Here is a 57,671-nt window from a genome sequence, read left to right as displayed (position 1 = left end):
GAGCTCGACAAACTGGCTGACACTCCCCTTGGCGATGATCAGGTCCGTGACGCTTGCAAGATTGCCGGTCCGCACGCCGGCATTGGCCGCTTCGACGAGCTCTTCGCTCGACTTGGGCGAGACCCAAACTGTCGCATGCGATTTTTCGTCCGCCCAATCGAGCAAGCGCTTTAAGGATGGCAAACCCGCTCCGGCAGCTTTTAATTGGAGAGCCCCCGCAAAGACCATGCCGGTGCCGCCATCCATCGAAATCTGCGTCCCTTCAGGGTATGTCGCGCCTCCGATCGTGAACGTCTTTCGATTAGGATCGACGCTGATCGCATCGCAACCGACGATGCAGGGCCGATCGAGCGCACGGGACACCACCGCGGCATGGCTCAAGGCACCACCACGAGCCGTTATGATGCCGTTCGCGGCAAGCATACCCCGGATATCCTGAGGACTCGTCGTGGGACGCAGCAGAATGACGTTCTCACCTGCCAGGGCCCGGTCAGCCGCCCGATCGGCATCAAGAACCGCAGCGCCGCTCGCATGTCCAGGCGAAGATCCCAATCCTCGGGCTAGAAGGGCCGCGCGCGCCACCTCCTCTTCGTCGAACGCGGGCCGCGAAACTTTGCGCACCTGCTCTATCGAGACGCGTCGCAGGGCAGCCTGCTTCGTGATTGCACCCTCTTCGACCAGGTCCTCGGCAATCTTGATCGCCGCAGTAGCCGTCCGCTTGGCGGGCCGGACTTGGAGAAAATAGAGCTTTCCAGCCTCGACCGTGAACTCAATATCAACCGCATCAAGATAAAGAGCTTCAAGCGTCTTGCTGTGCTTTTCAAACGCCTGCCGGAGCACGGGATCGAGCGCTTTGGAATCGGACAGGTCGATGGGCGTATGCGTTCCGGAGACGAGATCCTCTCCTTGCCGACCAATCAGGTACTCGCCGTAAAGCGCTCTCCGGCCGTCATTTGGGTTTCGGGTGAACGCAACGCCCGAACCGGAATTCTCATCTGCGTTTCCGAACACCATCGCTTGAACGGTGACCGCTGTTCCCAAATCGTCCGAGATGCCGTGATGCTTGCGATAGGCTTTGGCGCGCGCGCTGTCCCACGATCGAAAAACCGCCTCGATGGCCTGCTTGAGCTGGCCGGCCGGATCGGCGCTCACCTGCTCACCTTGCCCTTCAATATGGGCGACGATCGCACACTCCAGCGCACCGAACGTTGCCTGATTGCGCTCCTTCCGCGCCGCAGCCTCGGGGGCCTTAATGGCGCTCATGAGTTCAGACGGGTCGAGCCCTAGAACGATGTCGCTGAACATGCGCCAAAAGCGCAGCCATGTATCCAGCGCAAAATCGCTCCCGCCGACACCGTCCGCCAGGATCAGCGCGGACGCCGACGTCAGGCCGAGATTGAGGACCGTATCCATCATGCCAGGCATGCTTACGGCGGCGCCCGATCGCACCGAAACCAGCAGCGGACGGTCCTTGTCGCCGAACAGGCGGCCGGACTGTGTTTCAAGCCTATCGATCGCCTCGTGCACTTGGGCGAGAAGAGCCTCACCGACCTTGCCACCATTCGCTCGGAATTCATGGAAGCCGTCGACACCAATGACAAAGGCTGGAGGAATCGGGATTCCGGCGCGCGCCATTTTGGCGAGACCACTTGCTTTACCGCCAAACCGCAGCGCGTCTTCGACGTCGCAATCCGTCACTTCACGAACGAAACTGTTGCCCATGATCGTCATCTGCATGTGTTCACGTGTCCCGAGGCCGACCGATCACGGACAGAATATCTTCGTGAAATTCGAACCAGACGTTGTGAACTGAATCGAGCGTTGGCTTGCACACATAATCTTTCTCGCCCTGGTCGACGAGCGCGACGCTCGTGCCGAAGCGATCGACGTAGATGTTGTAGCGCGGGATCAACGGCGTCAGTTCTTGAATATTCTTGGTCAACCGTTCCACCGTCTTGATGAGCCGCCCCTGGATGCGATCATCGCCATCCGTCGACTGCCATTCGCTGACCTGTTTGATGAACTGATCGTTGATCACTTCGAAACGTTCGTACCACGCCAGAACCGACTCATTTGAGCGAAGAGGTCCGTAGGCAGCACTGTAAAATTTGTGCACGGCATTCGTGCCGTCCGGCAAGAGGAGATACTTGCCTTCCGCCACCATGAGCAGCCCCTTCTCCGCCGCCGCGTCGAGCACGGCTTGCGCCAGGGCGGCATCGACGCCAACAGCGCGCGCCAGCTCCTTTGCCGATGCCATCTTTTTAAGATGGGCGCCGTTGAGCACGAGAAATTCATCTTCACTTAAGGCTGTCATCGTCCGTCCAATCGATGCAGGGGCCGGGCGCCGCAGAAGCGGCGCCCGGCCAGTCATGGTGGTCACTACTTCCAATAGTATTTCGACCGATTGAGGCTCACATCCTCGGGGAACGGGAGATAGCCTTCGCCCGAGAATATCTTTTGCGGGACCGTGGCTTGAGCAAAGCCACGCTTGACGATGTCATAGTAATAGTTGGAAACGCGTTGATCGATCTCCCAGAACTCGTAGTCCTTGCAGGCCTTTTCGTAGGTGCCGGCAAGTCGCAGATGCGGCAGGATCATGTCGATATAGTACACATACATGCCGTTGGTGATAAGAGTGCGCCGCGACATCCGCGAAAACTTGGTGTACAGCTTGAAGGTCGCTTGCTGGATCCCTTCGAGCCGCTTGTCCAGCTCTGATATCTTGACCTGGTAAACCTCGCCCATCGGCGTATTCCACTTCTCGCGCACGAAGACCGCGCCGCCGACAATGTGCTCGATGTAGTTCTTTGGCCGCGTGAAGGTGGTCGAAATGTCATTCACCCGGATCTCCGAGAGATTCATCTTCTCGGGATCGATCACGAGGCACAGCGTGTAGCAGTGGGGCACGTTCTCGTGGTCGCAAACATCGCTCCAATCGTAGACCTCCTCGTTGGTAAAGAGATCGCGAATGATCATGATCTTGCCGTCCGGCAGCTCGTAAGGCCCGGTGTCGCCCAGACCCAGCCGGCAATCATAATGATCGAGGAACGATAGAAGCTCGGCGGCAGCATTGAAACGGACCAGCGAGTCATGCTTCTCGCTGCCCGGCTCGAAGTATTCGACTTGACCGACCAGCTTGTCGAGGATGTCCTTTTCATGGATCTTGCAACGATAGCGGTCCTGTGAGTTGAGGATGTAGCCGTCCTGCCGCTTACCCCAAAGAACGCGCTGCATGAACTTGAGAATGATATTGCTCTCGCGCACATAGTCCTGCGGCTGGATGGCTTCGAGCGCCAGCAGTCCACAACGTCCCATGCCGAAGCCGACGGCGCCGATGCACCAGTCGTGAACACAATTCACCTTGGTGCCGATCTCCCGCCGCGCCGACGCCCCGATGTCGATGATGCCTTGAGCGCCGACTTCGTTGGTCGTCATCTCGAGGATTTCCGGCCAGCGATAGAACTCGTGCATGAAGGCGAGGATCTCGTATTCCTGGCGCGGGATCATGCCTGACACGCCTTCGGTCGCGCGCATCACCAGCACGTCCCAGATGTTCCAGGCCAGATAGTTGTTGAGGTCGTTCAGCTCGGCGACAGTGAATTGATCGCGGAGCACATCTTCCTTGCTGACTTTTTCCAGAACTTTGCTCTTGGCGCGCTGGCGCAAGACCTTGTCGCCCAAGATGCCATCGGGCACGGGATCCATGCCCTTGAAATTGCCCTGGTAGACGAGATCCTGAAAACGCATACCGTCGTCCGCAGACTTGTAACGGTCCTTATAGGTAGACATCGGTTTCCTCCTCGATTGCGATTATGCTTGGATTGATCAGCTGACGATGGCGATCCGGCCTGTCTCCCTGTCTTCGCAATGCAGCTGCACTTTCTTGCCCTCAAGGGCCTTGATGATGGCAGCGAAATGAGCGTCGTTGTTTCCGCCCGTGACGTAGCGGGAGTCGCTGTCCGTGAGGTAGGCCGTCATCACGCAGGGCATCTGGAATTCACGCGAGAGGATTCCGAGATGTGACTCCGGAGCGCCTGACATCGTGATCACGCCAATGGATCCCATGCTCAAGGCCGGCGCGAGGAAGGTTGTCGTTCCGCCCTGGACGAGGAGAATATGCTCCTTCAGCTTGCCGCTCTGGATGAGAGCGATGACGGACTTTGGATCCGGAAGATATTTGACGATGCCGGACGGCGTCTTCTTGGTCTCGAAGCTATTATAACCTTCCGCGACATAACTCATTTAGACTCCTCCCTGTGTGTTGACGTGGTTAGAAGAATGGTCAGTGAAACGGTCGTCGCTCGCTGCCGCGCAAGCGGCGAAGGGCGTTCAACAGGTGGTCGTTGATACCGCTGACGTGGGTGGCGGGAACGTTGTGCCGTGCAGAAGGACTGCCTACACCGCACGTTATTCGTCCACCAAACGCCTCTGTCGCAGCCATGCGCCGGTCGCGCCTGACGGCCGCGACGTCGGCAAGTTCACTGTGCTGGCAACCACAGCTGCAGTTTGAAGTGACGCTTCCGCAACAATTGCCAGGCTCCGCCGTGGGAGCGATCGCGCAGCTTGAGGCGAAGCCGTCGGGGAGCATCTGTGCCACGAGTTCCTGTGGCCAAACGGCGACGAACTCCGCGCCAGCAGCGCGCAATTGCTGCTCGGAGTGCATGCCCCAGGCCACGCCGATCGCTCGAACACCACATTCCACGGCGTGTCTGACGTCGCCGACGGTATCCGTGATGAGCGCGATCTGATCCGCGAGCGGCGGGTCAGGATCATGCCCCTCCCGGTAGGCTGGTGAGCAATTTCGGCTGACCAGATACGAACGGTCCGCCAGAAAGCGCCGGACACAGGCCCGCTTGTCTTTTTCAACATCGCCGCCGAAGACGTGCGAGAAGCAATGCGTCAGGCCTTCGCGATCAAGAATGCGCCGTATCGTGGCCACCGAATTCGAGGATATCACTGCCAGCGAGCACTTGCCGGCAAAGGCGCGCACAACGTCTGCCATGCCAGGCACGAATTCGGGGTTATATTCTCGTTGCAGAAGCTCGAGGAAATGCCGCGCCGCCTCTTCGGCGCGACGGTCGTCGCCACAGTGCTTCTGAAGCCCGTGAAACATATTGTCTTCGAGCAGACCGAAGAACTCGGCCTGGCTGTTGATGCCAAGCCCCAAGGCCGCATTGGTTTTGGCGAACACTCGCCAGGACGCTTCCCTGGTCTGCACCAGCGTCCCATCGAGATCAAAGAGGACAGCGCGCACTTCTTTCATCGCAGCTCTGCCATCCCAGCGCGAACGCGCGTCTCCGGAGCCGCGTTGAGTGCGGTCAGCTGCGGCATCTCAAAGAAGTCCTGGATCTCGCCGTAGCCGGTCAGATTCTCACAGGTCCATCGCGCAAGGGCGTTGAAGGACACCATGTTCGGCCAACACTGCCATGGGAAGCTCGTTAACCCCTTACCGTGGAGCTTCCATTCGCGGTCGCTGCTGTCGGTCAGCACCAGGTCAACCTCGTCCGCGTAGCGGTCACGTGACCTCTTGGTCACGCCATGGGCTTCCTTCAGTCCGAAGACTTTGCCCTTCTCGACCACATAGCCATGAGCCAGCGACAGTTCGCGACCGTTCGATTTGGGGTCGAAACTGAATATGACGTGAAAAGCGAGATCCTTTGAAAAGTGGGCGTGCAGCCAGCTCATATTGGGCGCGCCGCGTTCGGGGCGAGGTCCCCAGCTGTGATCCATCGTCGAAATGCAGTCGATCGGGAACGTCTTTCCCCGGATCGCAACTTTTCCCTTGAAATGTCCGGTCTGGTCGAAATGCCCGTTGTAAGCGGTTCCCCAGGCGAACTTGCCGCCCTGCTCGGCTTCCCTGAGGGCTTTCGCCTTCATCGGATCCATATCGGGATCGTGAATGTCGAATGGCAGCATGATCGAACGATAGTCGACGTCGATCAGCGTGCCCTCGCCGTCATCATAGCCAATGTGCCAGTCCATATTCGGGCGCAGACACCTGATGCTGAGCGAGTTATCGAGCGTGAAGGCGCTGAGATCGCGCGGCTCGGGAATCGGCATCGAGGCCCGGAGATCGCAAAAGTCCGCTTCCCAGGGTGTATTCGCGAAACCTGAATTCATGCAGATGGTGGAGCTGACGATGCCCAGATTTGGACGGAACAGGGCGTAAACGCCGATATTCAGCTTCGCCTCGGCGTTAAAGAAACCAAAGAAATTGGTCTCGGCCCAGTTTTGGACGCCTGCGTCCGCCTTGTGAAAATAGACGTCCTCGTCTTGGATCATGCTGTTCCTCCTAGCCGGCGCTCTTTGCGGCACCCTCTGCGAGCACCGTCATCATCCGTATTTAAAATGCCCTCGCCACGGTCGTCCAAGATAAAACCGCGCGGTGTTTTTTATCCCCACGAGAGAATGACGCTCGGCAGCTCGACCCCCTAGTGTTCGCGAAATGGCGTCAATCGAGCGCCGACAATCGTGGCTAGGGAGTGCGCTATGGAGATCGGGCGTGTGGTCGGAACGGTCGTTTCGACGATCAAGTCGTCCGGCCTGAATTCCTACAAATTGCTGGTTGTAGAGCCTGTGGAGGTTGAAGCCGAAGTGGCAACCCCCAAGAGCGCCGCCGCTCATGTCGCCATCGATCTCATTGGCGCTGGCGAAGGCGACGTTGTCCTGGTCACACGCGGTAGCGCCGCACGACTGGGCGACGCTGGCAACGCACCGACCGACGCTGCCATCGTCGCCGTCGTCGATAACGTCCAGATCGGCTCCAAGAATGTCTACTCGAAAGCGTGACCGGCAGAGACACCCGTCAACTCAACCATCCCAACCCAAGCAAGGAGAAGCTCAGATGAATACGACGCCAACGACCGGCCAACCGAGGGGCGCTCTCGGTTTGATCGAAACCAAAGGTCTTGTGGGCGCCATAGAAGCGGCCGACGCCATGGTCAAGGCCGCGAATGTGCGGCTGATCGGACGCGAGCAAATTGGCGGAGGCCTGGTGACCGTGATGGTCCGTGGCGACGTCGGCGCCGTGAAAGCAGCGACCGACGCCGGAGCGGCGGCGGCCGGCAAGGTCGGTGAAGTCGTTTCTGTGCACGTCATTCCCCGCCCGCACGAGGATGTCGAAGGTATTCTCGGAAAGGGCTGACGCTCATCCGTAGAGTCCTTTTCGAAACTCTGATGCATGAGCGAGTTCATGAGCGTTGCAATGAATCTTGATTCCGACTTAGCGGGCTTGGCGGAAGCGCGCAACAAGGCACGCCAAGCGCACGCCGCCTTCCAGGCGTTCGCTGACGCGGATCAGGAAAGAGTCGACAGCATTGTTCGAGCCATGGCGGATGCCGGCACAGCAGCCGCCCAAGAGCTTGCTCGCATGGCCGTCGATGAAACCGGATTTGGCGTATACGAGGATAAGATCCTCAAGAACCTGTATAATACCAAATTCGTTGCGGCTTCGATGCTGCCAATGCGGACCGTAGGTGTTTTGTGGGTCGACGAAGTCAACCGCATGACCGCCATCGGATCTCCTATGGGCGTCATAGCGGCCATCATTCCCGTTACCAATCCTACCTCGACGGTCCTCTTCAAATGCCTTGCGGCCGTCAAGTCGGGCAACGCGATCGTGTGCGCGCCCCACCCTCGCGCCGTCCGGTCCTGCGTCCGAGCTGCGGAGATCATGGCGAACGCCGCCGTCAAGGCCGGAGCTCCCAAGGGCCTTATTTCATGCTTGGAGCTTCCCACCATTCAGTCGACCGGCGAGCTCATGCGCCATCCCGATGTGTCGGTCGTGCTGGCTACCGGCGGACCAGGCATGGTGCGCGCCGCGTATTCGAGCGGTAAACCGACGTTTGCAGTCGGCGCCGGTAACGTACCCGTCTACATCCATCGATCGGTCAAAGACGTGAAGGAAGCCGCGCTCATGGCCATCACGTCAAAATCGTTCGACAACGGTACAGCCTGTGTCGCCGAGCAATCTATTGTGCTGGATGAGCCTATCGCCGATGCGGGCGTTGCCGCTTTCGCGGCTCAGGGAGCATTCTTTCTAAGCGAGGCAGATCAGAAACAACTGGCCAAGCTTATCTTCACGGACAAGGGCGAACTCAGGCCGGAAGCGGTTGGCCTCTCGGCGCAAGAACTGGGTCGTCGGATCAATCTCAGCGTTCCCAGCGGTTGTAAGGTCCTCGGGGCGCAGTTGACCGAAGTCGGCCCGCAAGCGCCGCTATCGCGCGAGATCCTCGGTCCCGTTCTGTCGTTCTACCGGACGGCGGATTTGCCGGCGGCCTACGAACAATGCCGCCAAATCCTCGCGTTCGGCGGCGAAGGCCACACGCTCGGCCTTCATTGCGAGGACGACCAGGTCATCGCCACGATGTCGGCGCTTCGCGCCGGCCGAATCGTCATCAATACTCCAACGCTGTTTGGTGGCATGGGTTATAGCTGCGCGACCGATCCATCCTTCATGCTCGGTACCGGAACATGGAGCGGGTCCATCGTTTCCGACAACGTGACGCCGCTTCATCTCATCAACATCAAAAGAATTGCGCATGAGATCCGTCCCTGGCGCTCGCTCTATCAGGCGAGCATGGGGATCTGACAATGCTTGCGCGCGTCAAATCAACTGTGTCGACGATCAATCGCGAAACCGGGGCGTTCCTCGAAGCAGCGGCCGCGACGTTTCGCGCATCGACCGCCGGCAACGCCGTGTCTTTTGGTGTGGACCTTGGTACCGCGACGATTGTTCTGACGGCTGTCGATCAAGCCGGGCATCCCGTCTATTGGGACAGCCTCCCCTGTCAAGCTGTCAGGGACGGCGTTGTCGTCAATTTTGGCGACGCTGTCGCCGCCGTGAAGCAGCTCAAGAGCGCGGCGTACTCGGCATTGGGGAGCGACATCTCTGCGGCCGCGACGGCATTCCCTCCGGGCGTACCCGAAGCCGAGGCTCGAGCGTGCCGTTACGTTCTTGAGAACGCCGGCATTACATGTCGCCAATTGGTCGACGAAGTATCCGCGGCTCAAGCACTCCTTCGGCTGGACAACGGCGCGATCGTCGATGTTGGTGGGGGTTCGACGGGCGTCGGCATCGTTGAAAACAGCGTCATTGTCGTTCTCGACGACCAGCCAGGCGGCGGACATCACTTGGACCTTATACTCGCCGGTGCGCTTGGAATCCCTATCGAAGACGCCGAAGCACGTAAACGCCTCGGCGCAGAAGACTACTCCCACATTCTTCGTCCAGGCCTGGAGCGGATTGCAAGCTCAGTCCTCCGCCAGATCGGAACCCATGCCGTTCGATCCATCCACCTTGTCGGTGGTGCAGTTCGGGTGCCTCACGCAGCTTCTATCGTTGCCGGCTACTGCGGGATTGAGACCTGGGCCTATCCCCACTCGGAACTCGTCACCCCCTTCGGAATCGCGATGAGCTGAATCATGGATTTTCAACTGCGCACCTATGCCTTCATCGACAGCATGCAGCCCCAGGCTGCAGCGCACGTCGCCTCGACCTGCCAGGGCGACGTGCCTGTGGCTGGCATGTCCGAACTCTTCATCGAAGTTGCCCCAGGCAATGAAATCTTTCGTTGCGCCGATATCGCCCTCAAAGCGGCCGATGTTCGCCCGGCCCTCCAGATCATCGAGCGCGAGTTTGGCCTTCTCGAGATTCATTCACGCACGCAATCCGAAGTGCTCGCCGCCGGACAAGCTGTGCTCGACTATCTCGGTCTCAAAGAAGAAGACCGTGTAAGACCGACCATCGCGTCATCGCAATTTGTCACCAACGTCAATCCTTATCAGGCCCAGCTGATCAATAAGTGGCGCAAGGGCAATCTGCTTCTGCCACGGTCGAGCCTTTTTGTGCTTGAGGCGACGCCGGCCGCTTATGTGACGCTCGCCGGCAACGAAGCCGAAAAGGCAGCCAACATCAGCCTGATCGAAGTGCGCGCGGTCGGCCGCTTTGGGCGGTTGTTCATCTCGGGTACCGAGAGCGAAGTCGAGTCGGCGGCCAAGGCCGCCGTTGCCTCGTTGGAGGAACTCGGAGGGACGAAGGCATGAGCGTCATCTCTGTCGCGGATGTCGAGAATGCTGCCGGTGTGCTCCAGATATCCACCAAGGATATTCTGACGCCGCTGGCGGCCGACCGAGCCAAAGAGCTGAATGTGCGGATCGAGCGGTCCGGCACCACCCAAATGCCCGTGCCGCAGGTCGCACGTTCGAGTCCCCAGCGGACGACAACGACGACACTGGTAACCGGGCCAACGGCGCCCCCCGGATCGATCCAGCCCGGTGCCTTGTCGGGCTCACTCTATCGACGTGGCGCGCCGGTCCCTCCGCAAATGCGCGTCGAGCAAGAGCCAATCCCTTCAAGCCACGGCGACCGGCCGCAGGCTGCGGTGATTGGCGCAGGGCATGTCGGTGCCATGACCGCGCTTCGCCTCGCTGAAACCTCTCTCTTCTCACGTGTCACGCTGATCGATATCGTTCCTGGCCTTGCGGCCGGGCTCGCTCTCGATATGTGGCATAGCTCGGGACTGCGCAGATTCACCACCCGTATCGAAGGAAGCACCGACCTCGCGGCGCTGGCGGGCGCAAGCTACGTCGTCATGACGGCCGGACGCCCACGTCAACCCGGCATGAGCCGCACCGACCTTACCGGAGTGAACGCAGAAATCGTAGGAGGCGTCGCCGACGGTATCCGTCGCTACGCGCCGAAGGCGGTCGTGGTTGTCGTTACCAACCCGCTCGAGGAAATGACGCACTTGATGGCCAAGCGAACGGGTTTTCCTGCGGGCCGCGTGATCGGAATGGCCGGAGTGCTCGACCGTGCACGCTTCTGCTCGCTTATCGCGCTTGAAGGGATCGCGAAACCGCAAGACGTCGACGCCATCGCTCTCGGGAGTCACGGCGCCGAAATGGTGATTCCCCTGAGCCTCGCCACCGCCAATGGCCGGCCGATCGAAAATTTGATTGCGAAGGACCGGTTGAAAGCCATTGTTGAGCGCGCACGCGATTCCGGCGCCGAGGTCGTCAAGCTACTTCAGAAGGGCAGCGCTTATTTTTCGCCCGCCGAATCCGCCGCCTCAATGGTGGCTGCCATGGTGAAAGGCAGCAGTCCCGTGATTGCAGCCTGCGTGCAGTCCGAGGGGGCGTACGGAGTTGCCAACACACGCGTTGGTCTTCCCGTCCGCCTGGACGCAAATGGTGTCAAAGAAATCGTCACGCTCCCGCTCCGCCCCGAAGAACAAGCAGCGCTGGTGGAAGCCGCCAATAGCATCGCCAAACGCATTTCCGAATTGGGCTAACATGCGTGCCATCGTCTACCAAAGCCCCGGCAACGTCACTTTGCAAGACGTCGCTCCGCCGCAGCTGCAGCATCCGGGGGATGCTTTGGTTCGGGTCGAGTTAGCCGGGATTTGTGGCACTGACCTGCACGTCATCGCCGGTGATTTCGCAGGCATCCGCCCCGGCGCCATTATCGGTCATGAATTCGTCGGCGAAATCATGGCAATCGGCGGAGCTGTAACACGGTTCAAGGTCGGCAATCGGGTGATGTCGTCCGACTTCACCGCTTGCGGCCACTGTCATTGGTGCGACCGTGGTGACCATTGGGAATGCCAAGAACGAGCCTTCTTCGGCACAGGCACGTCCTTCGGACCCGCTCTCCACGGCGCGCAAGCCGAAATCGTGCGCGTTCCGCACGCGGACACAACCCTCGGCTTGCTGCCGAAGGGGTGCTCCGACGAGGCGGCAATTCTCCTCGGCGACAATTTGGCAACGGGATGGGCGGCTATCGAGCGCGGCGCCCTCTTGCCTGGAGAAATCGTCGCTGTCATCGGAGGCGGCAGCGTCGGTCAGTTGGCAAGCCTGTCCGCGCAAGCCGCGGGCGCCGGGGCCGTTGTGATCATCGAGCCGAGCGAGAGCCGCCGGACCTTCGCCCGCGCCAACGGAAGTCTCACAGTCTCGCCCGACGAGGCCCGAACGTTCATTGACAGCCTTACCGATGGGGAGGGTGTCGATCTGGTCGTTGAGGCCGTTGGCGCGGCGGCCACGCTCACCGCGGCGTTCGACCTTGTCAGGAAGCGCGGACGCATCATCTCGGTTGGCGCGCATGCCACCCAAAACTGGTCGTTTCCGCTGGCCAAAAGTTTTGCCAATGAACTCACGTTGGGCTTTGCAATTGGTGACTCGATCCGGCTTCGCCCTCGCCTTCTATCGTTGATCACGACAGGTATCCTTGACCCCGCTGTCGTCGTGGATCGGCGGACAGGATTTGCAGGGGCTGCCCAAGCGTACGCCGACCTCAAAGCCCAGAAGGTTATGAAGGCTGTGATCGACCCTCGCCTTTAGCCGATCGTCGCATCAACGCCGTTGCCAATGAATGCCAGTCAGAGCAAGCTCTTAGAAGAGCGGCAATTGCGCTGCATTGCACAAATCGGCCTCGACAAGAAGGGCCATTGCAGCGCCTTTCCAAGCCGCTTGGGAGGAGAATGCATGGGAAGGACCGCGCCGGTGGCACACGCCCTTTTGGAGCCGCATTCCGCTTTGCCGGTGGCCTTCTTGAAAGACGCAATCGGCACGCTCGCCAACGCGGCCGATCATGGTCCGCAAGCGCTCTTCTTCGAAGCGCGCATTCTCTTTCGTAACATACTTGCTGCGAGGGACGTCCGTCTCCTCGTCCGCTCGGGTGGCGCCTGGCGGGAATGGGAAAAGCTCAACGATGGCGCGGACGAGGCGCTAATCGAAAGCTTGCCCGACGCGCCTACCGACGTGGTATTTTTCCAGGACTCTGCCTTTATCCCCGTGCAGGTGGCTCGTGTCGGTCTCCTTGCCGAAGGAATTGACGACCCCACCGCTCTGCACGAGACCGCCGCAGTATTATCCAAGGTCTTCGGCCTAGCCATCGCCTCGAGTGAAAGTCAGAGCGTCAACCCGGATAAGCTCGAAGCGATCCGGGTTTTTCAGCGTGTCGCAAACAAGATCCTAAAAAGTCAGAATCTGCAGGAGATCTTTCTCCAGATCACTCACGAAGCCAAGATCAGGCTCTCGGCCGATATCTGCGGCATCATGCTTCTTGAGAACGATGCCCTTGTTATGAAGCGCTGCACCGGAAACCTTGCGGTCGAGACCGCGCGACTTTGCATGAAGGCGGGCCAAGGTGTGGGAGGCCGCGTTCTGCAGACCCGGCAGCCTTGCTCCATTGAGGACTACGTTCAAAGCGAGATCATCAGTCGCGACTTCATGAGCCTCGCGCGCGCAGAGCGCGTCCGCTCGGCATTGGCCGTTCCGCTCATGTCGCAAGATCAAGTCATCGGCGTCCTCGAAGTCTGGAGACGTAAACCTTCCACCTTCACTACCCAGCACACAGCCGAACTTGCAACGCTCGCGAACCTCGCATCACTAGCTATCGAAAATGCGGCTCTGCTTGAGGCGCGCGAGGTGGCGGCGCAGAAGCTTCAGGACGCTCATGCTGAACTGCAACAGCGGTACGACGTCATCAGAAACTCGGCGAATCTGCAAGAAAGTCTCATCTCGACTTTGCTCGAGGGCGGCAGTCTGTCCGAAATCGTCCAACGCGCGCATGAGCATCTCGGTTCTCCCGTCTTGATCCTCGACCGGCATCTGGACGTCAAGGCGTCTCATCCCCATGGCTCGATCTCGGACGAGGGCCTGCGCGCCATCCAGGCCGGGATTTCACAAAATACCGGATCAGATACGCGCTACAAGGCCGTGACGTCAGGCGCAGTCCGTTTCGCCTTCCAAAGCATCACGGCCGGCTCTGAGCAGATGGGTTGGGCGATCCTAGTCAACCCAGAAATCGAAGACGCGAGCGCCCAGCTGGCCATCACCGAGCTTTGTGTTACGGCGGCGCTACATCAGACCAAGGAGCGGGCAGCCGCGCGCGCACTCACCGACAAGCTGACTATGCTGACGTGGGACCTCCTCGAAGGTCCTGATCATCTGCGCCAATTGGCTCTTCAACGAGCGAAAGAATTGAATGCAGAGATCCCCGGCGAATACTGTGTCCTGGTTTGCCGCGTGGATGGGATTGATAAACCCGGCAAGATCGGATTGCTCACCGGTGGCGAAATCGAAGCACGCCGCCGTTCGATCGCTGAAGCCCATGACCGGCTTCCGTCTCGTCATCTCGTTCGCCTCTCGGGGCTGCGGGGCAACGAATTGGCTCTCGTGGTTTCGATGTCCGACACAGCCCATGCTCGCGACTTCGCCCAAAGTCTCCTGGCAGAAATTGTGCGCCGCCTTCCGGGCTCGCTTGTCACTATTGGTCTAAGCCGGAGTTGTCGCGATCCGATGCTCATGCCGGCAGCCTGGAAAGACGCTCATATCGCGCTGGATGTCGCGCGTCAAAGTCGCAAGGCAACCGTCGTGGATTTCGATGAGGTCGGCGTCGCAGGACTTCTTATGAGTATGCAGGACGGCGCCGACTTCCATCAATTCGTGAAGGAAACGTTGGGCAAACTGCTTAGCGAGAAGAGCCCCCAACGCGAAGTGCTCCTGCAGACGCTGCGGTCCTTTTTCTCTTGCAACTGCTCACAGCAAGCAGCAGCCAAAGAATTGCGTACCCACAAGAAGACGATTGCGTATCGGCTCGATAAAATCGAGAGAATTACCGGCCTTCGGCTTGCCGCACATGAGCAGCGTGTCCTACTTTATCTTGCATTGCGGATGAACGATCTCATCGCGTGACAGACATCGCTTCAATATTGTCGTTCCACTCCGGACATCAACCTTATCCGAACTGATAAATTTTTGTATGAAACCTTATCAGTGACCAACTGACCGTAGCCACTGATACCGACGCTCGCTTCACCTTCGATTTGGCACTTCGACGAGTCCGTTTCGCTGTGGGCGAAGTCCGAATTTGCACAGTAGTTGATCAGTACGGCGCGTTAGACGCAATTTTACGCAATTTTCCTAGCCGGAGCCGAGCGCAGTTCCATAGACGGTCAATAGACCGACGTCCTCCGCAACGCTCCCGATGGCAAGATACGGGGGTTCGATAGGTCCAAGTCAGCATGCGTGCCAGCATGACCTGCGGAACAGCGATCACTGACGACAATGCGGTCATGCCGAGCATTGAACCCAACCCGAACATAAACACGAAAAGCAATCCGTCTCGATGGCTCGGAGCTTGGACACAGTCAGACCAAGCAACGCCGCCGAGCTCGCCAATCCCGTGCGTGACGCCAACGGCCAGTGTCCGCCACCGTACATCATGGCTGTGATCATGGAGATTCGCGCTATGGCTCGACTTTTTTTGCCCGGATGAGAGAGAAGAACCTGTGGAACGCCCAACAGGTACCTCTGAGGCGCTAAGCCAGGCTCGACGTCAGATCACTGAAGAGTTCGTCGACGCATAACCGGCGAGAGATCAGCTTCTGCTGCGCCGCGTAGTCGATCACGAGTTGCAAGGCAGGACGCATGGCCGCCAGCCCAAAGGGGGTCTGATTTTGGGGCAAGCAAAGCTCATTCGACCGCTTCAATAGGCGATAGATCTCCCGGACTGTGTCGGGATCATCGTCGTGCAACGCCTTGGTGACGACGACCACATGGTTGATCGGAACGATTTTGTGCTTCTGAAACCATGCCTCGCTCGCGGCTTTCGGGTCTGCTAACAGAGGCTTCAATCGTGGATCGTTAGACGTCTCGCCGAGAACGGCGTCTACCTCGCCATCCAGCAACATCTGAATGATCGTTCGTCCTGTGGGAGCTCGCGCGCCACCTTCGTGACATTCGGCGACGTGAGGATCCTCGAATGTAACCCACTCGATGCGATTGAGATCGACGCCGTAGTCGTTGGCGAGCATGCCTCGTAACCAAACGCCGGTTGTCGTCGTCAGCGACCTTACCGCCACGCGCTTGCCAGCCAGATCCGCCGGCCAAAGTCGGCCCCGCTCCGCATTATAGAGAGCGCGCGCGTGGGGAAACCTCCCGGTCGTCGTCACCGGCAAGAGCACCAGCGGCTTATCGAACTCCCGGGCGATGAGATAGCTGACGATCGCAAGCTCGGCGACGTCAAACGCCTGCTGCCGGACCATCGGCTTAAATCCATCGATGACCGAGGGATAACAAGCGAAGTCGAGCGTCAACCGGTCGGAAGCGACAGCTCCGCTCTTCACGCCGGCAGTTCCGGGATAGTCGCCCAACAGCGTTCGCAGCCGTCCTGGCTGGCTCATCAGCTTCAAATCCTGTGACACCGGCTATCCCGAAACCGCATCCAGCTTCAACCCGTTGGTGCGGGGGCCGAAGAGACCGATGGTCGCAACGACGATCGCCATGGCCCCTGCGATCAACGCGAACACGCCTGTCACGCCATAATCGCGAAGGCAGAATGCAATCAGGAAGCCCGAGAACATCGCGCTGATACGGCTGACGGAATAGACCGCACCAATCGCACGACTGCGCATGCGCGTCGGGAAGAGCTCCGCCTGATAGGCGCGATAGGAGAATGTCAGACAATTGCTTGCGAACGCCATTGCAATCCCGAGGGCGACGATGACGGCAGCGTCCACTTGTTTCGAGAAAACGATTCCAATCATCGCCATCGACATGGCAGATCCGACCACGATCCACTTACGCTCGACTCGCTCGGCGAAGGTCATCGAAAGCAACGGAGCGATGGGATTAGCAATCGCTATCACGAACGAATAGAGAAGACTGTGCGTAATGTTGATTCCCTTGGCGATCAAGAGCGTTGGAACCCAGCTTGCAAAGCCATAATAACCGATAGACTGAAAGAAGTTGAACACCAGCATCATGATAGTACGCCCCCGGTATTGGGAGCGCCAGAGCTCCGCAAAGGTGACCTTTGCCTCCTGCGCCAACGGAGGATAGGGCTCCGGCTCGGGCAAAGGCGAACCGGTCCGCTCAACGATCTCACGCTCAAGCCGGGAAACGATCGCATCCGCCTCGGCGATACGGCCCTGCTGCGCCAGCCAGCGCGGACTTTCCGGTAGGCCGAGCCTGATGAACCAGACGGCCACCGCTCCCAGACACCCGAGCCAGATAACCCATCGCCATCCGTCAAAGCCAAGGGGCGCCGCTGGCACGAAGTACCAGGCAACCAGCGCAACGGTCGGAACGGCGGAGAATTGTATCGCCTGCAGGAAGGCAAATGAGCGTCCGCGCGAGTTCGCCGGAACGAGTTCGGTCGTATAGGAGTCGATCGTCACGATCTCCGCGCCGGCGCCGATACCCGTGAGAAATCGAAAGAAGATGATCCACTCCGCGCTGTGCTGGCAAGCCAGCAGTGCTGCTGCTGTCGTGTACCATAGCAGCGCGCCGGTGAAGACGACCCGGCGTCCGAAGCGATCGGCCAATTGGCCAAACACGAGCGTTCCAACGAACAGGCCGGCAAACATTGCGGCCACGAAAGCCCCCAATCCGGCGAAACCGAAGAAATTCACGGTCGATGTCGTGAATATTCCGCTTCTGACGAGGCCCGGTCCGATATAGGCGGTGAAGAACACGTCGTAGATCTCGAACCAGGCGCCAAGGGCAACCATCAGAACGAGCTTCCAGATCGGCCAGCTCATCGGAAGGCGATCCAGGCGGGCGTTGATCATGGCGGCCGATGACGCGATGTCGATCCTTTCTGCGCTCGCTCCAATGCCGTTTGGGATCTGCGTCACCGCGCCGTGCATGCCTTCTCTCCCCAAATTCGCTTTGATTTTTGTCTATCGACGATCAAGAAACGCTAACGCCAGAAAGACATCACGTTCGACCCGTTTCGGCGTAGACGCGCCGACCAGGGATGGGCCACAACGCCTTGAGGATCGCGCCAGTGTCGGATTGCGTGATGTAGACGGTCTTCCGGTCCGGCCCGCCAAACTTCGCGTTCGTGGTCGTCTTGCCTTTGGGAGAGACGATGCGAGCGATCGGCTCCCCGTCCGGGTTGAGCACGAACACCGAACCGAGCGAAGCGTGCGGTACAAACAGATTGGCCTGCTCGTCGATGAAGATGCTGTCCGGCCCGCTCACGCCGTAGAAGGAGGCAAACCGTCCGACCTTTCCCGTCGTCCCGTCGGGAAAAAGCGGAACACGCCACACCGAATTGTCGCGCGTCATGGCAACGAACAGCACGGTCTCGTTCGGATGGAGGACCAGACCGTTCGGGCTGACGCCCGTGGACAGCAGCAGATCGAGTTGTCCGTTCGTCCGCAGCCGGTAAACCCGTCCCGTGGGATCCTGCAGGCCTGTCTGGCCCTGATCTGTGAAATAGATGTCACCGTTCATGGCAAAGGTCAGGTCGTTGAGGCCCTTGAAGCGCTCGCTGTCTCGACGACCAAGGAACGGCTCGATCTTGTTCGTGACCGGATCGAAGGTGAGCAGACCCTGCTTGTAGTCCGTGATGAAGAACTTTCCGTTCGGGTGCAGCGCCATGCCGCCGGGCTCGCCGTCCCATTCTGCGAGCTGCGTCCATTCACGATCGGCCGAGATCTTGAACAGCCGCCCAAAGGGAACGTCAACGATATAGAGATTGCCGTATTGATCGGGCGTCAGTCCCTCGATGAAGCTGTCGACGGGCGGCTGCCCTATTTTGTTGACCGCCGACCACTCGGATTTCACACCGCTCCGCCGGAATCTTTCCGGCATCTCAGTGAATATCTCTGCTTTAATCAGCTCCGGCGCCGGATAGAAATTCGGCCCGGGTTGACCCGCGGCTTCTTCCGCGAACGCCTCGGACGAAAGACAGTTGCCCAACACGGCCGGCGCGACGGCGCACATCAACGCCTGCTCGAACAGTTGTCGTCTCGACAGCAATGCAGCCTCCCTCTGTAGCTTGTTGTTCGCCCTTTGCCCTATGGACTTGCCACAACCACTTGCTCACATGCGAGCCTGTCTATTTCTGCGCGATCAAAGCCGGCATCAGCCAGGATCTCGTTCGTATGCTCGCCGAGATGCGGTGGTTGGCGGGTCAAACCCGGCCGCTCGCGCTGCGAGCCGAATTCGATGGGCATAGCGGGAAGCCGTGTCATCTCGGTTGCGCCCTCGGGGGTACGGATCGCAACATCGATCAACCCCCCGTGACTGGCCAGATGCGGGTCGTTGAACAGATCGGTCGGCTTACCGACCGGCGCCCATGAGACGGCAGCCCGTTCGCAGCGCTCGGCGATCACCGCCTTCGACAGCGGAGCAAGCACCTCCTGCACCGCGGGGATAAGCCAGCTTCGATGGCTCGCCCGCATAACGTTGGTCGCGAGATCGGGATTCTCACCGAGGGCGGCTAGCCCGAACTCCTCGGTGAAGCGGATCCATTGCTTATCGCTGGTAACGCCGATGAAAATCTGGTCGTCGCTCGTGTTGAAGACGTCATAGATCGCCCAGGCATGGCGGCGCTCCGGCATAGGTTTCGGCGGATGTCCGCTCGCGACCGTGCCCGCCATATGTGTGACCATGAAGAATGCGGCGCTCTCGAACAGGGCACTGCTGATCCGCTGCCCCCGTCCGGTCGCATCGCGCTCGCGAAGCGCAGCGAGCGCGGCCGTGACGCCGAAGATGGCCCCGCTGATGTCGTTGACGGAAGCCCCGGCGCGCAACGGCCGCCCTGCGGGACCTGTCATATAGGCGAGCCCCGCCTGAAACTGCACGACCTCGTCAAGCGCCGGCCGATGCTCGTAGGGACCCGCGAGGAAGCCCTTGAGTGCCAGATAGATCAGACGCGGGTTGACCACTTCCAAGTCCGCGTAACCGCACCCCAATCGCTCCATCGTGCCGGGCGCGTAGTTCTCAATGAGGACATCAGCGTCCTTTACCAGCCGATGGACCGTCGTGCGCCCCTCAGGACGCTTCAGATTGATTGCGATGCTGCGCTTGTTGCGGTTGAATCCAGCGAAGAAACCCGCGCCGAAGCCCGGCAAGCGGCGCGTGTGGTCGCCGTCGGGCGCCGGCTCAACCTTGATCACGTCGGCACCGAGGTCGGCAAGTATCAGGCCGGCGCAGGGCCCCATGATGGTGTGGCTGAACTCAAGCACCTTCAGGCCTGTAAGCGGTTTAGTGGACACCTGAGACTTTCCTTCGAAATGAATTGAGACTGCCAGCATGAAGCAGCTCGCTCGGCAGTTGGTGGCCGACGATCGCTTCAGCCATTCGTCCGACTTCGATCAGCGCATCGAGATCGACGCCCGTGCGGATCCCCATCTCCTCGCAAAGCAGGACGAGCTCCTCAGTGCAGATGTTGCCCGCGGCGCCTTTGTGTCCGGCGAAGGGACAACCGCCCAATCCGCCAACGGTCGAATCGAATCGTGCCACTCCCATACGCAGACCGGCCATTGCGTTGGCGACCGCGAGACCGCGGGTGTCGTGGAGGTGCAATGTTATGCGCTTATCAGGCCACTTGGTGCGGACTTCCCCAAGCAACCTTTCGACGCGCAGCGGCGTCGCCCAGCCCATCGTGTCCGAGAGTGAAATATTGGCGATCGCCACGCCGCATTCATCAGCGATGGCGAAGCCGTCTTGAAGCGTGGAGATGACCTGGGCAGGTACGATATCGCCATGGAAATTGCAGCCGAATGCCGCCATGACTCCGATCCGCCGCACCGGAACGTTCTTCGACAAATGAAGGCGTGTCTGCTTGCGCATCGCTTCCACATTTTCTGCGTGGCTGCGATTTAGATTCTTGCGGGTGAACGCATCGGAAGCGGACAGCGCTATTGAACCGGCAAGCGTCAGCTTGTTCGAGAATGCGAGCGCCCGATCGAGCCCCTTGTCGTTGAACCAGAGCCCCATATAGTGAACGCCGGGCACCGTTCGAAAGCCTGCGACAACCTCATCTGCATCTGCCCATCCCGGCACGAGGCGAGGATTGACGAATGAGCAAACCTGAATGTGGCGCAGGCCGGTTTGCGCGAGAGCCTCGATGAGACGAATTTTGTCCGCAGAGGCAATCGGTCCCGGCTCGATCTGGAAGCCTTCGCGCGGTCCCTCCTCCTGGATATCCACTACGCTCGGCAGGTCTGCCATTCGTCCACCACTTGCCTGATGACGCGGGCAGTCGAGAGCCGGCGCCATTTATTTGTGTTTCTCGCCAAAGATGGATGGGGGTTTGCCATTCGTCCAATATTTATTTGACGGGTCTAGCTATTTGCCTTCTAAATACCTGAATGGACATTCGACAGCTTCGCTATTTCATCGCGGTCGCCGAGGAACAAAACTTCAGCAGGGCCGCGCGCCGTCTCAACCTCAGCCAGCCGCCCCTCAGCCTTCAGATCAAGGCCCTGGAGCATGAGGTGGGCGCGCCGCTGTTTCTTCGTCAGCGTCGCGGCGTCGAGCTGACCCAGGCCGGACAGATCCTGCTGGAACAGGGGCGTGAGGCTCTTGCGCAACTCGATCACGCAATGGGAACGGCGCAGCGGGCCGCGCGTGGAGAGGCAGGCTTGCTGCGCGTCGGCTATACGGGGTCGGCGCCAATCCATGCATCGTTCTCGAAAATCCTGCGGCAATTTTCACAAGCCTATCCGGAGATACGCCTCGAGCTGCTTCATGCCTCCACTAGCGAACAAGCCGAGATGCTGACGGACTGTCGGCTCGATCTTGGTTTCCTCCGCCCGTCTCCGATATTTCCTCTTCCAAAGAACATCACCATTCGTCGGCTCTGGCCGGACCCGCTGGAGCTGTTTGCGCCGAAAGATCACCCCATGCTGCGCAAACGGGGGGCCATTGCCATACAAACGATGTCTTCGCAGCCTTTCATATTCTTCGCAAATGCCAGCCGCCGCGGTTTGAACGGCCATGTTGTCCATCTCTGCAGTCGTGTGGGATTTGCGCCCAAAGTGATTCAGGAAGCCGAAGACGGCGGTGCCATTCTGGGCCTCGTGGCCGCAGGCTTCGGAGTCGCGGTGCTGCCGAAGTGCTATGGTCAGATCGCCGTGCGCAATGTCGTCCAGCGCTCGCTGACCTCGGCTGAAGCTAAGAGCTATCTTTGCCTTGCCTACAACCAGGAGCGCACGTCCGATCAGCTGATGCGATTTGTGGGACTCGGGTCCAGTGCGGCCACAGCGGCCTGACGGCATCTAGATATCAGATAGATCGTATCTGGAGATTTGGCTTGTTCCGTAGACGGCCCTGCGTTTCGCTGGCGCGGGCCCGAGCGTGACACGTTTACCGCCCGCGCGTGTCGATACAATCTACGGAAGCGGCAGTGAAGACAGTCATCCAATCCCTTGCGGTCATCGCGGCACTTGGCTCTTTGCTCTTGTTGTCTTCCGGCTTGCGCGCTGAGGACGTACAATTCTCCAAGCGCGCTCTCAACGTGGTTCCTTCTCATCAGGGACACTTTAGCGATATCGTTACGGTCGGAGGACGCAGCCGCACGATATTTGTGTGGGGTGTCGGAGCGGAAGACGAGGACAGCACCACACAATATGCGCCTCAAGTCCGCTTTCGTGGCGAATTCTCAAAGCAGTGCAACTATGCCCTCGACAAGATCGGCCGCATGCTGGCGACCCGCAGCGCCGGATTGGCCGACATTGTCATGCTTAGGGTCTATTTGACTGACGCTCGCAACGTTGCAGACCTCTACAAATGCATTGATCAGCGCTTCGTAGACCTGCCTCGTCCAACCCTCACCATTGCGAACATCTCCCAGCTCGCCCACTCTGGCATGACGATCGAAATCGAGGCGACTGCGGCGATCGCTAACCTAGACAGCGACAATACGTTCTCCATTTTTCGGAATAGGGAAACGCTCGGTAAATGGAATGTAGGTGCTACCGAGGTTCTCGAGGTCGCCGGCAGTGACAGCACGACATATTTTTCCGGTCTGCATGCCATCCAGGGTGCGCCAGACCACGGCAAGCCAGTTGCGATGTTTCCGCAGGATTTCGTCAACCAGTGCGGATACGTTCAGAAGAAAATGAAAGCCGAGATGCAGGCGCTGGGCGGCACCAATGACAACGTCGTCCGGTCGACCGCCTTCGTGACCGGAGACGTCCAGCAGCCGGATTCCGCCAAATGCCGCGCTCAACTTCCCAAGGAGGACACTGTTCGTGTCCCCGGCACACTTCTCAACATCTCGCAACTCGGCGCCCTCGGCGAGACTTACACCTATGACATCATCGCCATGATGCCCGCCCCTGGCGAAGGTAAGGCCTTCGTCAGAAAGAGCCGTGCCGATGATGCCAATCCGGAGGTTGCCGCGACGGTCACCGTCTCGGGTGCGCGTCGCACACTATACCTGTCCGGCATCGGATCCGCAGCCGATGATGGCAGCGTCGAGTCTCTCGGAAACTTTGAGGGGCAATGTCGCGCCTCAATGCGGAGGGTCGACAAGGAGCTTTCGACCCAAGACGCGACACTCGCTGACGTTGCCAAGATGCTCGTCTTCGTCACCGACAGCCGCTACGTCGACGAATACAAGCGATGCATGGCCGAAATATTTGGTAGCGAGATGCAGCCCGCGCAAACGTTCGTGAACGTTGCGCGGCTGCCTACGCCTGGGATGCTGTTCCAGGTAGACGTGATCGCCGTGACCGCTCAATGACCAGTTCGCTTTGGACCGTGCCGCCTTCGTAGAGAGGCTCGGCTGCTCGCCTTTCCGGGGCGCTTCCTCGCCTGGTCGATCACTTCCGCGGGCCATCGACCGCTCTTCGCCTCCTGAAGCACGACCTCCCTCAGTATCTTTCTTACTTCGGTGAAGGCTCTCGTCTGGGGGTGCTCGGCCAGCGAAATCAGGCTGAGCTCCCGCGTCAAAGTGGGCCCAATAATCCGCCGTGCATGAACTCCATTCTTCAAGAGGTCGGCTCCCACAGTTGATCTTGCCAAAATGGCGCATCCGAGACCTGCTTCAAGCGCCGTGCGCATGATGTTCAGCGAATCGATCTCGAGCTTCGGGCTCGGCTTGATCTGATTGCGGAGGATTTGCGCTTGTATGATCGCCCGCGACGTCGGAGGGGTAAGCCCGAGCACCGCTCCCTGGGGTATGTCCGGAAACGCAACAGGTGAATGCGAACGTCCGATGATTTCAACGCGGCCAACGAGAAACAGCTCTTCTTTCAGCAAGGCCTCCCGCTCCAGTCGCGCATCGTTCGACGGATTGAACACGAGAGCAAAGTCGAGCGCTCCTGATAGCACCTGCTCGGTCAAATGCGGGCTCAACCCTTCATTGATGGTCAAATGGACGTCGGGGCAAGCGGTCCCCACGCTTTGCATGATCGGCAACGCACTGACGGCGCCCGCGGTGTGGCTAAGACCGATCGCAACGGGCCCGGCCGCGACCTCCGTGAAAGTCTTGACGTCGATTTCCGCCTTGGTCATGGCAGAAAGGATCGCGCCAGCATGCTCGTAGAGTCTGCGCCCAGCCGGCGTCAGCATGATTCCTCGTGGCCGTCGATCGAGCAACGTGACGCCGAGCTCGGTCTCGATCTCCGACACGTGATGGCTGAGGGCCGACTGCGCGATGTTGAGCGTCTCAGCGGCACGAGCGAATGCCCCGGAGTCCGCGATCGCAACGAAGTAGCGCAATTGTCTGAGACTGAGCGTCATGCGGATCTTGCGCTCCCACGTTTTTCCGGGCCCATCCAGATCGGCATCGGATCAACATCTAAAATACAGATAGTCTCTATATAGAAGATATAATTGTTAGACGTCGGCAAGTCCATCACTCTACTCCTTAAACGATCGCTGGCGTCAACGTAGCAGAAGGTCAGCCTGACTGCTCGCTGTGCCCGCACGGCTTTGGCCAGCAATCGGGGAGGATCGCATGATTGGGATTACTGGCTCGTCGGGCTATCTCGGCGGGAGGATAGTTCGTTCTGTTGCAGCAATGCGTTCGGGTCAGCCGCTTGTCGCGATGACGCGACGGCTAGATAAAGATCCAGAGCTGGAGCGCTTCGCCGACGAAGTTAGGCAGGCAGATTTCGCTGAGCTGGAAAGTCTGAACCGAGCCTTCCACGGCGTCCATACTCTTCTGATCGTCTCGGTTGAGGGACCCGACGAGGAGCGTATCCGGCTTCATCGCAATGCGCTCGAGGGGGCGCTCGCGTGTGGCGTCCGGCGAATTCTATACACCAGCTTCTTCGACGTCGATCCCAACTCACCTTCAAGCGTTGCCCGCGTTCATCGCATGATGGAAGCCGACCTCATCGCCTCCGGCGTTGACTGGGTGGTGCTGCGCGACGGGCCGTATGCGGATAATTTCGCCAAGCGGGTCGCCGAGGCCGCCAGGCAAGACGGGATCTTCCGGATGGCGGCAGGAGAGGCCCGCCTTCCCTTCATTGGCCGCGCTGATCTGTCGGAAGCTGCGGCGGCCGCCGTCCTGTCGGAACGCAGTCAAGTAGCTTGGCGGTTGTCCGGAGCTGAACTCCTGAGCTGCGCCGATCTCTGTGCGATCTTCTCCGAAACACTCGGTCTGGCCGTGAGATATCGGGCCATCTCCGACGAGGAGCAGATGGCCGATCTGCAACGTCAGGGATTGCGGGCGGACCTGATCGAGCGGCGCATTGCATACGGACGGGCGATCCGCGAGGGGTACATGACCGCTCTGACGGACGATTTCCAAACTCTGGTCGGCCGAGCGCCAGCGCGCGTTCGCGACCTCCTCCCCACTCTCGACCTCAATCTCGGAGGTCAGGCTCGGCAGCACGGTATTCCGGCTTCCAAAGTGAGGACGTCATGATCGGATCGCAACAGACTGTTTCAAATCCAATCTTTGCCAAAGTTGCATGGCGGATCCTGCCGATCCTCTTCATCGTACAACTTATCGGCATCGTCGATCGCTTCAACGTCGGATTTGCCCAGCTTCAGATGTCCAAGGAGCTTGGACTCTCTAACGCCGCCTATGGGTTTGGTGCAGGTCTGTTCTTCATCGGCTACTTCGTGTTCGAAATACCGAGCAACATCATTCTCGCCCGTGTGGGCGCCAAGGCGTGGTTCACGCGCATTCTCGTGACCTGGGGTGTCGCGACGCTCGCCATGGCTTTCGTAACAAACGAGACTTGGTTCTATGTCCTGCGTTTCCTCGTCGGCGCGGCCGAGGCCGGATTTGCGCCTGGAACGCAGCTCTATTTTTCGCGATGGTTCCCCAACGAATATCGCGGGCGCGTGAACGGCTGGTTCCTGATGTCCATTCCGCTCGCGGGAATGCTCAACGGGCCGATCTCTGGCAACATCCTCGGTCGCCTCTCAGGGTTTACAGGCTTATCTGGTTGGCAGTGGCTCTTTCTTCTCGAGGGGGTTGTCACGATACTGCTTGCGCCCTTGCTGTTTGCCGTCCTGCCCAACGAACCCAAGGACGCCCGGTGGCTCGGCAAGGATGAGCGCCTGATCGTCGAAGAAGGAGTGGAGATCTCCAGGCGGCTCGCGCACACGCATGCCATCGGCGAGATGCTGAGGAGCCCACGCACGCTTCTCATGGCCGCGGTCTACTTCCTGCTTTTGCTCGGCAATTACGGCATCGCTTTCTGGATGCCGCAGATCATCAAGGGCTCGGGGATTTCAAATCCGGTCGCGATCGGCTGGTTCGCAGCAATTCCCTCGCTCTGCGCGTTCGGGGCGATGCCCGTCCTCAGCCGCCTGTCCGATGCGGGAGGTCGCAAATGGTATCTGGTCGCCGGCGGCTTCACGGCGGCGATCGGCCTTATGGTGACCTCTCTGAACAGCACTAATACGACGCTCGCCATCATCGGCTTAGCGCTCACGGCAAGCGGCGTGCTCGGCTGCATTCCGGTGTTCTGGGCCTATGCAGCCCGGGTCTATTTCGGTCCCGCCGCAGTCGTCGGGTTCGCCCTGATCAACTCGGTGGGTAACCTCGCTGGCTTCGTAGCCCCCTCCTACATCGGCATCGTCGCTGACGCTACGGGTTCGCCGGTCAACGGCGTTCACGCCATCGCGATCGGTCAGATCATCGCGATCCTCTTGGTCGCGGCCTTCTTCGACAAGGCTGAGCCGCAGCCCCGGCTTGAGCCGCAAAGGCTGTGAAGCTTCGATACGGCAACGACCGCTGACCTCACCCGAGAGAACGAAACAATGCATCGCGAAACCACCGGAGCCCTGATCGCTCGGTCCCTGACCAATCACCGGGTCGACACGATCTTCGGCATTCCCGGCGCCCACATGTACGACTTCAACGACGCGCTTTACGAGCAGCGTCACAAATTGCGTTTCATCCATACGCGTCACGAACAGGGCGCGGGCTACATGGCTTACGGGTACGCCAAGTCGACGGGAAGACCGGGCGTGTATACGGTCGTGCCCGGTCCGGGCGTTCTGAATTCGGGTGCCGCCTTGTGCACCGCCTATGGCGCGAACGCGCCGGTGCTGTGTGTCACGGGCAATATCATGTTCGACCTGATCGGCCGCGGACGTGGTCAGCTCCACGAGTTGCCCGATCAGCTCGCGACCCTGCGCGGATTGACCAAGGCGGCTGCGCGCATCAATCATCCGAGCGAGACGAGCGATGTGATGGCCGCGCTATTCACGCAGATGCTGAGTGGGCGGCAAGGGCCGGTAGCTGTCGAAGCGCCCTGGGACGTGTTTGGCAAGAAGGGCAGTTGCGATAACCCGGCTCAGACCGGAAGGGTGGTGCCCGCACCCCAGCCTGATCCGGATGAGATCAAGAAGGCGATCGCTTTGATCGCGGCCGCCAAGAATCCGCTCATCATGGTCGGCGGCGGCGCAGTGACTGCCGGCCGCGAAATACGAGAACTCGCAGACCGGCTCCAGGCGCCCGTGACTGCCCATCGCTCTGGCAAGGGGATCGTATCGGACGACGACCCACTGTCGCTCGATTTCGTGGCCGCCCGCGACTATTGGAAGACTACAGATGTCTTGATCGGAATTGGCAGCCGGCTGGAGCTCCAGTACATGCGCTGGCGCTGGATGCCTAAGGGCATCAAGGTCATTCGCATCGACATCGATCCAACCGAGATGGTGCGGCTGAAGCCAGATATCGGCATTGTCGCCGACGCGGCCGCCGGAACGCGAGCCCTGGTCGATGCACTGAAGGGGCCTTCTCCGCCGCCGCGACATGAAGAGTTCTTCCAGCTGAAAGCCAAGGCTCGCGCCGCCATCGCCGAGGTGCAGCCCCAAATGGCCTATCTCGATGCAATCCGCGCGAGCCTGCCGCGCGATGGCTTCTTCGTCGAGGAAGTCAGCCAGATGGGTTTCACCAGCCGCTTTGGATTTCCGGTCTATGCCCCGCGGCAATATGTGACCTGCGGCTATCAGGACAATCTCGGCTTCGGCTACAACACCGCGCTCGGCGTGAAGGTCGCCAATCCCGACAAAGCCGTTGTTTCTGTATCCGGCGATGGCGGTTTCCTGTTCGGCCTTCAGGAACTGGCAACCGCGGTGCATCACCGCATCAATGTCGTGGCGATCGTCTTCAACAACTCCGCCTACGGCAACGTCCTTCGCGATCAGCAACAGACGTATCAAGGGCGATATATCGGATCGGACCTCACCAATCCGGACTTCGTGCGCCTCGCCGAATCCTTCGGTTTGACGGGCTATCGCGTGTCCTCGCCGGCGGCATTGAGGAAAACCCTGGAAGAAGCGCTGGCGCTGGATGCGCCGAGCCTGATCGAGGTGCCCGTCGAGAAGGGGTCCGAGGCAAGCCCCTGGCCCTTCATTCACCCGCCGGCCTCCTAAACAGCAATAGCGACCACGAGGAACTATCGATGACCACACACGTTCACGCATCCGCCGAATTGCCCGTAAGCGAAGCCACCCGGACCTTTCTTGCCGCCGAACACACGATGACGATCGGTGGCCGTGACGTCTTTGCCGCCAGCGGCGCGACAATCCCGGTGTTCGACCCCGCCGCAGGCGGCACCATCGCCGCTGTGCCCGCCGGAGGCAAAGCCGAGATCGATGCGGCAGTCAGAGCGGCACGAAAGGCGCTGGAAGGCTCCTGGTCGAAGCTGCGGCCCGCCGATCGCGAGCGGCTGCTGTTGAAGCTCGCCGATGCGATCGAAGCAAACGGCACTGTTCTTGCCGAGCTCGAGACCGCGAATAACGGTCAATCCATCGGCATCGCAAGAGCAATTGAGGTCGGAGCGTCCGTCGAGCACGTGCGCTACATGGCAGGATGGGCCACCAAGATCTACGGCCAAACATTCGATGTCTCCATCGCAGTTCCACCAGGAACGCGCTATCGCGCAATGACCCGCAAGGAGCCGGTTGGCGTGGTCGGCGCCATCGTGCCCTGGAATTTTCCGCTGTCGATGGCGATCTGGAAGATCGCGCCCGCACTCGCGGCCGGCTGTACCATCGTGCTGAAGCCCGCTGAGGAAACGCCGCTGAGCGCGCTCAGGCTCGGACAGATCATCCGCGATGTCGGTTTTCCCGAAGGAGTGGTCAACGTCGTAACCGGATATGGCCACGAGGCCGGCGCGGCGCTCGCCTCGCATCCCGGCATCGACAAGGTCGCATTCACCGGATCAACCGAAGTCGGAAAGATCATCGGGCGGGCAGCGGTCGAGAACATGACCCGCTTCGCGCTTGAGCTCGGCGGCAAGTCGCCGATGGTCATGTTCGATGATATGAACCCCGACTTGATCGGCACCGCTGCCGCCATCGGCGTCTATTTCAATCAGGGCCAGGTCTGTACCTGCGGATCACGCGTGCTGGTGCAGAAGAGCATCTATGACAAGGTCGCCGAGACCTTCGTCAGCGTCGCCAACACGCTCAAGATCGGCTCGGGCTTCGATCCCGCCAATCAGATCAATCCTCTCGTCTCGAAAAAACAACAATCGCGCGTCCTCGGCTTGATCGAAAAGGGCGTCGCGGAGGGAGCGCGCGTCGCAGCAGGTGGCGCAGCAACGGATAGCAATGGCTTCTTCGTGAAGCCGACCGTGATCGTCGGCGCCAAGCCCGAGAACATCCTCGTCCGCGAAGAGATTTTTGGGCCCGTCGCGGCTCTGATGCCCTTCGACGACATGGACGACGCGATCCGCCAGGCGAACGATACCGTCTACGGGCTCTCGGCATCGATCTGGTCGCGAGACATCAATCGCTGCTTCACGTTTGCGGACGCGGTCAAAGCCGGAACAGTCTGGGTCAATATGCACAACGTTCTCGACCCCAACATGCCCTTTGGTGGGTTCAGGCAATCCGGCATCGGGCGCGAGCACGGCGCGACCGCCGTCGAGAACTACATGGAGACGAAATCCATCTGCGTTGCGCTCTAGCGGACCGTCCACCGGACCAACAGGTCACAAAATGGGGAGCAATATGCCCGACGCGCCTGCGAACAATCTCGACGCCACTCAAGAACGAGCCTCCGGATACCTGAAGCGCTTCAGGGGCGGCGTCGTGCCGCACCTCATCGCGGGACAACGGACGTTGTCGACCTCCGGCGCGACGTTCGACACGATCGATCCCGTCACCAACGATAGGCAGTGTGCGGTCGCGTCGGGAGACGCGGCCGATATCGACATGGCCTGCAACGCGGCCGCAGAGGCCTTCAAGACGTGGCGAAATGTCTCCGGCGCAAAGCGGCGTGAGATCCTTCACGCCATAGCCGATGCCATCGAGGCGCGATCCGACGAGATCGCACTGGTTGAGAGTTCGGATACTGGGCAGCCCATCCGCTATATGGCGAAGGCCGCATTGCGGGGTGCGGAAAACTTTCGCTTTTATGCCGATCGCGCACCAGGTGCGGCCGACGGTCAGTCGCTTCCAGACAGCGATCATATCAACTACACGATGCGCCAACCCATCGGGCCGATAGGTGTGATCACGCCGTGGAACACGCCGTTCATGCTGTCGACCTGGAAGATCGCGCCCGCACTCGCGGCAGGCTGCACGGTCGTCCACAAGCCGGCAGAATGGAGCCCGCTCTCCGCCGTGATCCTGACCGAGATCATGGACCAGGTCATCCAAAGACACGGTGGGCCGGCCGGAGTCGTCAATCTCGTGCACGGCATGGGCGAGCGCGCCGGCAAGAGCCTGACGGAGCATCCGGAAATCAAAGCCGTCGCATTCGTCGGCGAGACCACGACCGGCTCTCATATCATGCGCCAGGGTGCTGCTACCTTGAAGCGGGTTCATTTCGAGTTGGGCGGAAAAAACCCGGTTATAGTCTTCGACGATGCCGACCAGGATCGCGCGCTCGACGCCGTCCTCTTCATGATCTACTCGCTTAACGGGGAGCGCTGCACATCGTCCTCTCGCGCGCTCGTGCAGGAGGGCATCTATAGGGATTTCGCAGCCAAGGCAGCCAAACGCGTTGCGAATCTCAAAGTGGGCCATCCGCTCGATCCGGCGACGGAGATCGGTCCGCTGATCCACCCGCGTCACGCCGAAAAGGTCCTGAGCTATCCTGGCCTCGCGCGCGAAGCGGGTGCAACCGTCGCAGTCGGCGGCGAACGCGCGCTCGGCGGGAAAGGCAATTATGTCCAGCCGACCCTCTTCACCGAGGCGCGGAATGACATGCGGATTGCCCAGGAAGAGATCTTCGGCCCCGTGCTGACGATGATTCCATTCAAAGACGAAGCCGACGCCGTGCGCATCTCGAACGACGTGCGCTACGGTCTGACCGGCTACATCTGGACCCGCGACGTCGGCCGCGCACACCGCATCGCACGCGATCTCGATGCCGGCATGATCTGGGTGAACTCGGAGAATGTTCGCCACCTGCCGACGCCGTTTGGCGGCGTCAAGCAGTCCGGTATTGGCCGTGATGGCGGCGACTACTCCTTCGACTTCTACATGGAAACCAAGAACATCGCGATTGCCTACGACGGCCATAAGATCCCGCGCATCGGGCTCTGACTGGCGAATTTGGAGAACACGATATGTCTATTCCGAAAAGCGTTTTATATCCTCCGTTCAACATCGTCAGGCTGAGCCACATCGTTCTGACCGTGACGAATCTCAAGGCGTCCCGCGCCTTTTACGTCGATACGCTGGGATTGCAGGTCACCGCGGAGGACTCGAAGAGGGTTTATCTACGGGCTCTTGAGGAGCGCGGACACCATTGTGTAATCCTCGAGCAGGGTGATCACGGCGTTGCGAATGAGCTCGGCTTCAAGATCTTCGACGAGGAGCATCTTGATCGGGCCGCAAAGCATTTCGAGACGCAAGGCCTGCCGGTGCAATGGATCGACGCTCCGCATCAGCGACGCACCTTCCGCACCCGCGACCCGCAGGGCATTCCGCTCGAGTTCTACGCCACGATGGATCGCCTCGCTCCAATCCACCAGAAGTATACCCTGTACAAGGGCGTCAAGCCGCTCCGGATCGATCACTTCAACTGCTTCTCGCCGGATGTGCGGGCCTCCGTCGAGTTCTACAATACGCTCGGCTTCAGGGTCACGGAGTACACCGACTCGGAAGACGGATCAGAGTTGTGGGCGGCGTGGATGCATCGGAAGGGCGGCGTGCATGATATCGCGTTTACGAACGGGCTCGGGCCTCGGCTGCACCACGTAGCGTTCTGGGTGCCGACTCCGCTTAACATCGTCGATCTGCTCGACCTCATGTCGACGACCGGTTACGTCAATAACATTGAGCGGGGGCCTGGCCGCCACGGCATATCCAATGCTTTCTTCCTCTACGTCCGCGATCCCGACGGGCATCGCATCGAGATCTATTGCTCGGATTATCAGACCGTGGATCCCGACCTTGAGCCGATCCGATGGGATTTGAAAGACCCGCAGCGTCAAACGCTGTGGGGCGCGCCGGCGCCGCGGTCCTGGTTCGAGGAAGGATCGACCTTCAGGGGCGCAGAGCTTCGCGCATCCAAACTTAAATCGACGCCGATCGTCGCGCCGTAGATTGGACCCAGCCAAACTAGGATAGAAGCATGACCCAACCGCAGCTTTGCACGTTCCTGGCTGATGGAGAGGTGCGCTATGGCCTTGTCCGCCCTGGCGGCGTGGTTGATCTCGGCAGCCGGCTTGGCAAACGCTGGAGTGGTCTCCGGGAGGCAATCGCTGACGCGGCCCTGAACCGGCTCGTAGATGCCGGCTCGGCCCTTCCCCTTGATTTTTCGGAAGGCGAGTTCCGCTTCCTTCCTCCGATCGAAGCGCCGGAGAAAATCATCTGCGTTGGGGTCAACTACCCGGATCGCAATGAGGAATATAGGGATGGCCAGACCGCTCCAGGTAATCCTTCGCTGTTCGTGCGCTTTCCAGGCTCATTCGTCGGACACGAAACCCCGCTGACCCGCCCGAAGGCTTCCCCTCAACTCGACTATGAGGGCGAAATCGTCTTCGTTATCGGCAAGCAGGGACGCCATATTTCGGAGTCCAATGCCCTCGGGCACATCGCCGCTCTTTCGCTCGCCAACGAGGGAACGATCCGGGATTGGGCCCGTCATGCCAAATTCAACGTGACCCAGGGAAAGAATTTCGACGGCACAGGCTCGATCGGTCCCTGGATCGTCCCATACACCTCTGAGTCCCAGCTCGCCGACATCAGGCTGACCACACGCGTGAACGGCGAAATCCGACAGGACGATCGCACGAGCCGAATGATCTTCAGCTTCCGTCGCCTGATCAATTACATCTCGACCTTCACAACGCTCGTGCCAGGCGATGTCATTCTTTCGGGTACACCGACCGGCGCGGGAGCACGTTTTGATCCGCCGCGATGGCTGGTGCCGGGTGACATCATCGAGATCGATGCCGACGGAATTGGTGTCCTGCGCAACGGCGTCACGGACGAGACCTGATCGTCGACGCGAGACGTCACTGCCGAACTCAGGTCCCGTAGTAGCGCCCTTCGCGGTGGTTGATGCCGATCACCGCATTCAGCGAAGCCGCGCCGAGAATGGAGAGCGCCACGTTCTGTGGCGTCGCGACGAACATTCCGAATGCCAGGATCAGGCAGTCGCCGCAGAGCTGCACCCAGCCGGCTCGCAGGCCACGCCTCTGCTGCAGGTACAGGCCGAGAACCGTGAGGCCTCCCATGCTGGCACCGTGACGGATCAGGATCAGAATCCCGATACCGGCGCACTGTCCGGCCATGATCGCCGCGAAGACTGGATTGATGGACGCAATGGCGACGACGTGCGGCAAGCACTCCACAAAGATTCCGACGAGACTAACCGCAGCAAATGTCCGGATCGTGAAGGATCGACCGAGCGCAAGCCATGCGAAGACGTAGAACGGGAGATTGATGACGAAAAGCAGCACACCAAGCGGCCAGCGCGTCAGGTAGTGGATGATGACGGCGAAGCCTACGGTGCCGCCGGTCAGAAGACCAGCCTGCTTGAACAGCACGATCGCGAACGCCATGAACAGCGAACCGGTGAGCAGGGCTTGCACGTCTTCCCACCGCGTATGCGGTACCGCGGCGGGCGGCTTTGCGCCCGCTTCGTTTCCGACGAATGCCTTCGCTTTTCTCGCAGAGATCATGACGCTCGGCTCCGTTCGGCATGCTCTCAGGTCCGGCACAGGTGCCTGCCCTTCGCACGTCGACGGTCGTATGCCTAAGCTACTCTCGATGTATCCAGCGCGTCCGAGGTCTGCGGCGCCAAGACACCTGCCGAGCGGAAGCCTGCAATCTCGCGGTCCGAATACCCCGCGGTACGCAGCACCTCGTCGGTATGCTCGCCTATGCGCGGCGGTTGGCGCTCAAGAACCAGCCTTTCCCGCGCATCGCCAAATTCGACAGGCAACGCGGGAATTCCGACTTTGGAGCCCCCGCCAAACCCGGAAACAGCCGTCGCAAGCAACCCGCCGTGAGCAAGGAGATGCGGATCGGTCGAGAGCTCGTCCGGCCTTCCGACGCGCGAATACGCCACCCGGGCGACCTCGCATTTCTCGAGGATTTCCGAGAGCGGAAGCTTTGCCAGACGCTGCTCGAGTTCGGGAAGCATCCACTCACGCGCCTCACAACGATTGGCATTTCCGGTCAACCGCGCGTCATCGCGCCAGTCATTGAACTCGAAGGCCTCACAGAACCGCTGCCAATGACCGTCCGACGTGCAGCCGATGAAGACTTGACCGCCATCACTCGCAGTGAAGACGTCATAGACGCCCCAGGCGTTCTTCCGCGCCGGCATCGGCGGCATCGGCGCTCCAATAACAGTGCTTCCAACGACGACGGCACCGAGCATGAAAGTCGCACTCTCGAACAGGGAGCTCGAGACCTTCTGGCCCAGTCCGGTCTGGTCCCGCTCACGAAGTGCCGATAGCGCCGCCACGACCCCAAATACGCCGCCGAGAATGTCAATGACCGGTGCTCCTGCCCTGAGCGGGCGACCGGGCGGACCGGTCATGTACGCCAAACCTGACTGCATCTGCACGACTTCATCGAGCGCCCCTCGGTTCTCATAGGGGCCCTTCAGAAAGCCTTTCATCGAGAGATAGACGAGACGGGGATTGATCTTCCGGAGATCTTCCCATCCGCATTTCAGCCGCTCGATTGTGCCGGGACCAAAGTTTTCAAGAACGATATCAGCATCCCTGACGAGCCGATGGACGATAGCCTGCCCCTCCGGGTGCTTCAGGTCAACTGCGATCGAGCGCTTGTTGCGATTGTAGGCCGCAAAGAAGCCAGCGGCGAACCCAGGCAACTTTCTAGTCGGATCGCCTTCGACCGATTCGATCTTGATGACATCTGCGCCCAGATCGGCGAACAAGACGCCCGCACATGGCCCCATGATGGTGTGTCCGAAATCGAGGACCTTGAGGCCGGCCAAGGGTTTTGGTGAGTTCGTCGTCATACGGCGTTCCTTCTGAATGAAGCAAGGGTGCCCGAACGCAGCGCCGCACTCGGCAGGCCATGCCCGACGATCCGTTCAGCCAGCCGGGCGGTCTCGATGAGGGCCTCTACGTTGACGCCGGTTGAAATTCCCATCTCTTCGCAAAGCAGTGCGAGCTCTTCGGTCGCGATGTTACCCGGCGCGCCTGGCTGGCCCGCAAATGGACAGCCGCCCAACCCGCCGACGGCCGCATCGAAGCGCGTCACTCCGAGCCGCAGTCCCTCATAGGCGCAGGCGATTCCCTGCCCGCGCGTGTCATGCAGATGTAGCGCGATCTTCAGATCTGGCCAGCGATCACGCACTGCTCCGATTGCCGCCGCAACCCGGGAAGGAGTGGCCCAGCCCATGGAGTCGGCAAGCGTGAGGTCATCGAGCTCAATGTCGGCGCCGCGTGCGATTGCGAGCGCATCAGCAACTGTCTCGACAACTTTTGCGGTAGAAATGTCCCCCGCAAAGTTGCATCCGAATGCCGCCATCACGATGATTTTCCCGATCGGCAAACCAGCGTCGCGATGAACCGCGACATATTTCATCATCGCTTCGATCTGACCGGCGCGATCGCGGTTGAGATTCCTGATCGCAAAGGGCTCTGACGCGCTCAGCGAGATGAAGCCTTCTAGCGTCAACCTGTCCTTGAAGGCGAGCGCGCGCCGCAGGCCGGCCTCGTTGAACCACACGGCCGAGTATTCGATCCCTTCGCGCGGCTGAAAGCCCGCAAAGACGGCCTCGGCGTCGGCCCACCCGGGCACATGCTTGGGATTGACGAAGGACCCCACCTGGATATGCGAGAGGCCAGATCCGGAGAGCGCATCCACGAGGGCGATCTTGTCGGCCGTCTTTATCGGCCCCTTCTCGATCTGAAACCCTTCGCGCGGCCCCTCCTCGCTGATGACTACGCGCTTTGGCAGATCCATATACCCTTGTCTCCCGGTCTATTCTTGCTGATCACCAACCGTGGATGCCGTGGGGCGATCTGACAATTACAATTTGGAGATCGGGTCGTTCTGGGAATCAGATGCCGCAAGAAACAGCTGCTCTGTTCGATGGTCCGCAACGTATTCAGCTAAACATCTCGTTTCCAGAAGCCTCATATCGGGAAGTTCTATTGGTTTTACCCGAGCGCCTTCGGCATCGTGCCTCTCTAATAAGCAAGGTGCTTAACTTGCAATGTCGGCCCTGCACAGAGCAGGATTCATATGGGGAGGACGAGGACATGGTCATGACGACCGTCGCGGCGACCGCCGTGGAAGGCCGGACGGCTTCAAGCAGAGGCTCTATCGAGGAAATCGCCGGCCGCATGGAACGGCTGCCCATGTGTGGCTATCTCTGGCGCCTCATTATCCTAATTTCGCTCGGCGGCTTTTTCGAACTCTACGATCTCTTTTTCACCGGCTACATCGCCCCCGGGATGACCCAGAGCGGTCTGCTTTCCACCACAACTGCAAACTTCTTCGGCTTTCAGGGAATCGGTGCGTTCGTCGCGGTAACGTTCATCGGTCTCTTTATCGGTACGTTCTTCCTTGGCTTCATTCCCGACAAGCTCGGACGGCGCTTTGTATTCACTTGGGCGCTTGTCATCTACACCATCGCCACCGTGATTATGGCCTTTCAGACCAGCACGGAATGGCTCCTCGCCTGGCGCTTGTTCGCGGGAATCGGCCTGGGCGTCGAGGCAATCACCATCGATGCGTACATTACCGAACTGGTCCCTCGACGCATGCGTGGGAGAGCTTTCGCACTCAACCAAACGATCATGTTTCTTGCACAGCCCACTGTCGCACTGATGGCGTGGTGGCTGGTGCCGCAATCCCCGCTTGGCTTCGATGGCTGGCGCTGGGTTATCTGCATCGCTGCATTTGGCGCGGTCATCGTATGGTTCGTTCGCCGTGCTGTTCCGGAAAGCCCCTTCTGGCTCTCACAGAAGGGCCGGACCGCAGAGGCCGACAATATCCTTTCTACGATCGAAGTGCGGGTCGAGCGACAAATCGGCACCAAGCTCGAGGTTGCAACGCCGATGTTCATTCCACGGTCGTCAACGACAGCTGCCCTGCCTGATCTCGGGCGAACGCCCTACCTGACGATCGTGCTGACGCTGGTCGTCTTCAACCTGTGCCAAGCGTTCGGATACTACGGTTTCTCAAGTTGGGCCCCCACCCTCCTGATCGAAAAAGGAATCACGATCACCAAGAGCCTCCAGTATTCCTTCGTCATCGCCTTCGCCGCGCCCTTGGCGCCCCTGGTCGCGATCAGCTACGCCGATAAAGTGGAACGCAAATGGATCATCGTGACAATGGCTTTTGTCATCGCGTGCGCCGGATATGGCTTTGCCGAGTTCGTGCAGCCGGTAGCGATAGTTGCTTGCGGTCTCGCGATCACGTTTGCGAACACGACACTTTCGTTTGCATATCATGCCTATCAAACTGAGGTCTTCCCGGCGCGCATCCGCGCACAGGCCGCAGGCATTGTCTATTCCGCGAGTCGCGTTGGCGCGATGTTCTCCGGATTCGCCGTAGCCTTCGTCCTGCGCAACTCGGGCGTCTCTGGCGTGTTTGCGGCTATCACAACCGCCATGATGATTGTCATGCTGGTTATCTCTATTTTTGGGCCCAAGACTCGGGAACAGGTCGCAGCGTGAACGACCATCTTCGTCTTTCCGCGGCTCGGCGACTTAGATTGGGCAAGTCTTTTGCGCTGAATATGATGTCGGCTCGGCATAGGCCGACATCGCGGCAAGCCGCATTCGACAAGATTTCTGGTCCTTGGAAACTGCCTGGAAATTCAGTTTCCGACAGCGACGGAGCACGGATGGAGCACCTGCTCGATGCTACACCTACATCGTTGTACTTGATGTCCGACCCTGACCGGCCAGATGTGGGAGCATAGCATTCCGGCCGTCGAGGCGACCCGCTATTTGAGCATGTTCCGGACCATAGTCGAAGCCAGGAGAAACGGGCAACGCGCACCGCGACATTAGGGTCCATCAGTTCGGCATTCAATGGTCAGCTACCACGCTGGTCTCGTGGAATCGTTTCCCAAGTGAGCCGTTAGGATGAAGGCGTAACTCGGGCGGCAATAGCTCCACCCCTCGTCAACGGGCAGATTGAACACCGGATCACGCTCCTTAAACTCGAAAGACTTCGAATTTGCGGGCGCGGAAAAGTCGCTCTGCTTCAACCTGTCAATTGGCGCGGAATGTTAGAACTGCACCAAAAATGCGTTGCGTTCGTCAGAGGCAGTTCCGGATGCCACCTCAGCAATATTGCCGCGTGAATGACAATCAGGAAGCGGTCGCTTCGATCAATTCGCGCACCTTCCGGCGTCGATCGCGGCGTTCGCGTCGACGGCGCGATCGGTCTTCTCGTTTTTTCAACCGAGGCACTGGCGCCTCGGTCGGAGCCAATGCAACAACTCGGCCCAGACCAGATCTGGCCTCCATGAAATCCAGCACGTTGCGGCCCTTGCTTGTGATCTTCCAGCCGCCGTTCTCGCGTTCGACGAGCCTTTGGGAAAAAATGTCGAGCCCCGGGACTCGCGAAGCGAGCCGCTTGGTGCGATCGGCCCAGTCCCGACCGCTTGTCGCTAATATTGCGATGTCGTGCCTGAGTGCGGCCATCGAGGCGAAGCCGTCTGGGTAGCTCACCAACACCTTCAGAACTGTAACCTGGAAATTCACCCCGCTGCCCAGTCAGCGCCACATCGCGGGCGCAGACGAGAGGGCTTCGCGACCTGTACGCCTGAGTTCCTCAAGAGAGGTCTCGCCGTTTGCGGCAGCCTCTAAGATTCCTGAAGCAACGCGTGTGCGGGCACCGGTGTCCGAGCGCGAAATGCTCTCGCATATCTCATCGAGGACCGCGCGCAAAAGCGCGGTTTTCGCTTGATCAAACATGGGAATACTCCCCTGAAAGGATAAACTGTACCACATTTCGTTGCGGGCGAGACCAACTAAATTTAACATCGAGGTTGGTCAGGGTACCGGTCCCACCATCCGAGCGCAGGGAGCACGGACTCCACGCTGAAACGAACTATCTGGAGGTTCAGTCAGCAAAGACAGCCTGTTGCCGTGCCCCGGTCAATGTTTGAATCTGGACGGTTGCTTGTCGTCAGCAGCTTCCTCGACGGCCTCTCGGAGAGCATTCTCACGCGCGCATCTCTTCATCCGGCAGCTCTTCGAATTGCTCGCGCTTTCCATTCGACAGGCGGCCACTGTTTAGCGATGCTACCGCTGCGCACCGGCAATCACTTTTCCGCGTTCGGTCCTCTCAGACGACGCGGCCTCGCTTTCCGGCGCGAGCACGAAGTCGAATTTCGTTTCCCAAAATGGATTGGCGAATTCGAGCTCCTTGCTGCGGACGAGATCGGTTACTCGCTCTATATTCGCGAGGAGGCTCTTTTTCACCCCGAACACAGCGTCCGAATCGATATATTGATCGGTAGAATCAAAGATGTGGGTCGTAAGGGTCTGGAAGCCGTCCGCTGAAATGATGAAGTGCAAATGCGCCGGCCGAAACGGATGACGGCCAAGCTTGCCCAAAAGCTGCCCCACCGGTCCATCGTCCGGGATCGGATAAAAGCGAGGCTTCACCGCGCGGAACCAATACCGTCCCGCTTCATCCGTCCGAAATACGCCGCGCAGATTGAAATCGGGCTGGAGCCCCTTCTGTTGCACATCGTAGAAGCCGTCGTCGTTGGTCTGCCAGACGTCGAGTTTCACGTTCGGGATCGGACGACCGGTCGTATCCCGCACGAAGCCGGAAATCACCATGTCCTCGCCCTTGTGGTCGAGACAGATATTGGTACCGGCCTTTAGTTCGGGGGCGTCTTGCACGTAGAAAGGCCCTAGCACCGTGCTCTCGGAAGCGCCAACCGGCTTGCGGTGATTGATAGCGTCGACCAACATCGAGACGCCGAGCGTGTCAGACAGGAGGATGAATTCTTGCCGCCAATCGGTGCACATCTGACCGGTCCGCGTGAGGAACATGATTGCCTCGAACCATTCCTGCTGGGTTGGTTCTATCTCCTTGACCGCTTCGTGCAGCTTACGGATGACGATGGCCATCACCTCCTTCAAGCGCTCGTCCTTGGCGTTCTTATTGCGTCCGATTACGACCTCTTCCGAGTCCTTCTCGGTGAAGTATCCCTTCTCGTGGTCTTCCATGACCCTCTCCTTCAGCTCGCCAGTATTTGCTTGAGGACACGACGCAGTTCGGCAGCCGGATCGTCGGCGACCGTCTCGCGACGCCAGCAGACGTGCTGATCCGGGCGAGTCAACACGACGCCGCTGTCTCTTACCTCGCGCACCCGCGCCCAGTCGCCTGAGAAATCCTGCCAAACTTGGCGCGGTCCGATGACGTGGACATGGATGTCGATGTCCAATTCCTTACCCACTTTCTTGGCCGCGGCGACCCACGCCTCTCCACCGATGCCAGTAAGGACAGAGAACTTGCCGTGTCCCGTTAGGTCGAGCGTGGAGATTTTCTCGCCATCCTTGGCGAACAGCCAAGCGTGAGGCAGCCGCGCACCGGGCCATGTCGTTTGCTGGAAGTGCAGTTCGGCATCCTTCTGGAAGGCAGGTTCCATCTGCCCGTCCGTGGCGATCGCTCGCGACCCATAGCGATGATTCATCTCGACGCCGTGTGCGTCGAATTCGTAGACTTTCGCGGCGATCGTCTCGCGAATCTCGGCACGTTGCTTCTCGGCGTCGTCGGTGTTCTCGCAGCGGGCATCCATGTTCTGCTGCATCTTCACCGGATCTATCGAATCCAGCAAGCCGAGCGCCTGGAAGATCGGACCGAACTCGTCGATGGACTTGTTCGCTCGCGTTACGATCTGCTTGGCGATCGGAGCACGCTCAACCGTGTAGGTGTCGAGCAGTTTCGGACCGGCGCGCCCCTTAAGCACGTAGGCGAGCTTCCAGGCCAGGTTGAACGCGTCCTGGATCGACGTATTCGAACCCAAGCCATTGGACGGCGGATGCCGATGGATGGCGTCGCCCATGCAGAACACGCGTCCGTTGGAAGTTTTGGTCGCGTACATGTTGTTCACGGTCCAGGTCGAGACTGACTTAAGGTCGATCTCGAGATCGGGATCGCCAACCAGGTCACGCGCGACCTTGGTCGCGAAGGCTTCGTCCACCTCAGGCGCCGGCCGATTGATGTCGTATCCCCAGACGATCAACCACTCGTCCCATGGGCGCACCATGCGGACCAATCCCATGCCGATGCCACCAACGTCCGCGCCGGGCTGCACGACCCAGTAGAGCACTGAAGGTCGGTGTGCCACATGGCGTGACAAGTCCGCTTTGAACAAGATGTTCATCGAACCGCCGACGCCCATCTTTCCATCGAATGGCAATCCGGCATGCTGGGCGACTAACGAATTGCCACCGTCGGCTCCAAGAAGGTATTTCGACCGCACGGTGAGCTTCTTGCCGGTCAGTCGGTCGAGAAGCGTGGTCGTTACCCCCTGCTCGTCCTGGGCGTGGCTTTCGTACTCAGTCGACATGCGCGCCTGCGTGCCGCGCGAACAAGCCGTCTTGAACAGAAGGGGCTCCATGTAGGTCTGCGGGAGATCGTTCATCTTCGTTGGCGAAGAAAGCAAGTGTTCCGCTCGCGAGAGGGGATGCGTGCCCCACGTCTTCAGCCGCCCGATCTCTTCGCCGACGAGCGACGTGCAGAACACATTGTCGCCCATCAAGTCTTGGTGCGAGGCAAACATGTACGCTTCATCCTCGACGTCGCGTCCGAGGTCGCGTAGCACTTCCATCGTTCGCTGATTGGTTATGTGGGCTCGGGGTGTGTTGGCCAACCACCGATACCGGTTCACGACCATGTTTTCGATGCCGTAGGTAGACAATAGCGCGGCGGCGGCAGATCCGGCCGGACCGGTGCCGATGATGAGAACGTCTGTAGTGATGTCGGCCATTTGGCCCTCCCTTCGTCTGTTCGGTTCGTTGTTCAGTTTTTGAGAGATCCGCCGCGAAGAAGACGTCGGACGGGTAGAAGCTGAATGCCGGTGCGGCTCGCGAATAGCCCCCAAAGCCCCTCTTGCGCGAACAGCATTACGACGATTCCGATCAGACCGAGCACCAGCAGGTAGATCGATCCGAAATCCGCAAGAAGCTTTTGTAGACCGAAGAAGATGAGCACTCCCACGATCGGTCCCTCGATCGTGCCGATGCCGCCAATCACCACGATGAAGATCACGTAAGCCGTCCAGTCCGTCAGCGAGAATGCCGCGTCCGGCGAGATGCGTGCCTTCTGGACGTAGATCAGTGCACCGACGATCCCGGTCATGAACGCACTCGCTACGTACACGATGGCTCTCAGACGGCGCGCATCGACGCCGATCGCCCTCGCTGCCTCGTGATTGTCGCGCACCGAGGCGAGCGCCAACCCCTGGCGCGATCGCAAGAGCCGATAAACCAGCAGAATCGTCGCTACCGCGAGAAGAAGCGCGACCCAGTAGCAGATTACGTCGACCGCCTGGGCTGGACGGAAGCCGAACAGATTTTTCGCCAGATCGATGCCCAGCATGCTCCGCGTCGCCGGTCCTGGCAGGGACGTGCCTGTCCCACCGCCTAGCGTCTTCCATTGCGCGACGACGAGCCGCACGATCTCGGCGACAACCCAGGTACCGATCGCAAAGTAAGCGCCTTGCAGGCGGAAGGCGAAGATACCGGCCGGGATGGCCAGCAAAGCCGCGGCGAAGCCGCCAAGCAGAATGGCGACTAGAGGATCTAGCTTGAACAGGAGGACGCCGGCGAACATCACGTAGGCGCCGAGACCGACGAAGGCCTGCTGACCGACCGATACCAGTCCCGCGTAGCCGGCCAGCAGATTCCAGCTTTGCGCCAGCACCAGCATGGTCAGGATGAAGAACAGATCCTGCAGCGCGGCTCGCGGCACGTAGAGCGGCGCCAGCAGGCCGGCGATGACCGCCAGCGCGCCGAATGCCATGAATATGGTCGAGGTTTTAGTTCTCGTTTCAACGCGCCAAGTCGTTGCCGGTCCATGCATGGTCGCCCCCTCAATCCACGGCGCGTGGGAACAAGCCGCGCGGGCGGAACAGCAGCACCAGCACGAAGGCGATGTGACCCGCGAGGATCTGCCATTCGGGATTGACGGCGCCGCCGATCGTTTGAGCCACGCCCAACACGATGCCGCCTGCCAACGTGCCCCAAAGCGATCCCAGACCGCCCATGATGACCGACTCGAACGCATAAATCAGACGTGCGGGGCCGATGGTGGGATCGAAGTTCGAGCGCGTGCCGAGATACAGAGCTGCAATGGCGACGACGGCCATGGCGATGCCGGTGGCGATGGCGAAGGTTCGCTGAGGCCTGATGCCCATCAACCCGGCCGTGACGGCATCGTCCGACGTCGCGCGAAATGCGCGACCGAGCTCCGTCGCGTAGAGCAGACGGTTCAGGATCACTATTACCGCAAGCGCCGATGCGAACGTGAGCAACGGCATGACGCCGACGTGAAGAGACCCCAGCCGGACCGACGCCGTCTCCAGATATCCGGACGGGATACGCCGACTATCGGCAGAATAGGCCTGAAGCAAGCCATTCTGAAGCACGACGGACAGGCCAAACGTCACGAGCAGAGGCGGTAGGATGTCCGGACCGAGCGTGCGATTGAACACGTATGTCTGCAGTAGCCAGCCGATCGCGAACATGATCGGCATGGCGATCGCCATTGCGACGAACGGATTGAGACCGAGTGTGCCGACCAGGACGAAAATCAGATAGGCCGCAAGCACGATCAGATCGCCATGCGCGAGATTGACCAGCCGCATGATACCGAAGACGAGAGACAGTCCCGCCGCGAAGAGCGCGTAGAGCCCTCCCAGAAGAATGCCCTGAAGTACGGTGTCCACCCAATTCATGAATCAGCCCCGAAATATGCGGCGTGGATCGCCTCGCGTTTCAATTCCATCGGGCGGCCGCTCAAGGTCACCCTTCCTTCCATCATGCAGTACAGGCGATCGGCGACCTTCATGGCCTGACCGATGTCCTGTTCGACGATGACGATGGATGCTCCACTTTCGCGGATTGCGGGGAACGCGGCGTATATGTCCTTGATGATGACAGGAGCCAGTCCCAAACTGAGCTCGTCGCACAGAAGAACGTGCGGGTTCGACATCAGCGCTCGGCCGATTGAGACCATCTGCTGTTGGCCGCCCGAGAGCGCGGTTCCGGGGTTGTTGCGCCGTTCCTTGAGCACCGGAAACAGTTGATAGATCGTCTCGAGCGACCATGGACCGTTGGTCGAGCGGCCATAGCGACCAATCAGCAGGTTCTCCTCGACCGTGAGCGATGGAAACAGCTTGCGCCCTTCCGGCACCATCGCGATCCCGAGCGCCATCACCTCCGGTGCGGCCAGCGCGCCTATCGGGCGGCCGTCGAACACAATTTGCTCGGGTTTGTTGCGAAGGACACCCGACACTGACCGCATCAGAGTCGATTTGCCGGCACCGTTCGCGCCGACAATCGCGACGGTCTCCCCAGCATCGAGCCACAAATCCACGCCGAACAGGGCCTGGAAGTCGCGGTAAAAGGCGGTCAGCCCATTTGTCTGGAGAAGAGCCATCAGACGTCGATTCCCAAATAGATCTCCCGCACCGCGCTGGATGCCATGATCTCCTCCGGAGCGCCGATGCCGACGACTTTGCCGAAGTTCAGAACGAGGAGCCGCTGCACGATCGCGTTTAGGGCGTGAAGTACGTGTTCGATCCACACGATCGTGACACCGGAGGCATGGATGGAGCGGATGGTGTCGACGAGAGACCGGCACTCCGCTTCGGTCAGGCCGCCTGCAATCTCGTCGAGCAGAAGCAGCTTCGGATCGGTGGCGAGCGCGCGGGCGAGTTCGAGGCGCTTGCGCTGCAGGAGGCCGAGACCGCCAGCGAGCACGTTGGCTCGTTCGACTAGACCCGTCCTCACCAAGATGTCCGCGCAGCGATCCGTGACTTCGGATTCGGCCTTCCGCGATCCCATGGCCGCCGCGACAACCAGATTCTCGAACACTGTGAGCTTCTCGAACGGCTGCGGGATCTGGAAGGTACGTCCCACGCCAGCGTGACACCGCTTCATGGGTGGCGTCCGCGTCACGTCGGCGCCGTCGAACGAGACGCGGCCGGCGTCGACGCGAACGTTGCCCGTAATCAGGTTGAAGAGCGTCGATTTCCCTGCCCCATTGGGACCGATGATGCCGAGCGCCTCGCCTGGTTCCACGCCGAAGGTCACATCGTCAGTGACTTTCAGCGAGCCGAAGCTCTTGGAGACCTGGTCCAGTTCGAGAATAGGCACGTCGAGTCTTCCCCCTTTCGTCGTTGCGGTTTGTTGGAATGAAAGCTCGGTCGCACTAGACGATCGGCTCCATCTTCCCTCCAGTCGGGATGTTCGGCGACGTCTTGTTGTCGGTAATGACGAGGTCGTAGCCGCCGCCGTCCTTCAGCCGCCACTGCCCACCGACCAACGGCGTCTTGCAGATGTTCTTCGCGGCGAAGGGCGGCAGCCTAGCGCCGTCCCAGGCGATCGGACCGACGATGGTATTGAGCTTTGTGGCGGCGACGGCCGCCGTCACCTTGTCTGCGTCGGTCGGGTCCTCGACCCGCTTGAGGACGTCGGCGGCGATCTCGAACAGCGCGTGTACGAATCCGATCGGTTGCGTCCACGGCCGCTTCGTCGCAGCCGTGAAGCCTTCGGCGAGTTCCTTGGACGATACGTCGGTCAGTGACGACTTGAAGGGATGGCTGGGCGTCCACCAGACTTCGGAGGAAAGATTGTGTCCCTGCTTGCCCAGAGCTTCGACGGCTTGAGGAAACAGCAATGCCTTCCCCATCGACGCGATCTTCGGCGTGAAGCCCTTCTGCTTGGCTTGATTCCAGAATGTTGTGAAATCGGGCGGGATCATCACTCCGGTGACGATCTCGACGTTTCCGGACTTGAACGCGTTGATTTGAGCGGAAAAGTCGTCCGAAAGATTCTGATAACGGCCGGGATCGATGAGCTTGTAGCCCTTTTCCGTGAGCACGGGCGGGAAGCCTAACTTCCCGTCGCCCCAGGCGTTGCCATCGCCGTCGTTCGGAAAGAGCCCGCCGACCTGCTTGTCGGTCGACAATTGCCCCCACATGTTGGTGAATACGGCGATGACGTCCTCAAGGCCCCAAAAGAAGTGATACGAGTAACCGAACGGCTTCCAGGATGCGGAATCGCCTGGATTGCCCTGCTGGCCGATAAACCAAGGCTGCCAGGGCGCGACCGTCGAGATGCAAGGAACGCCCTCGGATTCGCAGATCGTGGATACCGGATTGGTGGTCTCCGGCGTCGACGCCACCAACATCAGATTGATCTTGTCACTAACGACAAGCTCTTTCGCTACTTCAGCGGCACGATTCGGGTTGGACTGGCTGTCCTTGACGACGACCTGCACCTGAAGTCCTGCCGACTTCGCCGCGGCAACGAAGCCGTCGATAATGAACTTGTCCGCTTCGGCGAACGCAGCGAGCGGTCCGCTTTGCGGGCTGACGTAACCGATCTTAGCCGCCTTGCCCGCGGCCAACGCGGGCTTGAAGATTCCGTCTGCCGCGGCAAGCAGGCCGCCCACAGCGCTCGTCTTCAATAGTCTTCTTCGTGTGATCATATTCGTTTCCTCCCTGAAATCATTTGCCTAAAGCGGCGGTTCTCTCCCTATCCACGCATCCCTCAGGAGCGCGCGAATCTCCGCCTGATCGAATGGTCGCGGGTTGAAGTAGGGATTTTTGACTGCGATTTCGGCAGCGCGATCGAGATCAGCCTCGCTGAGACCGAGTTCCTTCAGCTTCGTCGGTGCCTCAAGGCGGATCGCAAAGCGATGGAGCGCCTTGCCGGGCGTCGTACCATCGAGCGCATCGGAAATCGGCTTGAGCAGCTCATCGACCGCCGCGGCGTTGAACCCGACGGTATGAGGCAGAAGGATTGCGTGCGTCTCGGCGTGCGGTGTATCGAAGCTGCCGCCGAGCACGTGGCAAAGCTTGTGATGGAGGGCCATCGACGTCCCACCGAGGACGGCACCGCTCAGCCACGCGCCGTAGAGCGCTTCCGCACGACCGTTGCGGTCGGCCGGATCCGCGGCGACCGCCGGCAACGCTGCCGCGAGGGATTTTATCGCATCGGCCGCCATCATCGACAGAATCGGATTGCGATCCGACGCATAGAGTGCCTCGGCGGCATGGGCAATCGAGTTCATGCCCGACGACACCGTCATGCTTTTCGGAAGCGTCATCGTAAAATCTACGTCGTAGATCACGGTTTCCGGTAGGATCGCGGGATCCCGCCGGGTGGTCTTTTCGCCGTTCTGGGTCTCCCCCAGGATATCGGTCATCTCCGACCCGGCATAAGTCGTCGGTACGGCGATCTGATCGACACCGGTACGCAGCGCGATCGCTTTGCCGAGCCCGATGGACGAACCGCCTCCGAGCGAGATCACGCAGTCTGCATCGGCACTTTCGTAGACCTCAAGAGCTTTGCGGGTGACATCTACAGGCGTATGCATCGTCGCGCCGGAGAAAACGACCGCGCCCGATCCTCCGATCCGGGCGGCGAGCGCCTCGCCGTCCTCGCGCTGTTGCGGCGTCGTCAGGATCAGTGCCTTGCGACACTCAAGGCGTTTCATCTCGACGCCAACCTGCGAGATCGTGCCCGCCCCGAACACTACGCGTGATCGGATACCGGGAAAGACGAAAGATCGGGATCCGTTCATGCTGCACCTCTCGGCGTCTTTGGCGCCCGAGCCATCACGAACGTGAACTCGAGACACCACGGGATGTCTTTGCGACGCGTTTGTTTGAAGTCGGCAAGCAGGTTCGGCCGCACGGCATAAAGAGCATCCTCTATTGTGGCTGCATCTACCCGATCGAACACCTGCGTCGTGACCGACTCGAAGCCGTCGGCGGAGACGATGAAATGGATGTTGGCCGGTCGGCGCAATGGGCAGCCCAGAGCGCCGAGCAGCTTCCCAGCTGGACCGTCCATCGGGACGAAGTAGCTCGCGGGCTTAATAGTGAGATAATCAAATTCGCCCCGCGCATCCGTCTTAAAGACGCCGCGGAGATTGCAGTCGGGTTGGTTGTCCGGCTGCTGGTTCTCGAAAAAGCCCTCTCCGTTCGCTTGCCACGTCTCGACCACCGCTCCGGCAACCGGGCATCCGTCCAGATCGACGACCCTTCCTTTTACGGATAAGGGTTCACCGACGCCGTCGAGGCAGATGTTGGCGCCGTTCGAGTGGCGCGGCGCATCGGCGCGGTAGAAGGGACCGCGAGGCGCGTTCGGCGTCGCGCCGACGGGACGGCGGCTATTAATCTTCTCAACAAGCACCGAGGCTCCGAGGAGATCGGCCAGTAGAACCCACTCCTGCCGGTTGTCGGTCGTGGCGTCCCCGATGGCGGTGAGGTACCTGATAGTTTCCCGCCACTCCGCCCGGGTCGGACGAAGTTCACTGATAATCCGATGGACTTGTTCGACGACCTCGACCATGGCCGTCGTGAGCCGGCCCTTGCCGACCCTCGCGATGCGCCGGGCGACTTCGCTTTCCATCTAATCGTCGAGATCGATGGGTAACAGCCGCCGCATCGGTCCTCCCTGAATTCGCTTCCCTTAAGAAAAAAAGCGGTAGCAGGCCCCGCTTCTCCCGTTGATGATTTCTTGAGCAGATAATATAGCAATCTGGTATGAAGCTCGACGAACGGCATCTCATCCAGTTGGCCGCGGTAGTCAACGCCGGCGGCGTAAGCGAAGGCGCGGAGCTCCTCGGGATGACTCAGCCTGCGGTCTCGCGTACGCTGGCCATATTAGAGAAACGGCTCGGCGAAGCTCTCTTCGTGAAGGGGCGGCGGCCACTGCGCCCGACGCCGTTCGGCCGCGCCCTCGCCGACCATGGCCAGGCGATGCTTCTATCGTCACGCAAGGCCTCGGAACTCGTCGACAACTTCCGGGAGGGCCGCACCGGAGCGGTGCGAGTTGCCGGGACGCAGTTCTTCATGGACGGGTTGGTTTCGAATCTGATCGCTGACTTTCACGTCGCGCGCCCAGACGTCCGCGTCATTCAAAGCTACGGCTACATGGAGGAACTGCAGAGCGCCATCCGCGCCGACCGGGTCGACCTCGCAATCTGCCCGGTGGACGTGCTCGACGGTGACGACCTCGAATTCCGAAGCATACTGCCCGGACGCAACGTCGTGGCCTGTCGCGTCACGCATCCGCTGCTGATGAAGCGCAAGCTGAGGGGGTCGGAAGTCCTAGACTACCCTTGGATCGCGCCGCCGCTCAACAGTCCTCTGCAGGCCGATATGCGTGCGCTCCTTCTCTCGTTCGGTTCGACGGGCGTCAGCGTTCCCTATGTCGGCGGTTCGCTGGCGAGCGCCATCAATTATCTGAAGCGTACAGACGCGCTCACGATACTGCCGCATGGCGTCGTCTTTGCTTACCGCAAGGAACGCGAAATCACCGCACTGCCGCTGCGCGTTCCTCATCCAGAGCGAGCGCTGGGCATTCTGAAGCTGGCTGGAAGTCCTCAGTCCCCCGCTATTGCTGCCTTCACCGATTTTATAATCAAGGGTTTTGGGAGCCTCGCGGACCTTATCAAGCGGCACGAACAGTCTGTCGTCTGGAAAGCCTGATCTCGGGCGGCGTGCGTCCAGTCTCAAACTTCAATATCGAAGCCGTGGATCGAAGGCGCCTAAACCTCTGGTCGACGGGAACGGCTCCGATGAGCGAGAAGGGAAACGAGCCTAGCCTGCGGCTTCAGGTTGCCTACGCCTACCCAGCATACTTTCGAGGGGAGTACATTATCCATTCTCCTTTCGCCGATTATCACTTCGCCGAGTCGAAGCCATTGAGAACTTGGGCTCCGCCGACACGCGTATCTCTGACATTCAGCTCAGTCGCATAGCAGCCTCCCTGCCCCAAAGACGTACTCAGCTTTTGACTGATCTTTGGCTGCAGAAATGGACAATATGCCATTTCCCTTTGGCGCGCTTTTCATTCCACGAACCCAAATAAGCCCCGACGCTCGATGCTGATCGAAATTGCGAAGGGTCATCGATCGTATGTCTGCGCCTCTGCCGACCTTGACGCGTGGTAGACCGATGCACGACACCCCGCCAGCCTCAGCGCTCGGATGATGGTACTGGTCTTCGGCTCCTTGCTTATGCCGCCGTCTTCTCAGTTCAGCCATCCAAGCTGGAGCAACATATCGTTTCTGACCGACGGCATCAGTCGTTCGGTAAAGCTCGCTGCTGATCTACCGCCAAGTACCAGTCCTGGATGGCGGACGATGCAATCCAGCGGTGCCGTCCGGCAAAACGGAACGGCAGAACATCGTCCCCGAACCGTCCGTCGTAGACTTCACTGATTCACACGCTGGAAGTCTGGAAGAAATATTCCACGGTTTATTGGAGCACGCTTACGAAGCGCCCCTCCAACGGAGTTGTCTCTATCGAACGTTACTTTCGGAAGCGAACGCCTTCGCCCGACTTTTCCGACGCGGCCAAGAATTCAATCTCGTATTCGTCTTCGAGAACTCGCTGCATTGCTTCAAGAACCTTGCGACGACGAGGGTCCATTTTTTCGCCCTCGTCGGTCTCAACAACGCTAACGGCTTGGCGAGTGACTCCGGCCCGTAATGCCAAGGTAGCCTGATCCACCCCGGCCAAGACGCGGCCCGCTCGAACAAGCCGGGGCGACGGCCATACGCCGCGGGGGTCTGGTGGTCTGTTAACCATGCGCGCCACATTTGCTGGAATTATTCCAGCGATGGGTTGACCGATCGACCATTTCGCTGACATTATTCCATCGATCCGCTCGAATCGATCTGGAAAGGGATGATGAACTATCACGACTACATCGCAAGTCGCAGCTGGCGTCAGAACCCCGCTCGGCTTGCTGAGCTGGAGGCCGCCGGCTTCAGGTGCCGCATTTGCAACGATGATGGCCAAGCGAATGCGCTCGAAGTCCATCATCGCACCTACGCGAACCTCGGTCGTGAATTACCGAGCGACCTCACCACCCTGTGCCGCTCCTGCCATCGTGTCGCTACTGATCACCTGCGCCGGCTTCGCTACGCGGGCCACGCCATTGCCCACGCCGATATTCAGCAACCGTTTGAATGCCCTGTCCCCCTCGTCGATCCAACCTTCAAGGAGAATATCTGATGTCCGTGGGCCAACTGCGAATTCGGTTGCAGGGCGAGCGCCCTCTGTTGATGCACAGCTCCCGGCTGGCAGATCCGCTCGATCCGATCAAGATTGAACTCGACCGGCTCACGAGCAAGCGAAACAAGACCATCGCCGACCATGAGCAGATTGCGAAAGTCGAGTGGCACGGCGGTCTTTGGCTTTTGGGCGCAAAACCCTGCATCCCGAGCGAAGCAATTGAAGCTGCATTCGTTGCAGCAGCGAAAACTCGCCGCAAGGGCAAGCAGGCCAAGGCGGGATTTTCATGTACCACCTCGCCGCTGCTCGAATACCACGGTCCCGATGATCTTTCCTCGCTCTGGGAAGATAAGGCATTCAGATTGCGCTTTCCTGTGAATGTCAACGATTCAAAGGTCATGCGCACGCGCCCGAGATTCAGCGACTGGCATGCCGAGATAAACGTCGAGTTCTTGCCGAGCCTACTGAATCCCAGCGAGGTGATCGAGGTTTTCGAGATAGCTGGTCTTCGTGAAGGATTGGGCGATTGGCGCCCCAAGTTCGGCAGGTTCTCGGTGACCAAGATCGACTAGACCCGGCGCGCCGCGGCGTGGCGGGGCGTGCCCCGGTGAGGCATCGCAGGGCCCGGCTTGACAAGGCGAGAGCTCTAAGTGGGCTGCTCCTTCCCAAATCAACTACACGCGAGATGAGCGCACCCAACGCGCGACAGGTGGAATTTCATGGCTAGCAAAAGATCCGAGCACACGCTCGTTCCGACCAACGGCAGGGGATGGCCATTCGGGCCGCAAGATACCACGCCGCTCGCATGGTGGCGCACGGTCCCGTCCTACGCGTTCCGCGACGCCGAGCACGTCCTGCTGCTTGCGACACTCAAGCGCATGAGCGTGCTGCACGGCGGAAGCGACTTCGCTTCCGCACAGGAAGGTGAGGCTGCAGCCGCCATCGGCGTAGCCTTCTCCTTGATGCCGATTACGGAGATGACGCTCAAGGTCGATATCGCCATGACGGCACTGCTGCGCTGCGCGCTCGAACGCAACGCGGCGGCAGCGCTCGTCCTGACCCAAGTGTTGAGCTTGACCAACCTCGGACATGGCCTCGCAACCGATCTCGCCGCGTCGTGGTTCGCGCACGGTCTGCGTCATTCCACCGATCCGGAGAAATTCAGCAAGGCCGAGACTACGTTACTGGCTACGTCCCGGGGACGGAATCGGAAGGGAAATATCGCGTGAGGATCCAGATATTTTCCGACCTCCATCTTGACGTTCTTCCCATCAAGAAGATTTCGGCCGTTGACGGTATCGACTGCGTTATCGTCGCCGGCGACACGTGCGAAGGAGTGCTGTCCGCATTCGCGCATCTGCGGCGAATCGTGCCGATGCCGACCCCGATTCTGATGGTGCTCGGCAACCATGAGTACTACCGCCGCTTCATTCCGGATGAGCTCGCACTCGCCCGCTCGCGGGCTCCCTCCTTCAACATCCACGTATTGGAGAACGATACTATCGTCCACAACGGCGTCCGCTTCGTCGGCGCGACCCTCTGGACCGATTATCGGATCTTCGGAGATGCCAGACAAAATTGGGCGATGAGCGCCTGTGGCGCCGCTATGAACGACCATGGGCAAATTGGGTGGAAGAAGCAACCCTGGGCTCGCTTCAGGCCGCAAGAGGCGGCGCTTCTGCATTACCGATCGCGGAGTTACGTTGAGTATATCCTGGCAACAGAATTCGATGGTCCGACGTGTGTGATCACCCATCACGCCGCGCATTGGGACTCAATTCTCCCGAAGTATCAGAACGATCCGGTTACGGCCGCTTTCGTGTCGGACATGTCGGCGACCATCAAGGCGCATCAGCCGGCATTGTGGGTACACGGCCACGTGCACAATTCTTGCGACTACTACGTCGGCAAGACCCGGATCGTCTGCAACCCACACGGCTACGGCAACGAAAACGCGGGCTTCAGCGGTTCTCTCGTTGTGCAGATTGATACGTAGGCCAGAACCGATCGCTTCCGCTTAGCAATGTCACCTTCTTCATTTGGACATCGATACATGCTGACGCGCTTATTTACTTTTCTCCGTCCGGTTCGCATCTCACCGGACCTGTCATACCGCCTTTGCGAGCTCGCTGATGATTGCGACCAGCTCCACCGAATGGTGACGACGTCGCCGTTGTGGTGGGCGGATCCCGAGTGCAACTGGATCCCGATCCTGTCACGCTTCTACCGGCTCAGCTCTCCCGCGGCCACGAGGGCTGTCCGCGACACTCCAGGTGCTATCAACGCTCGCGGTTTGGAGGACGGGGCATGAGCGCCGCGGATGACACCGACGATCTCGATTTGCCGGCTGTTGAGAATGATGCGGTCTCGAGCGGAGCTGCCGCGGACTCGTCCGATCTGGATGACCGTCTGAAGACCTTGCCTCGGCTCCTGCGCTACGCGATGCTCGTCCGTGACGGCGACGAGTCCACGGAAAAGCGCCTGGTTGCCGAGATCAACGAAATTTGCCCCGCACTACCACAGAACGTTGCTTGGGTCGCGACGCCAGACGTAGCCACGGGATTGGCACTCGCGACCGAGCTAGATCAGAAGGCCGTCAATATGGACCAGCCTGTCCTGCGCAGCCTTTCGGACTGCGTTCGCCTGTTGAGCCTCCCCTTGCCGCGCGGCGTCGAATCGTTCGACGATTATCGCCGGGTCGGAAAAGCGCTATTGGAAGCGTTCCACAAAGCCAGCCGTGACGCGGATGAAGAGCTGAAGGGAGAGCTCGAAGAATTCGCTTATGGTTGGGCGGCTCTGCCCGCCTGCAGCGATTTGCTTTCAAAGCACGTCCGCGCTGCCGAGAACGCGGCTAGATTAGGCGCGATCATGGCGGAGCATCGGATCGTCGCCGCCAAGGCTGCCTTGCGCCGCAAGCAGCAGGAGGAAGAACAGCGGCAACAGGAGAATGCCAAGGCCGCCGCGACGCACCAGCAACGCGCTGCCGCGGATACTACGCCGGACGGCCACATCGTGGTGGCGCGCCTCTCGACCGAAGAGTTGAAAAACGTCAAGCTCAAGGACATCTTGGGGCCGCTCACTGGCGCTATCAACGTGGCGTTGCCCCTTGTTCAGACGCCGTCGCTGCACGAGGTGCGGAATACTCTTCTATTCGAGTTCCCATACGCCAAAGACGCCATCGATTTTGCGCTTATCGGTCTCGTCGGACGCAACACGGTGCATTTCCGCCCGCTCCTGATTGTTGGTGATCCCGGTGGTGGGAAGAGCCGATTCGCGAGGCGACTGGGCGAGCTATTGGGTGTCAACGTTTGGCGAGAAGATGCGTCGCGAGCCGACGGCGCAGTATTTGGAGGCACGGACCGGCGCTGGTATTCGGCCGAGCCCTGCCACCCCTTCCTCGCGATCGCACAAGGCAAGTCCGCCAACCCGCTGGTGCTGATCGACGAGATCGAGAAAGCTGCAACACGAAGCGACTACGGCCGTTTGTGGGACGCTCTACTCGGCTTCCTCGAGCCTGAGACCAGTATGCGCTACCCGGATCCAGCGCTTCAGACCAATCTCGACTTATCGCACGTCAATTACGTCGCGACGGCGAACAGTGTGTATCCACTGCCCTCGCCAATTCGCGACCGATTTCGGGTGGTAAAGTTTCCGAAGCCTGCCGCAAGCGACCTGGAGGCGCTGCTGCCAGCTGTTATCAGCGACCTCTCCCGAGAGCGTGGGCTCGATCAGCGCTGGGTATCTCCGCTCGACGACGTAGAACGGGCCGCGGCCGCGAGGTCCTGGACCGGCGGCTCGGTTCGCCGCCTGCGCCGGATCGTCGAAGCAATCCTGCGCGCACGTGATGCCCGCGCATCGAGGAACTGACGCTATGCATTTTCCCGAGTTCGAGGAAATTAGGCCAGCAAATGACCGTCTGCCGCGAAACGAGGCGCAATCGCGTGCCCAACTGCTCCGTTGGCGGCACACAGCGCTAGGACCGGTCGCACATCGATTGGCCAAGGCTCGACGCATCGATGGCGACGAAGTCGTCGCCGAAATGGATCGCTTCATCAAACAACGTCTCAAGGCGGCCCGACGAAACCGTTCGATCAGTTTGAGCCATTCAAAGGTTCAAGCAATTCTTTCCGTTTAAGGCCTTCAAAGAGTTCGTGCCCTTCGAGCCATTCTTCGCTACCGCTTGGTCCGACAACCAATTTGGTGATACTCTGCGCGCGGGGGCGAGCGTCCTGCTAGGAGGCACACTACGGGTGAAATTCAAGAGCTTCGATTAACGTTCAATGATGATCGGCGGAGCCCCGGGGATGTCTGCCAAGTTCAGTTCAAGTTCTATGTTGCGATCCGCGAGCCATGCGCCGACGGTAAACCCGCCCCAGGCCGTCACATCGATTAGCGCTTGGGATTTCCTAAAACCCGCCGTCGCCCGATTTGGCCAAAAACTGTAATGTAGAAAAAACTCGACTTGGTCGTGCTCAACATCGACATGCTTTTCAGCTTCGACGATCAGCCTTACTTTGACCCGGTCTGCATGTGGAGTGCTGGAGAATTCTGCCCGTAGTTCAAAGTCGTCAATTTTTGTTTTTCCGCCGAACCGGCCACGATTAGGATCATCAGGCCAAGCGATCATGCGCCGTAGGGCCGGCGGATCTGACCTTGACGAGCTTGCAGTTGGCACAGCCGTTGCTGGGGCATCCTTCAAAGCGGTGTCGAGTTCCGCCAAAGTCTGCTGAAGCCTGTGCTTTAGCTCAGGCGCTGGCGTGTTGAACAGAATGGCCAGATCTGTCGCTTGATCACCGGTTCTTTCTGCAAAGCCGTCGCTAGATCGAATGCCTGCGACTTCGAGCGTCCGCAAGGACATCGCTTTGGCTTCAGGTGAAAGCAGAGCGAGCGGATCGATACTAAGTTCAAGCCTAGGAGCGGATCCCGCAGCAGCAAAAGCCGTTCGCGCCCTCTCGGCAACTTGCTCGATTGTTCCGCGCAGATCGCCTGTTTTTGGATCCCCGGTCTCAGTTGCATCGCCGATAGCAGCAGCCGGACGCCAGACGAGCCACGGTCTTATGCCACTTCCACCACGCGCTACGGCGCGAAAACTTGCACCGCTCGGGATTGCATAAGAATCGCGTGTGCTTTGAGCTAACGCCCAGAACCACGACCGTTCAAGAATCGGAGGGTTCGAGAGATCCCGACCCTTTATATCTAGAGACGAGCCGACGGTCTCCAAACGCCACCGAAGAGCGGCTACGTCGGGCGGTGCCCCCTCCACGTTCACGCGTTTCAACCACTGAATGGCCTTTTGCTGCCACTTCTCACTAAATTCCTTCTGGGAATCGCGATCTCTGGGCCAAGGATCGTCGAGGGCTGGCGACGCTTGGCGATCCAAGCAGCTCAGGACCACCGCTGCTGCGTAAATCAGCAACAGAGGGTCTACGCTCGTCGCACTTAAACTCCTCTCGAATGCCGCGCCGAGGGAGCCACTGCCAACGGCAAGATCGTGAAGTAAAATGCCCGCCAGTCGTTCACTTTCCAAGAAATCCGAATCTGACTGAGCGGTTGAGACGATAATAGTGCGGGCGGCATCTATGCCTTGGTACTCGACTGCCTTATACGCATCGCCTTCGCTGAGAAGTACGCTGCTTTCGCCGACGTACATCATTACCACAGTCCGGCGCCCCCTCATCGCCGGGATCGTCTGATCAAATGTTGGGCTAATCGTAGAAGCAAAGCGGAGCCGATAATCGCCGGGTATCACGTGATAAAATCGCGCTACGAAACTATCCGAACTTTGCGCCTGTGTCGTCGCGACCTCCCCTTGAGACGA

51 protein-coding genes (2 of these 51 cut by a window edge) are annotated in these 57,671 nt (G+C 59.8%); 25 read left to right on the top strand and 26 right to left on the bottom strand.

Going from position 1 to position 57,671, the window contains the following annotated elements:
- From AS156_RS32675 to AS156_RS32650, 6 genes are all read right to left on the bottom strand, one after another.
- Window positions 1-1,737: the 5' portion of a pyruvate, phosphate dikinase gene (locus AS156_RS32675; protein WP_066513488.1), read on the bottom strand. Its footprint begins 738 nt before the window's first position; 1,737 of the gene's 2,475 nt are visible here — the first part of the coding sequence; the start codon lies at window positions 1,735-1,737; its stop codon lies beyond the left edge, outside the window.
- Between the two features lie 4 nt (window positions 1,738-1,741).
- Window positions 1,742-2,314, bottom strand: coding sequence for a hypothetical protein (locus tag AS156_RS32670; RefSeq protein ID WP_136626552.1), 573 nt, complete (start codon window positions 2,312-2,314; stop codon window positions 1,742-1,744).
- A 65-nt stretch (window positions 2,315-2,379) separates the two neighbouring features.
- Window positions 2,380-3,789 carry a hypothetical protein gene (locus tag AS156_RS32665; protein ID WP_066513483.1) on the bottom strand — a complete coding sequence of 470 codons (1,410 nt, stop codon included), beginning with the start codon at window positions 3,787-3,789 and terminating at the stop codon, window positions 2,380-2,382.
- Between the two features lie 36 nt (window positions 3,790-3,825).
- Window positions 3,826-4,242, bottom strand: a complete 417-nt coding sequence (locus tag AS156_RS32660; protein ID WP_066513480.1) for a PEP-utilizing enzyme — start codon at window positions 4,240-4,242, stop codon at window positions 3,826-3,828.
- A gap of 40 nt (window positions 4,243-4,282) precedes the next feature.
- Window positions 4,283-5,263, bottom strand: coding sequence for an HAD family hydrolase (locus tag AS156_RS32655; protein WP_066513479.1), 981 nt, complete (start codon window positions 5,261-5,263; stop codon window positions 4,283-4,285).
- Window positions 5,260-6,282, bottom strand: coding sequence for a DUF7064 domain-containing protein (locus AS156_RS32650; protein ID WP_066513478.1), 1,023 nt, complete (start codon window positions 6,280-6,282; stop codon window positions 5,260-5,262). The genes AS156_RS32655 and AS156_RS32650 overlap by 4 nt, the downstream gene beginning before the upstream one ends.
- Before the next feature lie 207 nt (window positions 6,283-6,489).
- Between AS156_RS32650 and AS156_RS32645 the strand changes: the two genes are divergently transcribed.
- Genes AS156_RS32645 through AS156_RS32610 form a run of 8 tightly spaced genes read left to right on the top strand, consistent with a single transcriptional unit; the run spans window position 6,490 to window position 14,694 of the window.
- Window positions 6,490-6,789, top strand: coding sequence for a EutN/CcmL family microcompartment protein (locus AS156_RS32645; protein WP_066513476.1), 300 nt, complete (start codon window positions 6,490-6,492; stop codon window positions 6,787-6,789).
- 55 nt (window positions 6,790-6,844) lie between these two features.
- On the top strand, window positions 6,845-7,144 hold the full coding sequence (locus tag AS156_RS32640) for a BMC domain-containing protein (protein WP_066513475.1): 300 nt from the start codon (window positions 6,845-6,847) through the stop codon (window positions 7,142-7,144).
- 36 nt (window positions 7,145-7,180) lie between these two features.
- Window positions 7,181-8,590, top strand: coding sequence for an aldehyde dehydrogenase family protein (locus AS156_RS32635; RefSeq protein ID WP_201456140.1), 1,410 nt, complete (start codon window positions 7,181-7,183; stop codon window positions 8,588-8,590).
- A 2-nt stretch (window positions 8,591-8,592) separates the two neighbouring features.
- A complete protein-coding gene (gene eutJ / locus AS156_RS32630; RefSeq protein ID WP_066513474.1) occupies window positions 8,593-9,420 on the top strand; it encodes an ethanolamine utilization protein EutJ in 828 nt (275 codons plus the stop codon).
- Between the two features lie 3 nt (window positions 9,421-9,423).
- Entirely contained in the window at window positions 9,424-10,044 is a 621-nt protein-coding gene (locus AS156_RS32625; RefSeq protein ID WP_066513472.1) for a BMC domain-containing protein, read from the top strand.
- A complete protein-coding gene (locus tag AS156_RS32620) occupies window positions 10,041-11,291 on the top strand; it encodes a malate dehydrogenase (RefSeq protein ID WP_082747858.1) in 1,251 nt (416 codons plus the stop codon). The genes AS156_RS32625 and AS156_RS32620 overlap by 4 nt, the downstream gene beginning before the upstream one ends.
- 1 nt (window position 11,292) lies before the next feature.
- Window positions 11,293-12,336, top strand: coding sequence for an alcohol dehydrogenase catalytic domain-containing protein (locus tag AS156_RS32615; RefSeq protein WP_066513470.1), 1,044 nt, complete (start codon window positions 11,293-11,295; stop codon window positions 12,334-12,336).
- Window positions 12,337-12,363: 27 nt separating this feature from the next.
- Window positions 12,364-14,694: a helix-turn-helix domain-containing protein gene (locus AS156_RS32610; RefSeq protein ID WP_066513469.1), complete on the top strand. Its 2,331-nt coding sequence runs from the start codon at window positions 12,364-12,366 to the stop codon at window positions 14,692-14,694.
- 626 nt (window positions 14,695-15,320) lie between these two features.
- Here the strand turns inward: AS156_RS32610 and AS156_RS32605 are convergent.
- The 5 genes from AS156_RS32605 to AS156_RS32585 all read right to left on the bottom strand — a co-directional run bounded on the left by AS156_RS32605 (window position 15,321) and on the right by AS156_RS32585 (window position 20,970).
- A complete protein-coding gene (locus AS156_RS32605; RefSeq protein WP_245313177.1) occupies window positions 15,321-16,205 on the bottom strand; it encodes a substrate-binding domain-containing protein in 885 nt (294 codons plus the stop codon).
- Window positions 16,206-16,208: 3 nt separating this feature from the next.
- A complete protein-coding gene (locus tag AS156_RS32600; protein ID WP_066513464.1) occupies window positions 16,209-17,651 on the bottom strand; it encodes an MFS transporter in 1,443 nt (480 codons plus the stop codon).
- Between the two features lie 70 nt (window positions 17,652-17,721).
- A complete protein-coding gene (locus AS156_RS32595; RefSeq protein WP_245313176.1) occupies window positions 17,722-18,771 on the bottom strand; it encodes an SMP-30/gluconolactonase/LRE family protein in 1,050 nt (349 codons plus the stop codon).
- 38 nt (window positions 18,772-18,809) lie between these two features.
- The gene (locus AS156_RS32590; RefSeq protein ID WP_136626551.1) at window positions 18,810-20,051 is read right to left on the bottom strand and encodes a CaiB/BaiF CoA transferase family protein; all 1,242 of its coding nucleotides are present in this window, start codon (window positions 20,049-20,051) and stop codon (window positions 18,810-18,812) included.
- Window positions 20,002-20,970: a hydroxymethylglutaryl-CoA lyase gene (locus tag AS156_RS32585; protein WP_066513462.1), complete on the bottom strand. Its 969-nt coding sequence runs from the start codon at window positions 20,968-20,970 to the stop codon at window positions 20,002-20,004. Before AS156_RS32585 ends, AS156_RS32590 begins: the two co-directional genes overlap by 50 nt.
- A gap of 140 nt (window positions 20,971-21,110) precedes the next feature.
- Between AS156_RS32585 and AS156_RS32580 the strand changes: the two genes are divergently transcribed.
- Together AS156_RS32580 and AS156_RS32575 are read left to right on the top strand one after the other, a co-directional pair.
- The gene (locus tag AS156_RS32580; protein WP_066513461.1) at window positions 21,111-22,013 is read left to right on the top strand and encodes a LysR family transcriptional regulator; all 903 of its coding nucleotides are present in this window, start codon (window positions 21,111-21,113) and stop codon (window positions 22,011-22,013) included.
- 134 nt (window positions 22,014-22,147) lie between these two features.
- Window positions 22,148-23,488: a RidA family protein gene (locus AS156_RS32575; protein ID WP_066513457.1), complete on the top strand. Its 1,341-nt coding sequence runs from the start codon at window positions 22,148-22,150 to the stop codon at window positions 23,486-23,488.
- Here the strand turns inward: AS156_RS32575 and AS156_RS32570 are convergent.
- Window positions 23,482-24,489 (bottom strand): LysR family transcriptional regulator, encoded by a 1,008-nt coding sequence (locus AS156_RS32570; RefSeq protein WP_066513456.1) that lies wholly within the window; start codon window positions 24,487-24,489, stop codon window positions 23,482-23,484. The genes AS156_RS32575 and AS156_RS32570 overlap by 7 nt on opposite strands.
- 217 nt (window positions 24,490-24,706) lie before the next feature.
- On the opposite strand from AS156_RS32570, the gene AS156_RS41450 reads away from it, so the two are divergent.
- Genes AS156_RS41450 through AS156_RS32535 form a run of 7 tightly spaced genes read left to right on the top strand, consistent with a single transcriptional unit; the run spans window position 24,707 to window position 33,622 of the window.
- Window positions 24,707-25,621, top strand: coding sequence for an NAD(P)H-binding protein (locus AS156_RS41450; RefSeq protein ID WP_082747855.1), 915 nt, complete (start codon window positions 24,707-24,709; stop codon window positions 25,619-25,621).
- Window positions 25,618-26,922 carry an MFS transporter gene (locus AS156_RS32560; RefSeq protein ID WP_066513453.1) on the top strand — a complete coding sequence of 435 codons (1,305 nt, stop codon included), beginning with the start codon at window positions 25,618-25,620 and terminating at the stop codon, window positions 26,920-26,922. The genes AS156_RS41450 and AS156_RS32560 overlap by 4 nt, the downstream gene beginning before the upstream one ends.
- A gap of 48 nt (window positions 26,923-26,970) precedes the next feature.
- Window positions 26,971-28,593, top strand: coding sequence for a thiamine pyrophosphate-dependent enzyme (locus tag AS156_RS32555; protein ID WP_066513452.1), 1,623 nt, complete (start codon window positions 26,971-26,973; stop codon window positions 28,591-28,593).
- 29 nt (window positions 28,594-28,622) lie between these two features.
- A complete protein-coding gene (locus AS156_RS32550) occupies window positions 28,623-30,134 on the top strand; it encodes an aldehyde dehydrogenase family protein (protein ID WP_066513451.1) in 1,512 nt (503 codons plus the stop codon).
- A gap of 43 nt (window positions 30,135-30,177) precedes the next feature.
- Entirely contained in the window at window positions 30,178-31,719 is a 1,542-nt protein-coding gene (gene hpaE / locus AS156_RS32545) for a 5-carboxymethyl-2-hydroxymuconate semialdehyde dehydrogenase (protein ID WP_066513448.1), read from the top strand.
- Between the two features lie 23 nt (window positions 31,720-31,742).
- Window positions 31,743-32,723 (top strand): 3,4-dihydroxyphenylacetate 2,3-dioxygenase, encoded by a 981-nt coding sequence (gene hpaD, locus AS156_RS32540; protein ID WP_066513446.1) that lies wholly within the window; start codon window positions 31,743-31,745, stop codon window positions 32,721-32,723.
- Window positions 32,724-32,752: 29 nt separating this feature from the next.
- Window positions 32,753-33,622, top strand: coding sequence for a fumarylacetoacetate hydrolase family protein (locus tag AS156_RS32535; protein ID WP_066513445.1), 870 nt, complete (start codon window positions 32,753-32,755; stop codon window positions 33,620-33,622).
- A 28-nt stretch (window positions 33,623-33,650) separates the two neighbouring features.
- Here AS156_RS32535 and AS156_RS32530 read toward each other — a convergent pair whose 3' ends face one another.
- From AS156_RS32530 to AS156_RS32520, 3 genes are all read right to left on the bottom strand, one after another.
- Entirely contained in the window at window positions 33,651-34,307 is a 657-nt protein-coding gene (locus AS156_RS32530; protein WP_201456139.1) for a YitT family protein, read from the bottom strand.
- Between the two features lie 74 nt (window positions 34,308-34,381).
- Complete coding sequence (locus AS156_RS32525; RefSeq protein WP_245313175.1) at window positions 34,382-35,596, bottom strand: CaiB/BaiF CoA transferase family protein; 1,215 nt, start codon at window positions 35,594-35,596, stop codon at window positions 34,382-34,384.
- Window positions 35,597-35,616: 20 nt separating this feature from the next.
- Window positions 35,617-36,573, bottom strand: coding sequence for a hydroxymethylglutaryl-CoA lyase (locus AS156_RS32520; RefSeq protein ID WP_066513443.1), 957 nt, complete (start codon window positions 36,571-36,573; stop codon window positions 35,617-35,619).
- Between the two features lie 299 nt (window positions 36,574-36,872).
- Between AS156_RS32520 and AS156_RS32515 the strand changes: the two genes are divergently transcribed.
- On the top strand, window positions 36,873-38,294 hold the full coding sequence (locus AS156_RS32515) for an MFS transporter (protein WP_245313174.1): 1,422 nt from the start codon (window positions 36,873-36,875) through the stop codon (window positions 38,292-38,294).
- A gap of 642 nt (window positions 38,295-38,936) precedes the next feature.
- Here AS156_RS32515 and AS156_RS32510 read toward each other — a convergent pair.
- From AS156_RS32510 to AS156_RS32460, 10 genes are all read right to left on the bottom strand, one after another.
- Window positions 38,937-39,332: a hypothetical protein gene (locus AS156_RS32510; RefSeq protein WP_066513441.1), complete on the bottom strand. Its 396-nt coding sequence runs from the start codon at window positions 39,330-39,332 to the stop codon at window positions 38,937-38,939.
- A 543-nt stretch (window positions 39,333-39,875) separates the two neighbouring features.
- Complete coding sequence (locus AS156_RS32500) at window positions 39,876-40,814, bottom strand: intradiol ring-cleavage dioxygenase (protein ID WP_066513440.1); 939 nt, start codon at window positions 40,812-40,814, stop codon at window positions 39,876-39,878.
- Between the two features lie 11 nt (window positions 40,815-40,825).
- Window positions 40,826-42,580, bottom strand: coding sequence for an FAD-dependent oxidoreductase (locus AS156_RS32495; protein ID WP_066513439.1), 1,755 nt, complete (start codon window positions 42,578-42,580; stop codon window positions 40,826-40,828).
- A 32-nt stretch (window positions 42,581-42,612) separates the two neighbouring features.
- Window positions 42,613-43,674 (bottom strand): branched-chain amino acid ABC transporter permease, encoded by a 1,062-nt coding sequence (locus AS156_RS32490; RefSeq protein ID WP_066513438.1) that lies wholly within the window; start codon window positions 43,672-43,674, stop codon window positions 42,613-42,615.
- A gap of 10 nt (window positions 43,675-43,684) precedes the next feature.
- A complete protein-coding gene (locus AS156_RS32485; RefSeq protein WP_066513437.1) occupies window positions 43,685-44,548 on the bottom strand; it encodes a branched-chain amino acid ABC transporter permease in 864 nt (287 codons plus the stop codon).
- Window positions 44,545-45,252: an ABC transporter ATP-binding protein gene (locus AS156_RS32480; protein ID WP_066513436.1), complete on the bottom strand. Its 708-nt coding sequence runs from the start codon at window positions 45,250-45,252 to the stop codon at window positions 44,545-44,547. The genes AS156_RS32485 and AS156_RS32480 overlap by 4 nt, the downstream gene beginning before the upstream one ends.
- On the bottom strand, window positions 45,252-45,971 hold the full coding sequence (locus AS156_RS32475; protein WP_066513435.1) for an ABC transporter ATP-binding protein: 720 nt from the start codon (window positions 45,969-45,971) through the stop codon (window positions 45,252-45,254). Before AS156_RS32475 ends, AS156_RS32480 begins: the two co-directional genes overlap by 1 nt.
- Window positions 45,972-46,026: 55 nt before the next feature.
- Window positions 46,027-47,307: an ABC transporter substrate-binding protein gene (locus AS156_RS32470; protein ID WP_066513434.1), complete on the bottom strand. Its 1,281-nt coding sequence runs from the start codon at window positions 47,305-47,307 to the stop codon at window positions 46,027-46,029.
- A 27-nt stretch (window positions 47,308-47,334) separates the two neighbouring features.
- On the bottom strand, window positions 47,335-48,405 hold the full coding sequence (locus AS156_RS32465) for a maleylacetate reductase (protein WP_066513433.1): 1,071 nt from the start codon (window positions 48,403-48,405) through the stop codon (window positions 47,335-47,337).
- Window positions 48,402-49,238, bottom strand: coding sequence for a dioxygenase family protein (locus AS156_RS32460; RefSeq protein WP_066513431.1), 837 nt, complete (start codon window positions 49,236-49,238; stop codon window positions 48,402-48,404). The genes AS156_RS32465 and AS156_RS32460 overlap by 4 nt, the downstream gene beginning before the upstream one ends.
- A gap of 134 nt (window positions 49,239-49,372) precedes the next feature.
- Between AS156_RS32460 and AS156_RS32455 the strand changes: the two genes are divergently transcribed.
- The 7 genes from AS156_RS32455 to AS156_RS42495 all read left to right on the top strand — a co-directional run bounded on the left by AS156_RS32455 (window position 49,373) and on the right by AS156_RS42495 (window position 55,988).
- The gene (locus tag AS156_RS32455) at window positions 49,373-50,320 is read left to right on the top strand and encodes a LysR family transcriptional regulator (RefSeq protein WP_066513430.1); all 948 of its coding nucleotides are present in this window, start codon (window positions 49,373-49,375) and stop codon (window positions 50,318-50,320) included.
- A gap of 1,206 nt (window positions 50,321-51,526) precedes the next feature.
- The gene (locus tag AS156_RS32445; RefSeq protein ID WP_201456138.1) at window positions 51,527-51,853 is read left to right on the top strand and encodes an HNH endonuclease signature motif containing protein; all 327 of its coding nucleotides are present in this window, start codon (window positions 51,527-51,529) and stop codon (window positions 51,851-51,853) included.
- Window positions 51,853-52,425, top strand: coding sequence for a hypothetical protein (locus tag AS156_RS32440; RefSeq protein WP_066513422.1), 573 nt, complete (start codon window positions 51,853-51,855; stop codon window positions 52,423-52,425). The genes AS156_RS32445 and AS156_RS32440 overlap by 1 nt, the downstream gene beginning before the upstream one ends.
- A gap of 147 nt (window positions 52,426-52,572) precedes the next feature.
- Entirely contained in the window at window positions 52,573-53,082 is a 510-nt protein-coding gene (locus tag AS156_RS32435; protein ID WP_066513420.1) for a hypothetical protein, read from the top strand.
- The gene (locus tag AS156_RS32430; protein WP_066513419.1) at window positions 53,079-53,849 is read left to right on the top strand and encodes a metallophosphoesterase family protein; all 771 of its coding nucleotides are present in this window, start codon (window positions 53,079-53,081) and stop codon (window positions 53,847-53,849) included. Before AS156_RS32435 ends, AS156_RS32430 begins: the two co-directional genes overlap by 4 nt.
- A 311-nt stretch (window positions 53,850-54,160) precedes the next feature.
- A complete protein-coding gene (locus AS156_RS41445; RefSeq protein ID WP_082747853.1) occupies window positions 54,161-55,720 on the top strand; it encodes an AAA family ATPase in 1,560 nt (519 codons plus the stop codon).
- Window positions 55,721-55,724: 4 nt separating this feature from the next.
- Complete coding sequence (locus tag AS156_RS42495; RefSeq protein ID WP_136626549.1) at window positions 55,725-55,988, top strand: hypothetical protein; 264 nt, start codon at window positions 55,725-55,727, stop codon at window positions 55,986-55,988.
- Window positions 55,989-56,123: 135 nt separating this feature from the next.
- On the opposite strand, the gene AS156_RS32415 is transcribed toward AS156_RS42495, so the two are convergent.
- Window positions 56,124-57,671 carry the 3' portion of a pYEATS domain-containing protein gene (locus AS156_RS32415; RefSeq protein WP_066513413.1) on the bottom strand. 408 nt of this gene lie beyond the right edge of the window, so 1,548 of the gene's 1,956 nt are visible here — the last part of the coding sequence; its start codon lies off the right edge, out of view; it ends in the stop codon at window positions 56,124-56,126.

The organism is Bradyrhizobium macuxiense, assembly GCF_001542415.1.
Classification (GTDB): Bacteria; Pseudomonadota; Alphaproteobacteria; order Rhizobiales; family Xanthobacteraceae; genus Bradyrhizobium; species Bradyrhizobium macuxiense.
This window is presented reverse-complemented; position numbering and strand designations above follow the sequence as displayed.

Coding starts and splice junctions, on each gene's coding strand:
- AS156_RS32500 (WP_066513440.1), bottom strand. CDS start 40,814: ATGGAAGACCACGAGAAGGGATACTTCACCGAGAAGGACTCGGAAGAG.
- AS156_RS32600 (WP_066513464.1), bottom strand. CDS start 17,651: ATGCACGGCGCGGTGACGCAGATCCCAAACGGCATTGGAGCGAGCGCA.
- AS156_RS41445 (WP_082747853.1), top strand. CDS start 54,161: ATGAGCGCCGCGGATGACACCGACGATCTCGATTTGCCGGCTGTTGAG.
- AS156_RS32515 (WP_245313174.1), top strand. CDS start 36,873: ATGGTCATGACGACCGTCGCGGCGACCGCCGTGGAAGGCCGGACGGCT.
- eutJ (WP_066513474.1), top strand. CDS start 8,593: ATGCTTGCGCGCGTCAAATCAACTGTGTCGACGATCAATCGCGAAACC.
- AS156_RS32485 (WP_066513437.1), bottom strand. CDS start 44,548: ATGAATTGGGTGGACACCGTACTTCAGGGCATTCTTCTGGGAGGGCTC.
- AS156_RS32495 (WP_066513439.1), bottom strand. CDS start 42,580: ATGGCCGACATCACTACAGACGTTCTCATCATCGGCACCGGTCCGGCC.
- hpaE (WP_066513448.1), top strand. CDS start 30,178: ATGCCCGACGCGCCTGCGAACAATCTCGACGCCACTCAAGAACGAGCC.
- AS156_RS32440 (WP_066513422.1), top strand. CDS start 51,853: ATGTCCGTGGGCCAACTGCGAATTCGGTTGCAGGGCGAGCGCCCTCTG.
- AS156_RS32585 (WP_066513462.1), bottom strand. CDS start 20,970: ATGGCAGACCTGCCGAGCGTAGTGGATATCCAGGAGGAGGGACCGCGC.
- AS156_RS32620 (WP_082747858.1), top strand. CDS start 10,041: ATGAGCGTCATCTCTGTCGCGGATGTCGAGAATGCTGCCGGTGTGCTC.
- AS156_RS32615 (WP_066513470.1), top strand. CDS start 11,293: ATGCGTGCCATCGTCTACCAAAGCCCCGGCAACGTCACTTTGCAAGAC.
- AS156_RS32465 (WP_066513433.1), bottom strand. CDS start 48,405: ATGAACGGATCCCGATCTTTCGTCTTTCCCGGTATCCGATCACGCGTA.
- AS156_RS32625 (WP_066513472.1), top strand. CDS start 9,424: ATGGATTTTCAACTGCGCACCTATGCCTTCATCGACAGCATGCAGCCC.
- AS156_RS32655 (WP_066513479.1), bottom strand. CDS start 5,263: ATGAAAGAAGTGCGCGCTGTCCTCTTTGATCTCGATGGGACGCTGGTG.
- AS156_RS32635 (WP_201456140.1), top strand. CDS start 7,181: ATGAGCGAGTTCATGAGCGTTGCAATGAATCTTGATTCCGACTTAGCG.
- AS156_RS32455 (WP_066513430.1), top strand. CDS start 49,373: ATGAAGCTCGACGAACGGCATCTCATCCAGTTGGCCGCGGTAGTCAAC.
- AS156_RS32470 (WP_066513434.1), bottom strand. CDS start 47,307: ATGATCACACGAAGAAGACTATTGAAGACGAGCGCTGTGGGCGGCCTG.
- AS156_RS32560 (WP_066513453.1), top strand. CDS start 25,618: ATGATCGGATCGCAACAGACTGTTTCAAATCCAATCTTTGCCAAAGTT.
- AS156_RS32460 (WP_066513431.1), bottom strand. CDS start 49,238: ATGGAAAGCGAAGTCGCCCGGCGCATCGCGAGGGTCGGCAAGGGCCGG.
- AS156_RS32550 (WP_066513451.1), top strand. CDS start 28,623: ATGACCACACACGTTCACGCATCCGCCGAATTGCCCGTAAGCGAAGCC.
- AS156_RS41450 (WP_082747855.1), top strand. CDS start 24,707: ATGATTGGGATTACTGGCTCGTCGGGCTATCTCGGCGGGAGGATAGTT.
- AS156_RS32645 (WP_066513476.1), top strand. CDS start 6,490: ATGGAGATCGGGCGTGTGGTCGGAACGGTCGTTTCGACGATCAAGTCG.
- AS156_RS32520 (WP_066513443.1), bottom strand. CDS start 36,573: ATGGATCTGCCAAAGCGCGTAGTCATCAGCGAGGAGGGGCCGCGCGAA.
- AS156_RS32650 (WP_066513478.1), bottom strand. CDS start 6,282: ATGATCCAAGACGAGGACGTCTATTTTCACAAGGCGGACGCAGGCGTC.
- AS156_RS32640 (WP_066513475.1), top strand. CDS start 6,845: ATGAATACGACGCCAACGACCGGCCAACCGAGGGGCGCTCTCGGTTTG.
- AS156_RS32570 (WP_066513456.1), bottom strand. CDS start 24,489: ATGACGCTCAGTCTCAGACAATTGCGCTACTTCGTTGCGATCGCGGAC.
- AS156_RS32445 (WP_201456138.1), top strand. CDS start 51,527: ATGAACTATCACGACTACATCGCAAGTCGCAGCTGGCGTCAGAACCCC.
- AS156_RS42495 (WP_136626549.1), top strand. CDS start 55,725: ATGCATTTTCCCGAGTTCGAGGAAATTAGGCCAGCAAATGACCGTCTG.
- AS156_RS32555 (WP_066513452.1), top strand. CDS start 26,971: ATGCATCGCGAAACCACCGGAGCCCTGATCGCTCGGTCCCTGACCAAT.
- AS156_RS32580 (WP_066513461.1), top strand. CDS start 21,111: ATGGACATTCGACAGCTTCGCTATTTCATCGCGGTCGCCGAGGAACAA.
- AS156_RS32665 (WP_066513483.1), bottom strand. CDS start 3,789: ATGTCTACCTATAAGGACCGTTACAAGTCTGCGGACGACGGTATGCGT.
- AS156_RS32670 (WP_136626552.1), bottom strand. CDS start 2,314: ATGACAGCCTTAAGTGAAGATGAATTTCTCGTGCTCAACGGCGCCCAT.
- AS156_RS32660 (WP_066513480.1), bottom strand. CDS start 4,242: ATGAGTTATGTCGCGGAAGGTTATAATAGCTTCGAGACCAAGAAGACG.
- AS156_RS32435 (WP_066513420.1), top strand. CDS start 52,573: ATGGCTAGCAAAAGATCCGAGCACACGCTCGTTCCGACCAACGGCAGG.
- AS156_RS32490 (WP_066513438.1), bottom strand. CDS start 43,674: ATGCATGGACCGGCAACGACTTGGCGCGTTGAAACGAGAACTAAAACC.
- AS156_RS32590 (WP_136626551.1), bottom strand. CDS start 20,051: ATGCTGGCAGTCTCAATTCATTTCGAAGGAAAGTCTCAGGTGTCCACT.
- AS156_RS32610 (WP_066513469.1), top strand. CDS start 12,364: ATGAATGCCAGTCAGAGCAAGCTCTTAGAAGAGCGGCAATTGCGCTGC.
- AS156_RS32480 (WP_066513436.1), bottom strand. CDS start 45,252: ATGGCTCTTCTCCAGACAAATGGGCTGACCGCCTTTTACCGCGACTTC.
- hpaD (WP_066513446.1), top strand. CDS start 31,743: ATGTCTATTCCGAAAAGCGTTTTATATCCTCCGTTCAACATCGTCAGG.
- AS156_RS32535 (WP_066513445.1), top strand. CDS start 32,753: ATGACCCAACCGCAGCTTTGCACGTTCCTGGCTGATGGAGAGGTGCGC.
- AS156_RS32530 (WP_201456139.1), bottom strand. CDS start 34,307: ATGATCTCTGCGAGAAAAGCGAAGGCATTCGTCGGAAACGAAGCGGGC.